A 57,671-nucleotide genomic window follows, 5' to 3' on the forward strand; every position below is an offset into this window, starting at 1 on the left:
CGATCGTGGCGCGGGCCAGGGTGTGGGCGGTGATGTTGAAGCCCACGACGGCGGGAGAGGCGTCGGAGCCGACACCGAGCGACTCCACGTCCAGCGCGTGGACGGTGAACACGTAGCGGTGCGGGTCGCCGGGCGGCGGGGCGGCGCCGCCGAACGCCTTCACCCCGTAGTCGTTGCGGGCGTGCACGCCGATCTTGGAGTCCTCGGCGCCGGCGCCCGCGGGCAGTTCCGTCACGGTCGCGGGGATGTCGAACAGGCTCCAGTGCCAGAAACCGCTGCCGGTCGGCGCGTCCGGATCGAAGCACGTCACCGCGAAGCTCCTGGTCTCGGCGGGGAACCCCGACCAGCTCAGCCGCGGGGACTCGTTGCCGCCGCCGAACCCCCAGTCGTTGAACACGTGCTTGTCCGCGAGCCGCTCGCCGTCGGCGATGTCCTCGCTGGTGACGGTGAACGACGGGACCTCGGGCAGGTACTCGTGCGGAAGCGGCGGCTTGCCGGCCATGGTGACCTCCTACATCACAATCCGGTTCTCCCCTCCATCTCTATCAGGGCGCTCAGGTCTTGACCGCGCCCATCGTGAAGCCCGCCACGAAACGGTCCAGGAACAGGTTGAACAGGAACGCGATCGGCACCGCGGTGATGACGGTGGACGCCTGGAGCGACTGCCAGAAGAACACGTCCCCGCGGACGAGCTGCGTCGGCACGCCGGTGCTGACCACCATCTCCGGGCTCGCCGACACGAACGCCAGCGCGTACACGAACTCGCTGGAGGTGAGCGTGAAGCTGAACACGACGACCGCGACGATCCCGGGGAACACCAGCGGCAGGACGGTCCGCAGGAACGCGCCGAGCCGGCTGTGGCCGTCCACCATGGCCTGCTCCTCGACGTCCTTGGGGACGGCCTTGAGGAACCCGATCAGCAGCCACACCGACACCGGGACCGTGATCGTCGGATACACGACGATCATCGACCAGAGCGTGTCCTCCAGATGCAGCGCCACCACGACGCGGGTCAGCGACAGGAACAGCAGCGACGGCGGCACCAGGTACACCATGAAGATCGCGATGCCCATCGGCGTCCCCCACGGGCGGTCCAGGCGCGCGAGCGAGTACGCGGCCGGCAGCGCCAGCGCCAGCGTGATCGCGACCACCGCCGCGCCCACGATCAGCGTGTTGACCACGAACGTCAGGAACGGCGTGTCGGTGAACAGGAACGTCACATGGTCGGGCGTCGCCGGCTTGTTGAAGAAGAACGGGTTGCTCTCCGGGTTGTAGAGATCCTGGTTCTGCTTGAACGCGCTGATCACGCTCCACAGGAACGGCAGCGCGCACACCAGCGCCGCGATGATCGCCGCCGCGTACACCCCGGCCCGCGCCGCCACATGCCGCCGTGCGTACCTGCGCCGAAGCGCCTCGGTGGTCGTGTCCACTCGCCTCACCTCCGCTCGGCGGCGGGCGGGCGCCCTTCCGCGCCCGCTCACCCCGCCTCCAGCCGCCGGACCGCGCGCAGGATCGCGATCGCGCCCGCGAGCAGCAGCGGGAACAGGAACAGCGCGATCGCCGCGCCCTGCCCGACGTCGCCGCCCTCGATCCCGCGGAAGTACGCCCACGACGCCAGCACGTCCGTCGAGTGCGTCGGGCCGCCCCGCGTCAGCACGTACGGGACGGTCATGTCGGTGAACGTCATGATCGCGCCGAACAGCCCGGCGACGGCGATCACCGGGAGCGTCAGCGGGATCGTCACCTCGAACATCCGCCGCCAGAACCCGGCGCCGTCGATCCGCGCCGCCTCGTCGATGTCGCGGGGGATGGCGACCAGCCCGGCCATCACGATCACCGCGGCCAGCGGCGTCAGCCGCCACGTCTGCACGGCGACCACCGACGCCATCGCCGTGCCCGGACGGCCCAGCCACACCACGTTCGCGTCGATCAGCCCGAGGTGGCGCAGCACCCAGTCGACCGGCGAGTAGATCGAGTCCAGGAACCACAGCCACGAGATCGTCGACAGCGCCACCGGCGTCGTCCACGGCAGCAGCACCAGGAACCGGACGAACCACTTGCCGTGGAAGTCGGCGACCAGGATGTTCGCGAGCACCTTCCCGAACAGGACGATCAGCACCATGCTCACCAGCGTGAACACCAGCGTGTTGCGCAGCGCCCGCCAGAACACGCCGTCGGTGAGGATCTCGTCGAAGTTCCGGAACCCGGCGAAGTCGAAGGACGGGTCGCCGGTCGTCACGTCCGAGAACGCGAACGCGATCGCCAGCAGGAACGGGACGCCGACCAGCGCGACGATGTAGACGACCGACGGCAGCAGCATCACCCAGGCGAGGAACCCCTCCCGGTCGGCGAGCCCCGCCTTCGCCCGCGCCCTCGGCGGCTGCACGGCGGCGGGCCTTCGGTCCGTCGGCGCGTGCGTCATGCCGGGCCCCCGATCGGGACGGCGGCCGTGCGGGTGCCCGCCTCGGCGTCGAAGAACCGGAGCCGGCCGGACGGCACCGCGAACGCACGGGTCTCCCCGGCCTCCAGCGGCGTGCTCACGGTCGCGGGCAGCCGGGCGATGACGCGGGTCTCCTCGCCGATCCCCGTCACCGTCCCGTACACGTGCCGGTCGCCGGACAGGTACTCCATCCGCTCCACCCGCAGCGGCATCGTCACCCGCGCCGCGGACGCGACGTTCTCTTCGGGAAGCAGATGCTCGGGGCGGAACCCCACCAGCACGCCGTCGCGCCTGACCAGGTTCATCGGCGGCGACCCGATGAACGTCGCCACGAACGTGTCGGACGGGTCGTCGTACACCTCCTGCGGCGTCCCGACCTGCCGGACGCGGCCGTGCTCCAGCACCGCGATCCGGTCGCCGAGGCCCATCGCCTCCGCCTGGTCGTGCGTGACGTAGATGGTCGTGGTGCCGACGCGCTCCTGGAAGCGTTTCAGTTCGTCCCGCGCCGTCGCGCGCATCTTCGCGTCGAGATTGGACAGCGGCTCGTCCAGCAGGAAGACCGCCGGGTCCCGGACCAGCGCGCGCGCCAGCGCCACCCGCTGCCGCTCCCCGCCCGACAGTTGCCGCGGCTTGCGGCGCAGCAGCGGCTCTATCTCCAGCAGCGCCGCGGCCCATCGCGCCTTCTTCTCGCGCTCGCCCCGCTCCATCCCCTCCGCGCGCAGCGGAAAGACGATGTTGTCCATTACCGTCTTGTGCGGATAAAGCGCATACGACTGGAACACCATCGCGATCTGCCGGACCCGGGGCGGAAGGCCGTTCACGACGTTCCCGCCGATCAGCACCTCGCCCTCCGTGGGCTGTTCCAGACCCGCGATCGTGCGCAGCAAGGTCGTCTTCCCGCACCCCGACGGTCCCAGCAGCACCAGGTACTCGCCCGGCCCGGCCGCCAGATCCACCCCGTCCAGCGCCCGCACGTGCTCCGCCCGCCCCCGCCGCGCCCGCACATGCCCGTCGAAGTTCTTGACCAGGCCCTTCACCTCCACGGTCTGCACGGGGCTCAGCCCCCTACCAGGCCGCGGGCGCGCCAGTTCTTGAAGATCGCGTTGATGCGATCCTCCGCCTCCGCGACGGCCTGCGCCGGGGACGCCTGGCCGCGGGCGGCGCGGCCGAACATCGTCGGCAGCACGTTGGTGTTGAAGATCTCGCCGATCGCCGGGTTGGACGGGCCCGGATAGCCGATGTTCGCGCTCCACGACGTCGCCGTCTTCAGCAGGGCCAGCTTGTTCGCCGGTTTCGCGCCCCACGGGTCGTTGTCCAGCCAGCCGTTCAGCTGCGGGACGACCGACGGCCACCCCGGCAGGTCGTACAGCTCCGAGTGGTAGGACACCGACGGGAAGTTCGCCGTGTAGTGCAGCAGGAACTCCTTCGCCGCGTCCGGGTTCGCCGCGTACTTGGGCACGATCCACTGCTGGATCACGTGCTGCGCCGCCAGCGCCGCCTTCGGGCCGCGCAGCGCGGGCACGAAGAAGATGTCGTCGCCGATCGCCCGGTTGGTGCCCATCGCGGTGCGCCACGCCGAGATCGAGTTGACGATGTAGGACGACTTGCCGGCGATGAGCGCCTGGTTGTTGGACGCGGGCGTCCAGGAGAAGACCTCGCTGGTCTCCGCCTCCTTGAACAGCCGCGCCATGTACTCGACGGCCGCCACGGTCGCGTCCGAGTTGACCACGACCCTCTCGTGCGGGTCCTGGACGGAGCCGCCGAACGACCACAGCAGCGCCCGCGCCGCCATGTTCGAGTCCGTCTCCGGGGACAGCCCGATCCCGCACGGCACCCCGGTCTGCTTCTTGATCTCCGCCGCGCCGCGCAGCAGGTCGTCCCAGCTCGTGGGGCCGTTCGGCATCCCCACCTTCTGCCACATGGACCTGCGGTAGTCGCCGGGGTCGGGCGACCAGCCGGGACAGTAGGCGTAGAACCGCCTGGTGTTGGGGTTGTAGCTCGACTTACGGCACAGCTCCAGTTGCTGCCCCCAGCGCCGGGTCGCCTCCTGCACCACGTCCGTCATGTCCAGGACGGACGGCTCGTACTGCGAGAACGGCGCGATGTGCTGGATGAGGTCGTGGCCGCGTCCGGCCTGGATCTCCGACGCGGCCCGGCGGGGGACGTCCACGGTGTTGATGTGGTCGACCCGGACGTCCACCCCGACCTTCTCGCCCCAGTCGGAGAGGAACTTGTCGAACCACTTGTCGTGCCGGGGCACGAAGTGGCTCCACATCAGGATGCTGAGCGAGCCGCCCAGCTTCTTGGCGGGGGAGGTGAACACCTCCTTCGGGGCGTTCCCGACGCTCTTGGCCTGCGGGCCGCTGGACTCGCTGGCGCACCCCGCCAGGAGACCGTACGCGCCCGCCGCGAGCGCCGTGGAGGACAGGAAGCCGCGTCTGCTGGTTTCGGCGGAGTCGGGTCGGGGGGTGTCAGGGGTACCGGGCCGGTCGGCCATGGGAGCTCTCCCTCGCCGGTGAAGGTCTCCCCTCGAAGGTAGATCGGCGAGGCCGTCTCATCCAGAGACGATCCGGTAACTCCACGTCACTCCGGTACCGCCGGGCCCGTCAGTCCCGGCGGTGCGCTCGTGTTACTTGCCGCTGGCCTCGATGTAGGCGGCGATGACCTCTTCGGGGTCGCCGTCCATGTGCATGCGGCCCTCGTCGATCCAGATGACGCGGTCGCACATCTCCTTGACCGTGTCCAGCTGGTGGGCGACGAGGAACACCGCGCCGGCCTCCTTGCGCAGCTCCTCGATCCGGCGCTTGCTCTTGCGCTTGAACTTGGCGTCGCCGGTGGCGAGCGCCTCGTCGATCAGCAGGACGTCGTGGGTCTTGGCCGCGGCGATCGCGAACCGGAGCCGGGCCCCCATGCCGGACGAGTACGTCCGCATCGGGTACTGGATGAACCCCTCCTTGAGACCGGCGAAGTTCACGATGTCCTGGTAGCGGGCCTTGGTCTCCGCCTGGGACATGCCCATCGCGAGGCAGCCGAGGACGATGTTGCGCTCGCCGGTGAGGTCCTTCATCAGCGCGGCGTTCACGCCCAGCAGGGACGGCTGGCCGTCGGTGTAGACGCCGCCCTGGTGCGGGGGCAGCAGCCCGGCGATGGCCTTCAGCAGCGTCGACTTGCCGGAGCCGTTCGTGCCGATGATGCCGACGGCCTCGCCCCGGTAGGCGACGAACGACAGGCCCTTGATCGCGTGGACCTCGGTCATCGTGGGCCGGTGCCGGCGGCGCAGGACCCGCGAGAAGGCGGCGGCGGCGTTGCCCTTCCCTCCGGCGCCGTACACGCGGTAGACGATGTGCAGGTCGTCCACGACGACGATCGGTTCCCGGGACGGGTCGATCTGGACGGGGTTCGTGGCGGGGTTCATGCGCACCTTCGTGTCAGCCACGGCCGTATCGCTCCTCGGCACGGTAGAAGAACATGAATCCGCCGACCAGCATGCCCGTGGCCCAAAGGAGGGCGTAGAGCCACAGCTGTGCTGACGACTCGACTCCCAGTTTGACGCGGACGTGCTCACGGTACTCGCCGAGGAGCACGTGCCGGCTCAGCTCGACGTACACGTACGCCGGGTTGGCCTGCAGCAACTCAGCGAGGATGGGGTACTGGGAGAGCTTGGAGCCCGGCTTCATCAGCGTCGGCAGGCTGAAGATGACGCCGGACATGTAGAGCCACGTCCGCATGACGAACGGGAGAAGCTGGGTGATGTCGCGGTTGAACGCGCCCAGCCGCGCCATCACCATGCTGATGCCCACGTTGAACATCAGCTGCAGTGTCACCACGGGGACGAACAGCAGCATGTTGAAGCTGATCGGCTCGCCGAAGGCGAAGATGATCGCGAACAGCACGACCAGGGCGAGCAGCAGCTGCTGGAGTTCGACAATGGCGATCGCCAGCGGCAGTGTGGCGCGCGGGAAGTGCAGCGCCCGGATCAGCGAGAGGTTGTCGCCGACCGATTTCGACCCGGCCGTGACGGACCGCTGGGTGAAGCCGAACAGGAAGACGCCGGTGACCAGGAACGGGATGAAGTCCGTCAAACCGCGTTTGGTGTCCAGCAGCACGCCGAAGATCAGGTAGTACACCGCCGCGTTCAGCAGCGGGGTCAGCAGCTGCCATACCTGGCCCAGCCGCGAGTCGGTGTACATCGAGATGTTCTTGGCGGACGCGAACGCCCAGATGAAGTTGCGGCGAGCCCACACTTCTTGGATGTACTTGCGCAGCGGGGGGCGCGCAGCGCTCTGCCTCAGCCCGTATCGTGCGGCGTAGTCGGCCAAGGTCCCGTTCACGTGCAGTGGCTCCGCGATCGTTCCGACCGACTCGCCACCCGGGGAACCGAGCCGTTCCGGGTGACTCATGTCGCGAAGCCTATTGCAGTCGATGAGCCGAGAGTGCCGTTCGCCCGCATGTGACCCCCGATTTGAGATCTTTACGGAATCATGTCGGTGCCCCTGGGGATACCCGGGACATGCGCGTCAATCGCTCACGGTGCAGCATTGTGCCATCACGGTCCGTCATTTCACATCGTCATGAGCCGGTGTCCAAACCCAGATCCGCCCTGTTGCGCAGGCTCGGGCGGGCGGACCGGTGGGCGTTCGACCGGGTGGCCGCGGCGCGGCTGCGCGGGCTCGAATACGTCCTGCCGCGATTGTCGCGAATCGCCGACCATGGTGTGCTCTGGTTCACCTCGGCCGGTGTGATGGGGCTCACCGGACGGCCCCGGCTGCGGCGGGCGGCGCTGCGCGGCTCGATCGCGGTCGCGGTGGCGAGCCCGGCCGTGAACCTCATCGGCAAGCACGCGTTCCGCCGCAAACGCCCCGTGGTGGACCTGGTGCCGCCGATCCGGATCCGCTGGAAGCTGCCGACCTCGCACGCGTTCCCGTCCGGGCACTCGGCGTCCGCCGCGGCGTTCGCGACCGGGGTCGCGCTGGAGGCGCCGCGCCCGGTGGCGATCCCGGTCGCGGCGACGGCCGCCGCGGTGGCGTTCTCCCGCGTCTACACCGGCGCCCACTATCCGGGCGACGTCCTCGCCGGTCTCGGGATCGGCGCGCTCGCCGGACTCGGCACGCGCATGGTGTGGCCCGCCCGTCCGCCGGTGGCCCGCGTGGAGCCGGCCGGCGAGCGGGCCCGGGTCACCGAGGACGGACGCGGTCTCGTCACGGTCGCCAACCTCGGCGCGGGCCCGGGCGGCGAGTCCGGCGGGATCTCGCTGCCGGGCCGCCCGGAGGCGACGCTCGACCTGCTCGAACGCGAACTGCCCGCGGCGGAGGTCGTCCGGCTGGGCCCGGACGCGGACCTCGACAAGGCGTTCGGCGAGGCGGCCGAGCGGGCCGACGCGCTCGGCGTCATCGGCGGGGACGGCACCGTGAACGCGGCGGCGCGGGCCGCGCTGCAGCACGGCGTGCCGCTGCTGGTCGTCCCCGGCGGGACGTTCGACCACTTCGCCCGCGCGCTCGGCGTGGAGTCGGCGGCGCAGGCGATCGCGGCGTACCGGAGCGGCCGGCTGGGCCGGGTGGACGTGGCCTACGCCGCGCCGGCGAGCGGCGCGGGCGGCGACGAGGAGCGCCCGTTCCTCAACACCGCGAGCTTCGGCGCCTACACCGAACTGGTGGACCGGCGCGAGCGGCTGGAGCGGCGGATCGGCAAGTGGCCGGCGCTCGCGGTCGCCGCCGTGCGCACGCTGCGCCACTCCGAGCCGGTCGACCTGTACGTGGACGGCCACAAGTACCGCGTCTGGCTGGCGTTCGTCGGCAACTGCGTCTTCGGTTCGCGGGGCGCCGCGCCCACCTGGCGCCGGCGGCTCGACGACGGGCGGCTGGACGTGCGGATGGTCGTCACCGGGCGGCGCGTGCCCCGCGTCCGCGCGGTCGCCGCCGTCCTGGCCGGGCACATGCACGTCACGCCCGGCTACCGGGAGTGGCGGGCGAGCGGCCTGGAGGTCGTCTCGGCGGACGGCGGGCTGCGGCTGGCGCGGGACGGCGAGGTGTCGTCGATGCCGGCGGCGGTCCGGTTCGGCAAGCACGCCGGCGCCCTGGCGGTGTTCTGCCCCGCACCCCGCGCGGCCGGGTAGCGGCCGCCGCGTGGCAGGGTGAAAGTATGCAGGGAACATATGAGCTGGGGCCGGACGACGGCCGCCTGCTGGTCCGGACGGGACGCAGCGGGCTCGGCCGGCGGGCGGGCCACGACCTGACCATCGAGGCGACCCGCTGGTCGGCGGCGGTCGAGGCCCGCGAGCCGCTGGACGCCTCGTCCGTCGAGGTGACCGTCGAGGTGGACGCGCTGGAGGTCCGGGAGGGCACCGGCGGCGCGCTGCCGCTGTCCGACCATGACCGCACCGAGATCGGGAAGAATCTGCGGAAGATCCTGGACACCGGGCGGCATCCGCGGATCACGTTCTCCTCGACGGCGATCGGCGACGACGTCATCGAGGGCGATCTGACGATCATGGGCCGGACGAACCCGGTCCGGATCGGCGCCGCCCTGGACGGCGACCGCGTCCGGGGCGGCGTCACCGTGACGCAGTCGCGCTGGGGGATCAAGCCGTACTCGGCGTTCTTCGGCGCACTTCGCCTGGCCGACGATGTGGAGATCGAGTTCGACGTCAGGCTTCCCGCTTAGCGCGGGCGGCGCGGGCGAACTGGTCGTCGAGGCTGCGGGGGAACGGCAGCATCCGGTGCCGTCCGCGCCAGGGCGCGTATTGGCGGACGGCGTTGAAACCGGCCGCGGTGATGATGCGCTCGACGTTGGGACCCGGCGTATAGGCGGGGTAGACGTCCAGGTGAGTGATGCCTGGGGGGAGACCTTTCGGCCTTCGGGGCGACACCAGGGTCATGGGTGGGCAGACCCGCTCGGCGGCTGCCATGTCCTGTGCGTAGGCGACGAGTTCCAGCGTCTCCAGGTCGGGGCCGCTGTGGACGATGAGCCAGCCGTCCACGTCGATCGGCTCCGACGGGGGGTCGATGAGGACCAAAGGGGAGACCTCGTCGGAGACCTCACGCAGATAGGCGTCATGGGCCGGTTCCAGAGGCTCCAGGACGAACGTCCGGTCGAAGCGCGGCGGGTCGGCGGGGAACAGGGGCCGATAGGCGTCCCAGCGCAGCAGACGGGCCAGATGCGTCACCCGTGTGCCCGGCGGAAACCGGGTGAGGTCGCCCTTCAACCCGGCCGGGAACGCGTCCACGATCACCTCGTCCGGCGCCGGGGCGGGGGCGGTCTCCACGACGTGCCAGCCGCCCGCGACGCGGGGATCGGCCGCGAACGGCGAGTCCGTCACCACGGTCACCGGGCCGTCCGGGCGCAGGGTGTGCAGCACGGACCGGAGCCGCGTCAGATGCCCCAGCCCGTCACCGGCCGCGTAGCAGACGATCACCGCGTCCCGTCGAGCACCGCGAGATATCCGGCGGTCTCGGCGGCCGGGGTGAAGTTGCGGCGGATGCGTTCCGCGCCCGCCGCGCCGAGTTTCGCCAGCTCCGCGGCGTCCGCTCGGGCCGCCCGGGCGATCGCCGCGCGGCAGGCGTGCGGGTCGCCGGCCGGGAAGGGGAACCCGATCTCCTCGTCCGCGACGTCCGCGAGCCCGCCGCCGTCCGACGCGAGCAGCGGCACGCCGAGCGCCGCCGCCTCCAGCGCCACGTTCGGCATCCCGTCGTAGAACGACGGCAGGGCGACGAGGTCGCAGCTCGCGTAGACGGACGGCAGGTCGTAGCGTTCCAGGAACGGCAGGAACGAGTGCGGGACGTCGCGCTCGGCCAGCCACTCCCGCACGGACTCCTCGACCTCACCGACCAGCAGCAGATGGAAGGCGTCGGCGTGCCCCGACGCGGCGAGCGCGTCCAGGAAGAAGCCGACGCCCTTCTTGACCTTGAGCTGCCCGATGAGGCCGACCGTCCGGCGTCCCGGCTCGACGTTCTCCTCCCGCCATGCCAGGCCCCGCTCCCGCTCGGACGGCAGAACGCGCCACTGCCCGGTGTCCACGCTGTTCGCGACGAACGTGACGTGGGCGTCCGGGGCCAGCGCCGACACCAGCGGCGCGTGGGAACGGGCGACGACGCAGACGCGGGACGAGGCGCGCAACGCCTCCGCCAGCACGCCGCGCCGCCGCATCGAGAACGCGCCGATGTCGATGTCGTTGCCGCGCAGCAGCGTGACCAGCGGCGCGTCCAGCAGCGCGGACAGGACGGGCGCGGCGAGCAGCGCGTAGACGCCGCCGAACGCGACCACATGGCTGTATCCGGTCAGGTTCTCGGCGGTGATCGTGGTCCAGAGGCGGCGCAGCGCGTGCTCGGAGTCGTCCCCGAGCGGCGCGGTCAGCAGCCGCCCGCCGTGCTCCCGCCGTACACCCCAGGGGCGGGCGCGGCGCGTCAGGTGGGCGACGTCGACCTCGACGCTCGCGCCGCGCAGGCCCCGCACGATCCGGTCGCATGACTGCGCCATACCGCCCTGGCTCGGCGGATAGTGCTCTGTGAGCCACAGGACACGGTGCATCAGCTGTCCACGAAGCCCGTGTCGAAGCCGGTGTCGTCGTCCGGCCCCCAGCCGCCGGCCGAGTAGTCGTCGCCCGGATTGAACGCGCCGCGGTCGTACTGGTCGAACGACGAGTACCAGTAGGTGTCGTCGTACGCCTGCGAGCTGTGCCGGTAGTAGTGGCGCCGGTAGCCGCCCGCCCAGGACGGATGGTGCGGGTCCTGCGTCCCGTACCCCTGCGCCGCGGCGCATTCGGGGCACAGCCCGTTCGGCCCGGCGTGGTCGCCGCAGACCGGGCGGCCGCACTGCGGGCAGGACACCGCCGCCGCCCGGCCGCAGCGTCCCAGCACGAAGAACCCGGTGGTCACGGCACAGCGGGTCACTTGGTCCTCCTCGCGGCCGTGCCCGGCGGCGTCCACCGGAACGGCTCCGTCGACACCTGCAGGATCCGGTCAGTCATCGCCTGGTTCTCCAGCATGCCGGGGAACCGCGCGCTCGCCCGGATCACGAGCCGCTTGCCCTCCTTGACCTGAACCCTGAGCCAGCCGGGCGGCGGTGACGGGGGCCGCTGGACGGCGGCGTCCTTCGCCAGCCGCCGGGTGACCCGCACCAGGTGCACCGTCTTCGTCTTGTGCTTCATCTTGAGCTTGCCGCTCGCGCTGCGCTTGTTGTAGCTGCGGTTGCGGACCCGGTCGATCAGCTCCAGCTCGACGACGCTGCCGTCCCGCAGTTCCGCCCGCATCCGCAGCCACGGATCGAACGCGTACCACTGCTGCATGGACGAGATCTGCCCCCTGTTGGGCAGGGCCTGCTTGGGCCCGTTCTTCTCCGGGACGGTCGGGCCGCGCATGTCCGCCGCCACCGACAGCACCCCCTCCGGCGGCATGTCGGCCGCCAGCACCCGCAGCATCGGCACGAACACGCCCGGGACCCGTTCGGACAGCCGCCACTTGCGCCGCTTCACCACCGCGTCGTGCCCCGCGAGGCTCTGGATCACCGGCTCCCAGTCGTCCCGCCGCAGCGAGACCGAGAAGCCCTTCTCCAGGGTCAGCGCCTTGTGCAGCGGGTGGAACCGCCCGATGGCGGCCTTCTGCTTACGCCAGAACATGACGAACCACCTATCGAACCCGTGTCAACGTGCGGTAGACCTCGGCCAGCCGGGCGCGCGACCGCGCCCAGGTCAGGCTCTGCTCGATGTGCTCGCGGCCCCGCCGCCCCATCGCGGCGGCCTCCCGCGGGTACTCCAGCAGGATCCGGACGGCCCGCGCCAGCTCGGCGGGCCGGTCGGCCGGGACGAGCCGCCCGTGCTCCCCGTCCGCCATCAGCTCGCGGACGGCCGGCAGGTCGGAGGCGACCACCGGCACACCCGCCGCCATGGACTCGATCACCTTCAGCGGCGCGCAGCCCTGGTCCAGGTTGCGGGCGCATCCGGTCAGCGGCGCCACCGACACCTCGGCGTGCGCCAGCCACGCGGCGACCTCGTGGTGCGGCAGGGTGAACCGCCAGTCGATCCGCTCGGCGACACCGAGCCGCTCGGCCAGCCGCCGCACCGGCTTCGCGCGCCGCTCCGGGACGGACGCGCAGATCACCAGCCGGAGATCGGTGAGGTCGGCGAGCCGTGCGAAGGCGCGCATCAGCACGTCCAGGCCCTGCCACGGCTGCATCGCGCCGACATAGACGACATACCGCTTAGGCGCGTCCGCCGGCCGTTCGGTTTCGCCGGGCACGTCGGCCCCGTTCGGGACCAGGTGGATCCGGTCCCGCGGCACGCCCCGCTCCCGGACGGCCGCGCCGATCACCCGCGACGGCACCACGACGGCGTCGCTGCGCTCCAGGCAGAACCGCTCCAACTCGCGGATCTTGCCGAGCGTGCTCGGCGCCGCCCACGGCCACGTGTGGCTCATCTCGATGGACGGCAGGCCGTTGACCTCGTACACGACCGTGTGGCGCCGTCCGTCCGCGACCGCCGGCAGCGCGCTCCACGGGTCCCGGACGTGGCAGATCTCCAGCGTGTCCCAGTGGGGCCGGAGATGGTCCGCGACCCAGCCGGAGAACGCCTCGGCACGGTCGATCAGGTTCGGGATCGGCGCGTCGAACCGCGCGATCTCCCGCGTCCCCTCCCGCTGGTAGCGCGGCAGGCCACCGCCGCCGATCACGCCGAGCAGCCCGCCGCCGTACCGCGTGAACAACTCGTCGGCCATCTGCGCGATGTGCACCGCGGAACCCTTGCTGGACGGGAACCGGTCGAACGCGACATAGGCCGCCCTGTGCCTCATCCGACCCGCACCTCCTCCGGCATGGCCCGCAGCGCCCGATGCCAGGCGATCTGGTCGTCGAGGCCGTCCCGCAGACCGATCGCGGGCGTCCAGCCCAGCAGCCGCCGGGCCCGCCGCGTGTCGGCCCACGTCCGCGCCGCGTCCCCGGCCACGGGCGTCTCCCGCTGGATCTCCGCCTGCACGCCCAGGGCGCTGGTGAGCATGACGATCGCGTCCCGCACCGTCACGTGCTCGCGATGGCCGACATTGATGGCGATGCCGGGCGGAAGCTCCTCGGCCACCGCCGCCAGCGTCGCCGCGACGACGTCCCGCACATGCGTGAAGCTCCGCGACCTGCGCCCGTCCCCGAACACCGGCAGCGGACGCCCGTCGAGCGCCGCCTCCACGAACCGGTGGAACGCCATGTCGGGCCGCTGCCGGGGCCCGTAGACCGAGAAGTACCTGAGCAGGACCGTCCGCAGCCCGCCGTCCGCCGCGAGACCCGCGAGCCGCTCCACCTCGACCTTGCTGACCGCGTACGGGCTCGCCGGGTTCAGCGGATCGTCCTCCCGGTTCGGCCGCCGCCCCGCCGACCCGTACACCGACGAACTGGACGCGATGACCACCTTCGGCCGCCGCCCCGCCGGCCGCTCCAGGCACGCCGCGAGCAGCCGCCGGGTGGCCGTCACGTTGTCGCGCTCGGCCACGGCCCGTCCCGGCCCCCACGAATCCCGCACGCCCGGCCGCCCCGCCAGATGGACGACGACGTCCGCGGCCGCGACGGCGGTCAGGTCGTCCACCGCGAGATCGACCTCGGCGGCGACGACGCCCGGCCGCGCCGCGACCTCCGCCCATGTCCGCCGCGCCACGTCCGGGGCGAGCGAGCGCCCGGGCGCGTCGACGGCGAGCACCTGATGTCCCGCGTCCGAGAACGCCTCGACCGCATGGCTCCCGATGAACCCGGCCGCCCCCGTCACAACCACCTGCACGCGGGAACTTTATCCGCCATCCCCCCGAACCGGGACAGGACTCGCGTCCCGGATCAATCGGGACGTCATCCCGGGTCAGGAGCGCAGGTGGCGGGCCGGATCCGCCGGCGTACGGCGGTTCAGCCGCCGGCCATGGCGCCCACCACGAGGAAGGGCTCGGCGCCCGCGGCGACCGGGACGGGGAGCACGGTGTCGGGAGGGGCGTGGGAGAGGTCCTCCTCGCAGGCGTGGAAGCGGACGAACGCCCGGCGGCGCCCGGTGGCGTGGTCGCGGATCGTTCCGCGCAGCACCGGGTGGCGGGTCTCCAGAGCGTCCAGGACGGAGCGCAGCGTGACCGGCGCGGGAACGTCCAGTTCGACCTCGCCCCGGACGCCGGCGAGGACCCGCAGGTGTGCGGGCAGCACGACGCGGATCATGGCAGCGTCTGGACCTCCACCGACAGCACGGCCGGCAGATCGCGGACGATGGGCGCCCAGGTGTCCCCGGCGTCCGCCGACACGTACACCTGGCCACCCGTCGTGCCGAAGTAGACGCCGCACGAGTCGAGCGAGTCGACGGCCATCGCGTCCCGGAGCACATTGACGTAGCAGTGGCTCTGCGGCAGCCCCGTGGTCAGCGGCTCCCACTCGTGCCCGCCGGTACGGCTGCGGTAGACGCGCAGGCGTCCCTCCGGCGGGTAGTGCTCGGAGTCGCTCTTGATCGGGACGACGTAGACGGTGTCCGGCTCGTGCGCGTGGACCGCGATCGGGAAACCGAAGTCGCTCGGCAGGTCGCCGCTGATCTCATGCCAGGTCTCGCCCGCGTCGTTGCTGCGCATGACGTCCCAGTGCTTCTGCATGTACAGCACCTCGGGACGCGCCGGGTGCATCGCGAGGCGGTGCACGCAGTGGCCGACCTCGGCGTCCGGGTCGGGGATGCCTTCCGAGCGCAGGCCCCGGTTGATCGCCCGCCACGTCTCGCCCGCGTCGTCGGTGCGGAACACGCCCGCCGCGGAGATGGCCGCGAACATCCGCCCGGCGTTGGCGGGGTCGCGCACGATGGTGTGCAGGCACATCCCGCCGGCGCCCGGCTGCCAGGACGGCCCCGAGCCGTGCTCGCGCAGCCCCGGCAGCTCCCGCCAGGACGCGCCGCCGTCGACCGAGCGGAACAGGGCGGCGTCCTCGACCCCGGCGTACACCGTGTCCGGATCCGCCGCCGACGGTGCGAGATGCCAGACCCGCTTGAACTCCCACGGCCTGGGCGTGCCGTCGTACCACTGGTGCGTGCCGGGCACGCCCTCGTAACGGAACTCGTTGCCCATCGGCCGCCAGGTGGCGCCGCCGTCGTCGGAACGCTGGATCACCTGCCCGAACCAGCTCGTGGACTGCGACGCGTACAGCCGCGCCGGATCGGCCGGCGACCCCGCGACGTGGTAGATCTCCCAGCCGCCGAAGTGCGGCCCGCTGACCTCCCAGTCCTTGCGCGCGCCGTCCGCCGTGAGGATGAACGCGCCCTTCCGCGTACCGACCAGTACCCGCACTCCGCTCATGGCTGTCCCTTCGAGAGCCGTCCGGCATGGCTTCACCGGCGATACCGACCCTCGCCGCGCCCGAAACTCATCGCGCGCCCCAAAGCCGTCTGGCACGGCGGACGCGAATTGGGCGCGTGGGCGTTCAGCGGGGGCGGGCCACGCGGGTTTCGTCCCAGACGGGTTCGGGGGACTCGTAGACGGAGCCGTCGGCGCCGAAGACCAGGTGGCGGTCGAAGGAGCGGGCGAACCAGCGGTCGTGGGTCACCGCGAGGACGGTTCCCTCGTAGGACTCCAGGCCCTCCTGGAGGGCTTCGGCGCTGGCCAGGTCGAGGTTGTCGGTCGGTTCGTCCAGGAGGAGGAGGGTGGCGCCGCCCAGTTCCAGCAGGAGGATCTGCAGGCGGGCCTGCTGGCCTCCGGAGAGCGTTTCGAAGGGCTGTTCCGCGCAGACGTTCAACTCGTAGCGGGACAGGGCGCTCATGGCGTCGTTGCGGAGGCGGGCGTGCTCGGTCATGACGATCTCGCACGGGGTGCGCCCGGCGAGGTCGGGGCGGGCGTGGGTCTGCGCGAACAGGCCGGGCACCACGCGGGCGCCCAGGCGGGCGACGCCGGTGTGCGCGACGGGTCTCACCGGGGTCGCGCTGCGGGGGAGCGTTTCGGCGACGGCGGTGAGCAGGCGCAGGAAATGTGATTTTCCGGAGCCGTTCGAGCCCAGGACGGCGACGCGTTCGCCGTACCAGATCTCCGCGTCGAAGGGCCTCATCAGGCCCGTCAGCTCCAGGTCCTCGCAGATCACCGCGCGTTTTCCGGTGCGTCCGCCGCGCAGCCGCATCTTGAGGTTCTGGTCGCGGGGCGGGATCTCCGGCGGGCCCGCCTCCTCGAACTTGCGGAGGCGGGTCTGCGCCGCGCGGTAGCGGGACGCGAACCCGTCGTTGACCGTGGCCTTGTTCCTGAGGGTGTTGACGAGTTCCTTGAGTTTCGCGTGCTCCTCGTCCCAGCGGCGGCGCAGTTCCTCCAGGCGCTCGATGCGGTCCCGGCGGGCGGCGGCGTAGGTGGCGAAACGGCCGCCGTGGATCCAGACGCGGCCCGCCTCGACGGTGACGATCCGGTCGGCGGCGCGGTCGAGGAGTTCCCGGTCGTGAGAGACCAGCAGGACGGTCTTGGCCGTTTCCCGCAGTCTCTCTTCCAGCCACTGCTTTCCCGGGACGTCCAGATAGTTGTCGGGCTCGTCCAGGAGGAGGACCTCGTCGGGGCCGCGGAGGAGGGCCTCCAGGGCGAGGCGTTTCTGTTCGCCGCCCGACAGGGTGCGGACCTCCCGCCAGCGGCACCCGTCGTAGGAGACGCCCAGGGCCGCGATGCAGCAGGCGTCCCAGAGCACCTCGATCTCGTAGCCGCCGGCGTCGCCCCAGCCCGCGAGGGCCGTGGCATAGCGGAGCTGGGTGGGTTCGTCGTCGCGCTCCATCATCGCGAGTTCCGCCGCCTCCACCGCGGCGGCCGCCTCACGGACACGGGGCGGCGCCAGGGACAGCAGGAGGTCGTGCACGGACGAGTCGTTCCGCATGCTGCCGATGAACTGGCGCATCACGCCGATGCCGCCGCTGTGCCCCACGGTCCCGGACTGGGGCGTGAGGTCCCCGGCGATCAGGCGGAGGAGCGTCGTCTTGCCGGCTCCGTTCGGGCCGACGAGCGCGGCGGTGACGCCGTCACCGACCCGGAAGGAGACGTCGTCCAGCAGCGTCCTGCCGTCCGGCAGGACGTGGCTGATATGGCCGACCTCGACGTGCCCCACGGCGCAACCCCTCTCGATGACGTTCCGAGTCTCCGGAGGGCGCGCCGGGGGCGTCAAACGGTTTTCGCGAGCAGCGACCCGACGTGTGCGGCGACCGCGTCCAGGGCGATCTTCGACGTCTCGCCCGTGGTGCGCGCGGTGACCTCGGCGACGCCCTCGGCCAGGCCGCGGCGGCCCACCGTGACCCGGAACGGGATGCCGGTCAGTTCCACGTCGCGGAACTTCACGCCCGCGCGTTCGGGGCGGTCGTCGATCACGACCTCGACGCCGGCCCGCAGGAGGGCGGCGTAGACGCCCTCGGCGGCCTCGGCCACACCGGCGTCGTCGGGCTGGGCGGGCACGACGGCGACCTGGAACGGGGCCACCGAGAGCGGCCAGACGATGCCGCGCTCGTCATGATGGGTCTCGACGATCGCGGCCATCGCGCGTTCGACGCCGATGCCGTAGCTGCCCATGATCACCGGAACGAGCCGGCCGTCCGGGTCCAGTACCCGGGCGCCGAGGGCGCGGGCGTAGCGGTCGCCGAGCTTGAAGATGTGGCCGACCTCGATGGCCCGCACGATCTCCAGGGGTTCCCCGCAGCGGACGCAGGGCTCCCCGGCCGCGACCTCGCGCAGGTCCGCCCACGTGCCCACGTCGATGTCACGGCCGACGTCCACGCCGCGCAGGTGGACGTCGTCGGTGTTGGCCCCCGTGAACATGTCGCGGCGGCCCCGCAGCGCCTCGTCCGCGATCACCGGGAGCGCCGCGCCGACGGCGCCCAGGCTGCCCGGCAGCGCGCCCAGCGCGTCCTGGATCTCAGGCGGTTCGGCGGCGCGGATGTCGGTGGCGCCGGTGGCGTCCACGAGTTTCTGCTCGTTGAGCGGGTGGTCGCCGCGCAGCAGGACGAGCGTCAGCGTGCCGTTCAGGAGGTAGACGAGCGTCTTGATCTGGCGGTCGGCGGGCGCGTCATGGGCGAGGAGATCCTCGATCGTGCGGACGCCGGGCGTGTCGAACCGCTCCGGCGCGTCCGGTCCCGGCCCGTCGGACGCGGCCGGCAGCGCGGACGTCGCCCGCTCGATGTTCGCCGCGTACCCGCAGGAGGGGCAGCGGGCGACGAGGTCCTCGCCGACGTCGGCGGGGCACATGAACTCGGTCGAGCCGGACCCGCCCATGGTGCCGCTGGACGCCTCGCACGCCAGCACGGGAAGGCCGAGGCGCGCGAAGATCCGCGTGTAGGCGCCGTGGTAGGCGTCGAACGACGCGTCCAGGCCGGAACGGTCGATGTCGAAGCTGTAGGCGTCCTTCATGGTGAACTCGCGGGTGCGCATGAGGCCGCCCTTGGGGCGCGGCTCGTCCCGGAACTTGGTCTGGAACTGGTACCACTGCTGCGGAAGCCGCCGGTACGAGCCCAGCTCCCGGGCGACCGTCGCGAAGATCTCCTCGTGCGTCATGCCGAGCGCGTGGTCGGCGCCGCGCCGGTCGCGCAGCCGGAACATCTCCTGCCCCATCAGGTCCCAGCGGCCCGACCGCTGCCACGGCTCGGCCGGATGCAGCGCCGGGAGCAGCATCTCCTGCGCGCCGATCGCGTTCATCTCCGCCCGGATGATCTGGATGATCTTCGCCCGGACCCGGACGGCCAGCGGGAGCAGCGAGTAGTGGCCGGCGGCGAGCTGCCGGATGAAGCCCGCGCGGAGCAGCAGCCGGTGGCTCGGCGCGTCCGCCTCGGCGGGGTCCTCGCGGAGCGTGGGCACGAACATCTGGGACCAGCGCATCCCGCGAGGGTAACGAAACGTCCTTCTCAGCGCGGGCAGTCAGTACCCTTGTTCTCCGTGAGTCGAGAAGGTGTGACGCCGCAGAGCGAGGATTTCTCCGCCTGGTACAACGAGGTGGTCGTACAGGCCCAGCTCGTCGACCGTGGCCCGGTCCGCGGCACGATGGTCATCCGACCGTACGGTTACCGGATGTGGGAGCTGCTCCAGGCCGACCTGGACCGGCGCATCAAGGACGCGGGGCACGACAACGCCTGCTTCCCGATGCTCATCCCGGAGTCCTACTTCAAGCGCGAGGCCGAGCACGTCGAGGGCTTCTCCCCGGAGCTGGCGGTCGTGACGCACGCGGGCGGCAAGGACCTGGAGGAGCCGCTGGTCATGCGGCCCACGTCCGAGACCGTCATCGGCGAGTACATGGCCAAGTGGATCGACTCGCACCGCGACCTGCCGCTGCTGCTGAACCAGTGGGCGAACGTCGTCCGCTGGGAGATGCGGCCCCGGATGTTCCTGCGCACCACCGAGTTCCTCTGGCAGGAGGGCCACACCGCGCACATCGACGAGGACGACGCGATGCGCGAGACGATGTGGGCGCTGGACGCCTACGCGGGCGTGGCGCGCGAGCTCGCGGCGATGCCGGTCGTGGCGGGGGAGAAGACGCCCGGCGAGCGGTTCGCCGGCGCCGTCCGCACCTACACGATCGAGGGCATGATGCGGGACGGCCGGGCGCTGCAGGCCGGCACCTCGCACTACCTCGGCACCAACTTCGCCAAGGCGTTCGAGATCCAGTACCAGGACGAGGCGGGCAAGCTGACGCTCGCGCACACCACGTCCTGGGGCATGAGCACCCGCATGATCGGCGGCGTGATCATGACGCACGGGGACGACAAGGGCCTGGTCCTGCCGCCGCGCCTCGCGCCCTACCAGGTCGTGATCGTCCCGATCGGGCGCAAGGAGCAGGGCGAGCAGGCCGCCGCCGAGGCGCGCCGGCTGGGCGCGGCGATCAAGTCGATGGGCATCCGGGTGCACGTGGACGACAACCGCCCGCAGCTGTCGCCCGGCTTCAAGTTCAACGAGTGGGAGATGCGCGGCGTCCCGATCCGCGTCGAGCTCGGCAAGCGCGACATCGAGGGCGGCGTCGCGACCGTCGCCCGGCGGCTCCCGACCGCCGAAGGGCAGGGCAAGGAGCAGATCCCGCTCGACAAGGTGCCGGAGCTGCTGCCCGGGATGCTCGCCGACTTCCAGTCGTTCCTGCTGGCCCGCGCGGAGAGGTTCCGGGAGGCGGGTACCGCCGACGTGGACGCCTGGGACGCGTTCGCCGCGCAGGTCGCGTCCGGGTGGGCGCGCGCGTTCCACTGCGGCGAGCCCGGGTGCGAGGACGCGATCAAGGCCGACACCGCCGCGACCCCGCGGGTCATCCCGGCCGACGCGCCGGAGGAGAGCGGTGCCTGCGTGAAGTGCGGCCGCCCGTCCGCCTACGGCAAGCGCGTCATCTTCGGCCGCGCGTACTGACCCGCGAGCGCCCGCGCGATCAGGAGTCCCCGGAGGTCGCGCGGGCGCGCGCCCTCATCCGCGTCAGGTACGGCTGGACGAACCACACCCATCCGCACAGCCCCAGGATGCCCACGGCGGTGAGGACCACCGCGCCCGTCCGCTCCGACAGCGACACGATGATCAGCATGGTCGCCGACGTGATCGAGATCGCCAGCGCGAACGCGCCGATGATCCCGTACCGGTTGGCCCGTTTGATCAGCAGGGCCTTCTGCCCGAGCCGGAACAGGATGCGGTGCTGGAACACCGGGGCGATGAAGTAGATCGACGCGACCGCGGCCCCGAACAGCGCGAGGTAGAACAGCACCATCCCGATGCCGTCCACCTTGTCGAAGCCGGTGGAGAACGGGACGGTCAGCAGGAAGGCGAAAAGGACCTGCACACCGGTCGTCGCGACACGGAAACCCTGGAGAAGCTCCATCAGCTGCCGGTCGAGCCGCTCGTGCTCGGTCTCGTCACGGGGCTTGTCCGCGGGGTCAACGGTCATGACTCCGACTTACCCCAACGAACGATCACCATCCGGGCATTTCCCCGCGCTACCCGAGGGTGGGCGGCTCCACGCGGAGCGCGAGCATCGACACGTCGTCGCGCAGGTCGCCGTCGCAGTAGTCGAGCAGCGCCCGCTCCACCCCGGCGAGCATGTCCTCCGGCGTGTGGCCGGCGTGCGCGGCGAGCGCCTCCAGCAGACGCTGCTGGCCGAACTCCTGCCGGGTCATGTCGCACGCCTCCAGGACGCCGTCGGAGTGCAGGACCAGGGTGTCGCCGACGGTGAGGTCGATCGTGTCGAGCCCCGCCTCGAAGTCCTCGAACAGGCCCAGCGGGACGCCGCCGCGGGACGCCGACCTGATCACCCCGTCGGCGCGCACCACGATCGCCGGGGGATGCCCGGCGGTGCCCAGCGAGACGATGATCCGTTCGGTCTCCGGCGTCAGCCCCGCCATCACCGCCGTGACGAACCGGTCCTCGTCCAGCAGCGCCTCGTTCACGATGCCGAGGACGTCGCCCGGGCACGCCTTCCAGCGGGACGCGAGCCGGACGCAGTGCCGCGCCGTCGCCGTGACCGCCGCCGCGTCCTCGCCCTTGCCGCACACGTCGCCGAGGACGAGGCCCCAGCCGCTCTCCGTGCGGAACACGTCGTAGAAGTCGCCGCCCACGTCCGAACCGTGCGTCGAGGTCAGGTACTTGGCGGCCACCCGCACGCCGGGGATCTCCGGCAGCCGCTTCGGCAGCAGCCCCGCCTGCAGCGTGTCCGCCACCTCGGCGCGGCGCCGGTACAGCCGCGCCGCCCGGATCACCAGCGCCAGATACCGGCCGAGCCGCTGCACCACCCCGAGATCCATCAGGTCGAACGGGCCGTACTCGCCGCTCGCCGCCAAAGTGATCGTTCCAATGGCGCGGTCGCCGTCCTCGATCGGCACGCTCAGGACCGATGTCACGCCGATCTTGCCGCAGACGGGCTGGCCGTCCGGGCAGACACCGAGCACGTCGAGGTCCTCCACGTGCGGGCGCAGCGCGCTCTGCCGGGTGACGAACACCGTGTGCGGGAGCGTGCCGTGCGCGGGCTCGACCTCCTCCAGCATCCGCGCGGCCTCGACCGAATGCTCGTCCTCCGGGCCCATCACCACCTGGCGGCGCAGTTCGGGTGCCGCCCCCGCGGCGTGGATGCCGCCCTGCGCGCCGCCGCCCGGCCCGCCGTTCGGGCCGGTCAGGTCGATGAACGCCCAGTCGGCCAGCTCGGCGGCCAGCAGCCGGGCGCAGCGCCGGACGGCGACCGTCTCGTTGAAGACCGGCTCGTCCAGCAGCAGTTCGCTCGCGGTGGCGAGAACGTCCATCCGGTGGACGATCGTCGCCACGGCCTCGTCGTCGCCCGGACCGCCCCGCTCCGTCCGTGCCTGGTGCCGGGCGGCCCTGTCGTGGGCCTTGTCATCGGTGGGCGTGGTCGTCGGCCCGGCCGCCACCACGACCATCGGGTCGGGCTCGCCGCGGATCCACACCCGCGCCAGCGTCACCACGGCGTCGACCGGATGGTCCCGGCCGAGGAAGCGGACGTTGACGCGGCGGCGCCGCCCCGTCCGGACCACCGCGGCCAGCTGCGAGCGCACCGCCGCGCGGGTCGCCATGTCGCAGAACGCCGTGAACTGCTTGCCCGACACGTAGCCGGACGACGTGCCGAGCAGCACCGCCGCCTGCCGGTTGACCCGCCGGACGCTCGTCGTGCGGTCCAGCAGGAACAGCGGGACGGGCGCGTCCTGGAACACGGTGCGCAGCACCCGGCGCTCGTTCTCCGCCGCGGCCGACCCGCCCTGCCCACCGGTCTGCTCGCCGCCCATCGTGCGCAGCACGGTCAGCGCCAGCTCCAGCTCGACCAGCGCGGCGTCCAGGGTGGCGCGCAGGTCGGGTTCCGGGACGCCGGCGGCCTGGCGCAGCTCGCCGATGCGTCCCTCGAGGTCCGAGATCTCCCGCATCAGGGTCTCGGGTTCGAGCTGGTCGGGCTGATCGTGCATCTGGTCTCCTCTCGTCCGCATCACACGGTGGAACCAGTTCGGTCCCGCCCGAACCGGGCCGGGCCACGATCTGCGGGGCCGCTGTCGAGCAGCCTATTCGCATCACCTTCGTGCGTCTGTAAGCACGGCCTAGGAAAGCCCCTGATCACCGACGATACGCTGGGCGAGAGCGGTCAACTTCACATGCCGCGTCTGTGAGATACGGCGCATCTCGGCGAACGCCTCGTCGGCGTCGCAGCCGAGCGCGTGCATCAGGATGCCCTTCGCCTGATCGACGACCGCGCGTGCCTCCACGGCCTCCTGCAACTGGATGGCCGTGCGGTGCACGTCGTCGTACTGCTGGGAGTTGGACACGGCGGCGGTGCCCTGGGCGAGCAGCAGGGACGCGAGGGCGTGCCGGCCGTGGCCGAGCGCCTTCGGCGTCACCCCGTACAGCGTCAGCGTCACCAGGACCGGCGGGTTCAGGTGCGGGGTCGTGGTGAAGCAGCGCACGCCCCGGCGCAGCATGTCCGACATCGACTCGGGCCAGCGGGTCTCGGCGAGGATGTCGTCGGACGTCAGCGCCCGGCGGGCCCGCACCACGTCGAAGATCGGCCCGTGGCCGCGGGACAGCTGCCGGTCCGTCACCTCGGCGAGATCGGGATGGCTCGCCGCGGCGGCCAGCGGCTCCGGCCGCGCCTCCTCCGGCGCCCGGACGTCCATGACGGTGTCCGGGCCCATGGCGGGCATCGGGACGGTTCCGGCCGGCGGCCAGCCCGCGCCGTCCCCCCGCGCGGAGGGCAGGGCCCAGCGCACGCTCGCCGCACCCGCGCAGCCGGGGACGGCGCGCGCGGCCAGCTCGGTCACCCGGTGCAGGGTGCCCACGTCGGAGGACGCCCCGACCATGCCCAGGCGGGCGATCTCAAGCGCGAGCTGGTCCGTCAGGACCGTTTCGGTGGGCGTCATCCCTACGAGATTATCCTGACCGGCCGGTTCTGGTGCCCGGCCCGCTCCGCGGCCCTGATGTTTCATGGGGAGTCCTAGTTGTTGGGCGGCGCCTTGCTGATCTCGGAGAGGAGCCCGCCCTCCCCGTCCGCCAGCGCCAGGTCGCCGATGGACACGACGCCCACCGGACGCTGCTCGGCGTCCACGACGGGGAGCCGCCGGACCGCCTGCTCGCACATCAGCCGCGCCACGGTTCCGGTGTCGTCGTCGGGACGGACCGTGATCAGCTCGGCGGTGCACACCTCGCCGAGGGGCGTCAGCGCCGTGTCGCGGCTCTCCGCCACCGCGCGGACCACGATGTCGCGGTCGGTGACCACGCCGCACAGCCGTCCGGCATAGGTGACCAGCACGTCGCCGATCCCCTCGTCGCGCATCACCCGGGCGGCCTCGTACAGCGTCGCGTCCAGCGGCAGCGACTGCGGCGGCGCCGTCATCACGTCGCTGACCCTCGATGGCATCGCGCGCACATCCTCCCGAATCGTCCGCGGCTCGCGCGGCCCGTGTGCGCGCCCTACCCGCGGTCGGCGCGCCTATTCGGACAGTTCCGGGTCCGGCCGTCGTTTCGTGCGATCAGCAGCGAAAACGGTACCGGTCCGCGACCGCGTGGTGTCGTCATCGCCGTACTCGGCCCAAGAGCGTACAGGTTCTCCACGCTGCCGTCCGGTCGCGCTGCGGCGACGCGGCGGGCTACGCCGCGAGGGTGTGGGCGGCGCGGTGGCCGGCCAGGGACTCGCGGAGCTGCTTGCGCCCGCGGTGCAGGCGGGACATCACCGTGCCGATGGGGGTGCCCATCAGCTCGGCGATCTCCTTGTAGGGGTAGCCCTCGACGTCGGCGAGGTAGACGGTGTCCCGGAAGTCCTTCGGGAGCGCGTGCAGGGCGGCGGTCACCCGGGAGTCGGGGATGCGGTCCAGCGCCTCGGACTCGGCGGACCGGAAACCGGACGCGTACGCCTCGGTCTGCGCGAGCTGCCACTCCTCCAGCTCCTCGGAGCCGGCGCGCTGGGGCTCGCGCTGCTTCTTGCGGTAGGTGTTGATGAAGTTGTTGGTGAGGATGCGGTGCAGCCACGCCTTGAGGTTCGTGCCCTCCTGGAACTGGTGGAAGTTCACGTAGGCCTTGGCCAGGGTCTCCTGGACGAGGTCCTCGGCGTCTGCGGTGTTGCGGGTCATCCGGACGGCGCTTGCGTAGAGCGGGTCGGCGAGCGGCAGGACGTCCCGCTCGTAGCGCCGGGTGCTCTCGATGTTCGTGATGCTCCTCGACTCGTGGCTGGCGTTGCGGCGGCCGTTGTCGCCCTCGGCGTTGCGGCGGACGGGTGTGGTGACAGCGGTCATCGTCGCTCCCCGTGGTAGGGCCCCCGTGAAGGGCCGGTTGCATGGCGCGTGGTCGGGGGCACGCGCGGACCGGGCGGACGAAGCCGCCCCCCTTGAGTGGTACGTGCCACCGTTCCCGGCGGGTTCGAAGGAGAACTCGGCCTCGCATGGGGAGTGGGCCGAGGGTTGGTGCGCGGGTCGGCGCCGGCCAGAGCGACCCCGTACTCCGGGACGTCGCGGGCCCTGCTCGATCGAGCGCTTTACCACCCGCCGGTGGTCTTCTGCCATGTAAGACGCAAGGAGAAGGTCAAAAGGTTGCCTTACCTGGGGTGTCATCTGTCACATCCCGGTAGGCGCCGGGTCAACGGGTCGGCAGGTGACCGGCCAGTACCGTGCGGACGAGCGCCGCCGCGAACTCCTCCGGGGCCGCCGGGAGCCCGGCGCCCGCCGCCACCGCGTCCGGGCCGGCGAGCCGGGTCAGGAAGGCGTGCTGCTGGCAGCCTCCGAGCAGGGCCGCCGCGATGAACGGGACGGGTGCGTCCGCCGTGAGCCGTCCCGCGCGCTGCTCGGCCTTCAGGTAGCCGATCAGGGCGGTGTGGCCCATCACCGGACCGGCCGTCGTGCCCTCGGGAGGGCCCGCCGGGGGGCCGCCCGGCGCCCCGGGCGGTGGCGTTTCGTCCTTGCCGCCTCTGGTTCGCGCTCTGGTTCGCGCGGGCGCCTTGGCGGCGGCCTCCCTTTGCGCTTTGACGGGGCCGTTCTCGCGCAACCAGGCGATCAGCTCGGGGTCGGACAGGACGGGCCCGGTCATCGGCAGTAGTTCGCCATAGAAGCGGACCATGTCCGCGGCCAGGCGGACGAGGTTCTCCTCCACCGTGTTCTGCCCGGCGGACCCGGCGAGGGTCGCCATCGCCGTGCGCGCCGTCCCCGTCACCTCCGCCAGAGCCGCCGCGAACAGCGCCGTCTTGTTCGCGAAATGGTTGTAGAGGCTGCCCTCGGAGACCCCCGCGCCGCGCGCGATCTCCTTGGTCGTCGCGGCCACGATCCCGCGCGCCCGGATCACCGTGACGGCCGCGGCGAGGATCCGGTCCCGCATCGGTTCCGCTGCTGCCAACCCTTGTGTCACCTTTCCTTCCGCCGTGGACGTTAGCACCCGCGCATGGATGAGTGAGCACTCACCCGAGTCATTTCCGCAGACTTCCAGCACATCCGTCTCACGCAAGGTAATGTTGCACTTACCGTGAGTTGCCGGGGCTTCGGGTGTCTTCGCCCGGGAGGGGGACCGCATGGTCATCACGGACCTGCTGGGAGTGGCGAGGATGACCGCCATCACCCTGAACGAGCGTGGCCAGATCGGCCACTGGGACGACACCGCCGCCGAACTGTTCGGGGCCGGGGCGCCCCAGGCCGTGGGCCGCCCGCTCACGACGCTGCTGCGGTTGCCCCGCGAACACCGCGGCGCCTTCGAGCCCGAGACGTTCGGGCACGTCTGGTGCGGCGCATGCACGCTGCCCCGCGTCGACACCGGCGAACCGGCCGAGGTCGGCTGGTGGGTCTATCCGATCGGCGGCGAGCACGGCATCAGCGTCCTGGCGCTGGCCACCGACCTGCGCGGGCTCCGCCGGGACGGGATCGGCATCACCATCGGCGACCTGCTGCTCGCCCCACCCGACGGCCCCGCCGGGCCCGGCACCGCGCCCCGGTCCGCCACCATGCGGCTGCTCCGCGTCGAACCCGCCCTCACCACCCCGTCCGCGGACGAGCCGGACTCCGTCACCGGCCCGTTCGCCGACCGCCTCGCCGCACTCCTGCCCGCGCTCGCCCCGGCCGCGTTCGAGCGGATCACCGCACGGGTGCTCGGCCTCGGCCGCCCGGCCGTCTCGCTCGGGCTGACCATCCGGCTGCCGATCGTCCCGCCCGCCGGGCCGGCCCCGGCCGTCCCGGCGCCGAGGCCCGCGGCCGCGCCGCCGCGCCGGCCCCGGCCCCGGCGGAACACCCCGGCCGCCCTGGAACCGCTCGCCTACCTCGGCGAGGCCGGGCGGCAGATCGGCAGCTCGCTCGACCACCTGCAGGCCGCCCGGACGCTCGCCGAGGTTCTCGTCCCGCGGCTCGCCGACTTCGCGGCCGTCGAACTGCTCGAAGGCGTCGTCACCGACTCGGCGCCGCCCGCCGCCGAGGTCGACGAGACCACCCTGATGCGCCGCGTCGCCGTCGCCCACAACGACGAGCCCGGGCGCTGGGACGACGCCGTCCCCGAGGGCGAGGCGCTGCTCCTGCCGCCCGGCACCCCCTTCGTCCAGGCCATGCGGACCGGGCGTCCCGTGCACATCCGGCGCGTCGACCCCGCGCGGGCCGCCCGGCTCGCCGCCGCGTTCGGCGGCCGCGACCTGCGCCCGCTGTTCACCGGGCGGGCGCTGCTCGTCGTCCCGCTGATCGCGCGCGGCCGGGTGCTCGGCACGTTCAAGCTGCTCCGCAAGCCCGACCGGCCCTGGTTCGACGAGTCCGATCTCGCCATGGTCGACGAGATCGCCCGCCACGCCGCGCTGTGCATCGACAACGGGCGGCTGTACCGGCACGAGGTCAAGGTCGCCGAGGAACTGCAGCGCAGCATGCTCCCCGACGATCCCCCGGACGTCGCCGGGGCCCGGGTCCGCTACCGCTACCGGCCCGCCGGGCAGGCCGCCCAGGTCGGCGGCGACTGGTTCGACGCGATCCCGCTGCCCGGCTCCCGGCTCGGCCTCGTCGTCGGGGACGTGATGGGGCACGGCCTCACCTCCGCCGCGATCATGGGGCAGATGCGCACCGCCGTCCGCACCCTCGCCGCCGAGGACATGTGGCCCGGCCGGCTGCTGCGCCGGCTCGACTGGCTCGCCCGCCGGCTGGGCGAGGACCACCTCGCCACCTGCCTGTACGCGGTGTACGACCCGGTCGAGCGGCGCTGCACGTTCGCCAACGCGGGGCACGTCCCGCCCGTCCTCGTGTCGGCGGACGGGGAGAGCCGCGTGCTGCCCGTCCCGTCCGGTGTGCCGGTCGGGGTGGGCGGCAAGCCGTTCGAGACGGTGGAGGTCAAGGTCGAGGACGGGTCGCAGCTCGTCCTGTGCACCGACGGGCTCCTCGAACGCCGCGACCGCGACATCGAACAGGGGCTGGAGCAGCTGCGCGAACGGCTCGCCGGCGCGTCCCACGACCTCGACGGCACCTGCGACGACCTGCTCGCCGCGCTCGCCGCCCGCACCCCCGCCGACGACATCGCCATCGTCGCGGTCGGATGCGACGGCATCCCGCGCGACGACGTCGCCACCTGGGAGCTGGAACCCGAGCCGGACACCGTCCCGTGGATCCGCGGGCAGGTAGCCGCGCGGCTCGCCGGCTGGGGCCTCGATGCCCTCGTCGACACCGCGCGGCTGCTGGTCAGCGAGCTGGTCACCAACGCCGTCGTGCACGGCGCAGGCTCCCTCGGCGTCCGCCTGATCAAGGGCCGGACGCTGCTCTGCGAGGTCCACGACAACGGCCCCGACCTGCCGCATCTCCGGTATGCCGAGGACACCGACGAATCGGGCCGCGGCCTCCAGCTCGTCAGCCACATCTCGGCCCGCTGGGGCGCGCACCGCACCGAGACGGGCAAGATCGTGTGGTTCGAGCAGCGGCTGCCGCGCTGATCGTGGGTCCCCCTCGCCGAGCTGTGAGGTAAATGTCCCGCTGCCGCCAGATACTTTCCGACGTCTCCATCGGCTCTGATCGAAAGGTGCCGACGCCCCCGGGAGACGAGTTGGGCGAGTATCTGACACTGCCGGTTCCCCAGACCCTCTACGGGACCTACGCCGTGCCGCTCCCCGAACCGCTCGCCGACCCCGGCGCCCTCGCCCGCGACGAGGTGACCCGGCACACCGGGCCGCCGCTGCGCGACCTCGTCCTCGGCATGCTCGGCAGCCCCATGCTCACCCTCGACCAGCGCCCGTCCTCGGGTTTCCCCCCGCTGCCCCGTGACCTCCTGGCCGCCTACGGTGCCGCCGCGTCCGAACTTGAGACGATCTCGTCCGCCGCCTTCCTGATCGCCGTCCGCGCCGCCTACCGACCCGGCCGCCCACCGGCGCACGAATGGGCGTCCCGCACCGTCGCGGGCCTCCTTGGAACCGTCGCCGGCTCCCCGGTGATCGACGTCTTCACCCCGCGGGTCCTGCCGCCCTCCCACCTGCTGTGTTCCCTGCCCGGCCCGGACGGCGGCGTCCGGCTCACCGACTGGATGCTGCTGCCGCACACCGCGGGCCCGCGCGGTTTCTTCTTCGCCACCAGGGGCCTCGCCCGGTTCGGCCTGCCCGAATTACAGACCGAGAACGTCCCGGCGGACCTGGTGGAACCGTGGGGCCGCCTGCTGAACGGCCTTGCCCGCCGTCTCCTCGACCTGTGGCTGGACCGGCTCCCCGCCGGCGAGCAACCCCTCGTCGTCGACATTCCCGACGTCATCTCCGTCGGCCTGCGGGACGTCGCCGCCGCGCAGGGCACCGACGACCCGCTGCGCCGTGAGGTGTCCGTCCGGCTGCGCCTGGACCCGGGCCCGGCCCTCACCGTGCTGCCCGCCGAGGACGGCTCGGACCTCGAATCCCTGTGCGCCGCCCTCTTCGACACGCGCCCACCTTGCCGATGATCTTGAAATCGGCGCAGGATCGAGACCGTGAGATTCGGCCCGCGTGACCGTCGCAGCCCCGAACCCGACGACTCCGGCCCCGGGGATTCTCCGCCTCCGGAGACCCCCGTCCAGAGCCCCTACCCCGGAGACATCCACGTAGCAGGCAAGAGCACGTCCGACTGGACCCCTCACCCCCAGCCACCCCCCGAACCGGCCGACCAATCCTGGACCCGCCATTCCCCGGCCCCCTCGCCCCAGGCCCCGGGTGGCGGCTCCGAACCCCCTGCACCACCCTCATCCGAGCCGCCGTCGAGCGACCGCCCGTCCTGGGCACCCCCCGAACCGGAGGCCACGTCCCCGGGCGGCCCTTCCTCCTCGGCGGGTGAGGTGACCCGGCCGGAGCCGCCGGCGTGGATGTCCGATGAATCTGGGCCGCCTTCTCCTGCGGGGCAGTCTTCTGAGGGGTCGTCCTCTTCGGATTCTCCGCAGCCGCCGGGCTCCCCGTCCCCCGAACCCCCGTCGCCCTGGAGGCCCCAGGACCCGGGGACAGCGTCTCCCGGCGCGGCCCAGGCGGAGCCGTGGTCCCGGGCGCCGGGTGGGGGAGCGTCCGCGGGTGAAGAGCGTTCGCCGGAGCCGCCGTTGTGGACGCGGCATGATGCGAACGGCGAGGCGCCCGCAGGGCCGGCACCGCGCGAGCCGGAGACCGCGTCTCCCGGCTCGGCGCCCGCCCCGGCCGAGGAGACGACCCGGTCAGAGCCGCCGGCGTGGACGTCCCACGAGCCGGGCGGGGACCGGCCGGTGTCTTCGGGTGAGCCGTGGGCACCGCGTGATCCGCAGGCCGCGTCTCCCGGCCCGTCCCCGGGGGAGGCGGAGCCGCCGTTGTGGAAGCGGCGGGATGAGCCGTTCCTCCCCCGGAAGGGGCTGGCGGCGGAGCCGCCCGCGGTGACCGTGCCCGATGTCGTGGTGCCGGAGCCGCGGCGGCCCGGACCCATGGCGGATCCCGGGCGGCGCAAGGCCACGGCGGACGCGTTCGTGCGCGAGTTCGTCGGCAGCCCGACGTGGCGCGCCATGCTCGCGGTGCTGGAGAGCGCGTTCCCCGGACTGGGGATGGCCGCGGCGCTCTCGCGGCGGGCCGACATGGCGGTGGACGCGCTCGACCGGAGGACGGCGGCCAGGCTCCGAGTGCCGGTGTGGCTGGACGACGCCGGGATGGTGTTCGACCTCAGCGCGCATCTGAGCCCGCGCACCGTGGGGTCGCCGCCGCCGGAGGAGACGGCGCCGCCGCGCGCGTCCAGGCCCTACGCGGGGGCGTTCGTCATCGACACGCTCGATCCGCTGCGGTACCACCGTGCGGTGGGCGGGCCGCGGGCACCGCGGGAGCTGCCGGGTGAGGGCGCGCTGCCGGTGCCGCCCGGGACGGAGGACGACGACAGCGGCGTCGTGATCGTCGCGAACCTCACCGAGGCGGGCGTGCGGGTGCTGGACTCGGCGGCGCTGTGGCGGTACGCGGGCCGGGTCGTCACCGGGACGCTGCGCGAACCGGAGCGGCCCGAGACGCGGGCCCGGGCGCGGCGAGCGCTGTGGGCGCTGCGGCGGGTCGTGTTCGTCGACCCCGGCCTTCGGCTCGGGCTGTGCCTGCAGATCGACGCGGCGCGCGTCCCGCGGTGCCTGCTGGCGTTCAGCGTGGACGCGGCCGACGGCGCGGCCCGGTTCTCCCGTCCGTGATCAGTCGCCGGAGCGCAGCCAGGTCAGGTCGCGCTGCCGGTCGGCGGGCAGGTCGCGGATCTGGTCCACGAACTGCCACGGTTCGGTCGGCGGTGTGCTCTCCTCGTCCGGGAGCACACCGCACAGGAGCGCGCTCTGCGTGCTGACCGCGACGAACGGGCCGAACCGCGCGACGCCGCCGCCGCGCAGGGACGCCAGTTCGGTGAGCAGCGCGTTGACCGGGGACGGGTCCTGCGGGTCGTACAGGCCGCGGACGTAGGAGAACAGGTCCTCGGCGAGGACGTCGGGGCGCCGTCCCGACATGTGGTAGACGGTGCCCCGGTAGGTGCCGGTCGCCTGCATGGAGCGCCCGTCGCGGATGCGGACGCGCAGCCCGCACTCGGCGGCGCACCGCTCGTACGCCTCGGCGAGCAGCGCCTCGCCCTCGCCCTCCTCGCTGAGCAGGGCGCCGGTGACGACGCCCTCCTCGCGGTCGAGGCGGTCGAGCATCTCGCGGTGCAGTTCCAGGACGTCCTGCTCCACCGCGTCGAGGGAGCGGGCGAGGGCGTGCTGGGCGTCGCGGTCGAGGCCGGCGCCGGCGAGTTCCTCGGAGATGTCGCCGAACTGCTTCTCCAGCCGCTCCACGCGTCCGGTGACGGTGTCCAGCCTTTCGAGGACCTCGGCGGGCGCCTCCGGGGTCTGCGGCGGGATGGGGATGCCGGCCGGCTCCGTGGCCTCGTCCACCACGGTCTTGAGCGTCTGGTGGTCCCGGGCGAGGTCGTCGAGCTGTCTCCGCAGCTGGCGCAGCTCCGCCTGGGCGCGCGGAAGCCGCTTGTCGGATGCCAGGTAGAGCTCGCGTCCGGCGATCGCAAGGCAGAGCAGGACCAGGATCACGGTGGTCATGTGACTCCTCGGGAAGCGGGCTGCGCTCTTGACGATAACCATCCGTGGCCGGGTTGGACGAGGACGCGGCGCATCTCGTCCGAAAGGCCCGGCTTTTCCGCTGAGCGGCGGGACGGGGACACGGGATCAGCCGAACAGACCGCCCAGCAGGCCGCCGAGGATCTCGGCCGCGCCGCCGGCGAGGTCGCCGGCCACGTCGGCCGCGATGTCCCCGGCGACGCCCCCGGCCGCGTCCGCGATCATGTTGCCGGCGATGTTGCCGGCGTATCCGGCGATGGCGTTGCCGAACGCGTCCACCGGGGCGCCCGCGAGGTAGCCCGCCGCGTTCTGCGCGTATCCGGCCGCGTCGCCCATGGCGCCGATGGCCATGGCGCCCGCGACACCGGCCGCCGCGGCGCCGCCGACCAGCCCGGCCGCCGCGATGCCGGGGTGCCCGCGATGCCCGCGGTGCCCGTGGTAGCCGGGCGGGCCGTGATGGACGTGCACCGGCGGCGGACCGGGGTGGCCGTGCGCCGCGGGCGGGTAGCCCGCCGGGCCGGGCGGAGCGGGTGGCGGCGGGCCGCCGTGCCCCGGCCCGTACGGCCCGGGCGGCGCCGGAGGCGGCGCGACGCCGGGCGGGACCTGCCCCGGTGCGGGCATCCCACCGGGCCCCGGCGGCGCGGGCGGAGGAGGGGCACCGTGGGGGAGATGGCCGGGTGCGGGCGCGCCGCCTGGGAACGGGGGTGGCGGGGTGCCCTGCGGCGTGTGGCCTGGTGGAGGTGGCGGGCTGCCCGGCATTGGGGGGTGGGCGGCGTGACCGGGCATGGGCGCGTTCATCGGCGGGGCGCCCGGGGGCGGTGGAGGGAAGGCGGGGCCCTGGCCCTGACCGGGGCCCGGCGGGTAGCCGGGGCCTGGACCGGGCGGGGCCATATGGCCGGGGGCGTGCATGGCGGCGGGTGCCTCGCCGGGGGCGGGTGCGGGCGGCGGGAACTGGGCGTTGCCCGGCCGGCCGTACGCGCCGGGGCCGCCGTAGGACGCGGCGGCCGGTTCTCCCGGCGACGGCGGCGGGGGAGGGAAGGGCGCGGGGTCGCCGGGTGGCGGGAGGGGCGCCTGCCCGGGCGGGGGACCGCCCGGCCGGGACGAGCGCGGGAGCGCGGCGGCGGCCTCCAGCCACTCGCCGATCTTGGCGTTCCAGTCCGTCTCGGCGGCCTCGGCGTGCGCGACCTGGAACACCCCGAACGACTCGTCCCGCGGGGTGTCGCGGTCCTCGGCGCGCAGCACGAAGGCCATGCTGCGCGGGCTGGCGACGAAGCTCAGCCCGACCTTGTCGATCCGCCCCTGGTAGGCGGGCGGCGGGTTGAGGTGGATCTCCTGGTGGAACGGCAGCCGCTGGGCGACGCCCCGCAGTTTCGACGACTCGAACGTCACGTTCGTGATCTGGAAGCCGAGCCGGGCGATCGCGGCCAGGGCCCACTGCTGGGACTCCAGCGGCTCCACCGAGATCGGGTCGATGTCGCCGGGGTCGGGCTGCCCGGCGGCGTCGACCTCGGTGCACATCCCGATCGTGAAGCCCGGCAGTTCATGCCCGAGGACGGTGGTGAACGGCAGCTCGTACGGCAGCGGGATCGAGAACGCGAGGTCGCGCTGCTGCGCGGCCTCCAGCCGGAAGCCGCGGGTGAGGGCGCCCCGGTACACCTCGGGGCCCGCGGTCTCGCCGCCGTGGCCGTTCCGCATGCGGGGCATGAGCGCCAGCGTCACATGCCGGATCTCCACGGGACCGGAGCCGCCGCGCAGGTGCACCTTGCCCGCCACGACCCCGCCGGGCTTGCAGTTCGGCTCCGCGAGGATCGTGTCGACGGACGGACCGCCGCCCGCCATCTGCCCGTAGGACACCGGCCGTTCCCTTCTCCAGACCGCGAGGACGTCCTCCTCGCCGCACTCCAGCCCGCGCGCCCGGGGCCACGCAAGTTAGATCTACTTCACCATGCCATCGGTTCACCCCTGAAGCGGAACCTCGAATCTCCCTCCCGCCGCCGGCGGCGGGCCGTTCCCCCATGGTCGGTGAACCGCCCGCCGGCCGGGATGGTCACTCCTCCTTGGCGGTCACCGTGACGGGGGCGTAGCCGAGCTTCTCCAGGGGTTCGCGGATCTGGGACGCGTCGCCCACGGCTATGACGGTCAGGGCCTCCGGGTCGACGTGCTTGCGGTAGGCGCGGGCCACGCCCTCCGGGGTGGAGGCGCGGACGGCGGCCAGGTAGGCGCTCGGGTAGCCCGCGCCCAGCCCGTTCGCGGACGCGTCGGCCAGTTCGGCGGCCACGGACCGGGCCGTCTCGTACTCGGCGGGCGCCCGGTCGGCCAGCGCGCGGACGGACGAGCCGTGCTCCTCCGGGGCGATGCCGCGGGACACGACGCCGCGCAGTTCGGTCAGCGCGTCGGCGACGGCGTCGGCGGTGACCTCGGTGTGGACGGCGCCCTGGGCGATGAAGAGGCCGCAGTGCCGCATCCGGAGCAGGCCCGCCCGCATGCCGTAGGTGTAGCCCTTCTCCTCGCGCAGCACCGCGTTCAGGCGGGATGTGAGGCCGCCGCCCAGCACGTGGGCCGCGACCGTGAGGGAGGGCCAGTCGTGGTGCGAACGGTCGGGGACGCCGTGCCCGAAGCTGAGGTAGGTCTGGACGGACCCGGGACGGTCGACGACGACGATGCGCGCCTGCGACTCGGGCATGGTCCGGTCGGCGGTCGGCAGGTGCTCACCGGTGTTCGCCCAGCCCTCCAGGGCGGAGGCGAGCGCCGTGTCGGCGCCGGTCCCGGAAAGGTCACCGGCGACGACCACGGTGCCCTCGGCGGGCACCACCGAGCCGTAGAAGCCGCGGATGTCCGCCCCCTGCAGCGCACCGACCGAGGAGCGGCCGCCGCCCGTCGGGCGCGACGCGCGGGCCGCGGAGGGGAACATCACCGCGCGCAGTTCCCGCATGGCGCGCGTGCCCGGATCGGCGTCCTCCTGGGCGATCTCCTCCAGGCGTTCGCGGACGAGCCGCCGCACGTCCGCGTCGTCCATCGCGGGATGCCGCACGACCGTGGAGAACAGCTCCAGGGCGGCGCCGAGGCGGGAGGTCGGCACGTCCAGCGCGACCCGCAGCGCGGTCAGGTCGGCGTGCGCGTAGAAGCTGGCGCCGAGCCGTTCGAACGCGGCGGTCAGCGCGGTGCCGCCGCCCGGCTCGGTGCCCTCCATCAGGGCGTGCGCCGCGAGCGTCGCGACGCCGTCGAGCCCGGCCGGTTCGCGGCCCGCGCCCGCGTGCAGGACGAGCCGGACCGCGGCGAGGCGGCGGCCGGGCAGGTCGCAGCGGAGCGTCGCCGGGCCGGCCGGGACGCGGCCCTCGACGCCGGCCGGGAACGCCCAGGCCGGGACGGGACCGGGGACGGGACGGGGCTGCAGTGCCAGGCCGCTGCTCACGAGGTGCCTCCGTAGGTCAGGGCGGTGCGGGCGCCCGGGGCGAGCCAGCGGCCCGCCATCCGCTTGATCTCCTCCCCGGTGACGGCGGCGGCGCGTCCGGGGGCGGTGAAGACCCGGGCCGGGTCGTCGAACTGGGTGGCGTTCTGCGACAGCGCGTTGGCCAGGCCGGTCACCGTCTCGGTCTGCTCCAGGAAGCCGCGTTCGGCCTGCGCGGTGGCGCGGGCGGTCTCGTCGGCGTCCGGCCCCTCGGTGGCGAGTCGTTCGAGCTCCTCGTCCAGCACGGCGGCGATCTTGTCGGGCTCGGGCCCGATGGCGTCCACGATCGCCAGGGACGGGCCGGAGGCGAGCCGGGTCACCCCGGCCCACACCTCGGTGGCGATCTGGTCGCGCCGCACCATCCGGTCGTAGAGGCGGGAGCCGGAGCCGCCGCCGAGGATCTCGACCGCGAGCTCGGCCGCCTCGACGTCGTCGCCACCGTCGGTGGGCAGCGTGAACATCGCGAAGTAGGCGGGGGACGGGACGTCCTCGTGCAGGGTCTCCTCGCGGACGCCCGCCAGCGGCCCCAGCTCGCCGGGACGCGCGGCGGGCTGCTCCGGGCCCGCGGGGAGGCCGCCGAAGTAACGTTCCACGGCCTCGATGGTCTTGGCCGGGTCGACGTCGCCCACGACGGACAGCACCGCGTTCCCCGGCGCGTACCAGGTGGCGAAGAAGTCGGTGCAGTCGGCGAGGGTGGTGGCGTCCAGGTCTTCCATGGAGCCGATCGGCGTGTGCGCGTAGGGGTGGCCCTCGGGGAACGTCAGCGCGCACAGCCGCTCGAACGCCGTCCCGTAGGGCTGGTTGTCGTAGCGCTGGCGGCGTTCGTTCTTCACCACGTCGCGCTGGTTGTCGAGGTTGGTCTGGGTGAGCGCGGCGGGCAGCGTGCCCATCCGGTCGGCCTCCAGCCAGAGCGCCAGCTCCAGGTGGCTGACCGGCACCGTCTCGTAGTAGTTCGTGCGCTCGAACGACGTGCTGGCGTTGAACGTGGCGCCCGCGCTCTCCAGCAGCGCGGCGTGCTCGCCTTCGGCGACGTTCGCCGAGCCCTGGAACATCAGGTGCTCGAAGAGGTGGGCGAGCCCGGTCCGGCCGGGCCGCTCGTGCCGTGAGCCCACCCCGTACCAGATGTTCACGGCGGCCAGTGGTACGACGTGGTCTTCGCAGACCACCACGCGCAGGCCATTGCCGAGCGTGTGCTCATGCAGCGGCTGTTCTGCCACGGAGCGCTCCCGTCCGTTTCGGAGTTGCGGCCGGCACCGCGCGTCGGTGGGACGTGCCCCGGCGGCGGGCTTGGGCGGCGGGCTTGATCTCGGTCTCACCGTACCGGGTATGTCCGGCGGGGGGCGCGTCCGCGCGAACCTGTGGATAACCCGCCCAACGAAGCGGTACAAGCAGGGACGAAAGGGAGCGAAGGTGGGTCAGCGGGTGGCGGACTCGTGCGCCGCGATGGCGTCCTCCAGCGACCGGTGCAGGACAAAGATCTTGGTGAGCTGGGTGACGTGGAAGACCCGGCGCACCCGGTCGTTGACGCCCATGAACGACATCGAGCCGTCGCGTGCGCGGAGCCGGTGGAAGATGCCGACCAGGACACCGAGGCCGGTGGAGTCCAGGAACGTCACCTCGCTCAGGTCGATGACAAGGTGCAAGCCGCCGCTGTCGATGATGTCGAGCAGGGCTTCCCGCAGCCGGGGGCTGGTGAAGACGTCGATCTCGCCGCTGATCTTGACGACTGTGAGGCCGTTTTCGACGCGGTGCTCGACGGCGAAGTCCACGGGGTGCTCCTCTCGTCCGCTCGTCTCGTCGGGCCCGGTCGGGTGCCCGCGGGGGAAATGAATAGCTACCCCTGTCGCGCGCCGTTACGCCCGTCGGTCAAGTACGTCCCCTCTAAGGGGAACGGAACAATGCCCACACCATCTTGCCGCGGCTCAGAGCCCTCCAGCCCCACCGGACGCTGAACGACTCGACGAGGTGGAGCCCGCGCCCCGTCTCTGCGATGAAGTCGGGTTCCTTACGGCGCGGTGCCGCCCGGCTGGCGTCCATGATGCCGCAGAGGAGCCAGGGAGCCTCGTGGGCTATGCGCAGCCTTATCGCGGACGGAGCGGAGCCCAGCGGGTCGGCCGGGTCGCTGTACACGCCCTCGCGGTGCACGTCGACGCCCGGCCGCCCGCATGGGTTCCCCCCTCCGCTGTGCCGTAGCGCGTTCGTGACGAGCTCGGAGACGACGAGGCCGACGTCGTCGGCGAGTTCGGTGAGATGCCATTCGGCGAGCCGGGCGAGGGCGAAGTGCCGGGCCTCGGTGACCGATTCCGGATCGGGTGCGACCGTGAAGGACACCGTGGACCCGCGCAATTCGGTCAGCGCCGTGACGGCGATGTCCAGCCGCGGGGGCAGGTCCGTGGACTCGGGAACGGGGATGGCCTCGGGAACGGGCGTCGATCGCCCAGTGTGATCCAGTGAGCCTGCCGGCCCCGCGACAGGGCCGAGCTCCCATCGCGTGTCGTCGTGCGCCTGGCGTGACGTCATTCCACCGGACCCCGCAGAGTGATCTCGTTGTGCAGCCGTGGCTCGGAAGTCTCGTGCGTTATCCTGCGCATCGTAGCGTGCGAATGCAAGGCCCAATGCACGTGCATCCGGGTGTCGGGTGCGGGGTGACGCGGAGCGCACACGGGCGATCGGAGGTAACCGCAGGACACTCAGCCCAGTGGCACACTAGGTTCGCTGTCCGCCGAATAGCCGGGAGGTTGGGCGTGACTCCAGAGACGCCGGGAAGCGGGTCGACGGTACGTCGAATCCTGCTCGGGTCGCAGCTGCGCCGTCTGCGCGAGCAGAAGGGCGTGACCCGTCAGGAGGCCGGCTACGTCATCCGTGCGTCGGAGTCGAAGATCAGCCGCCTCGAACTCGGCCGGGTCAGCTTCAAAGAACGCGATGTGGACGACCTGCTCACGCTGTACGGCGTCAGTGACAAGGTGGAACGCGAGGCGCTGCTACAGCTTGCGCGGGAGGCCAACACCCCCGGTTGGTGGCACCGGTACAACGACGTGCTGCCCGGCTGGTTCCAGACCTATGTGGGCCTGGAGGAGTCGGCGGCGCTGATCCGCACATATGAACTGCAGTTCGTCCCGGGACTGCTGCAGTCGGAGGGGTATGCGCGTGCGGTGATCCGCCTGGGCAACGCCGGAGCCGCCGAACACGAGATCGACCAGCGCGTGGACCTGCGCCTGCAACGACAGGAACGTCTCACGGGCCCGGACGCGCCGCGCCTGTGGGCCGTGGTGGACGAGGGGGCGCTGAGACGTCCCATCGGCGGCCCGGAGGTGATGCGGGGCCAGTTCGAGCACCTCATCGAGATGTCCAAGCTGCCCAACGTCACCATCCAGATCATGCCGTTCAGGTTCGGGGGCCACGCCGCCGAGGGAGGGGCCTTCACCATCCTGCGCTTTCCCGAGCAGGACCTGCCGGACGTGGTTTACGTCGAGAACCTCACCGGCGCGATGTACCTGGACAAGCGCGACGACGTCGACACCTATCTGCAGGCGATGGAACGCCTGTGCGTCGACAGTGCGACCCCGGAACGCACCGTCGAGCTTCTCGGTGATCTTCTCAGAGAGACATGATGCTCCAAACCGATTACGACAACGGGATGCCCGCCGCCGAGCTCCTCGGGGCACAGTGGCTGAAGTCCCGGCGAAGCAACTCCCAGGGAAACTGTGTGGAAATCGCCGAACTGCCCGGCGGGCGGGTGGCGATGCGAAACTCCCGCCATCCCGACGGTCCCGCCCTCATCTACACCCGCCCCGAGATAGAGGCGCTGATCCTTGGAGCCAAGGACGGCGACTTCGACCATCTCATCGTCTCCCGTAGCTGAACCACCTCGGAAAAACCGCCAGTCAGCCGAACAGCGGCGGGTCGGCTCCGGAGCACCGAACGTCGACCCGGCCGCGGACACGCAGAGGCCACCCCAGGCGTGGGGGTGGCCTTTTCGCTCGGATTCGGTTCGCTCGGATTCAGCCGCAGTTGCCGTAGGGCGCGCTGCGGCCGTTCCCGCCGAACCGGACGCACGCCCCCGGCGCCTTCACGTACACGGCCCCCGCATACCAGGCGAAGGACCCGCTGTCGGCGATGGGGCCGCCGCCCTGCTTCTGGATCCACACCGACACCGGAGACTTCTTGCCGACGTTCTGCGTCTTGATGGTCACGGCGCAGTTGTAGGTGGAGCCGTTGCTGTAGAGCAGGTAGGCGACGCCGCCAGAGACGCTCAACGAACGCTGCACGTAGTAGCCGCTCCCGTGGCCGCCGCTGTTGCACACCTGCTGCGCTGTGTACTTGTTGGGCGGCTCCTGGACGGGTGTGGAGCCGCCGCCTCCTCCGCCTGTGCCGTTCGTGGGCTTCGACTCGTTCGGCCGAGTTGGCTTGGTGGACGAGTTAGGGGACGTGGGGTCTTCGCTCTTGTTGGTCTGGGGCTGCCCCGGCTTCTTGGCCGGGTTCTGTGCGGCGCCGCCGGCGGCGTTCGCGGCCCCGGCGGGCTCCTGCGCGCCCTGGTTCTGGTCGGCCGCCGCGCCCCGCCGTTCCCTGCCCTCGTCGTGCCTGTCTCCGGTCGCGGCCCAGACCGCACCCCCTCCGATGACGACCGCCGCGACCGCGGCCGCGGCGACGATCGGCACGAGGAGGCGTCCGCGCTTCCCGCCGCCTGAGCCCTGACCCGGGCCGGGAGGGGGCGCGTCGGGTGTCTGGAAGGGGGTGAAGGGCGGCGGCTGCGGCGCCGTCCGGCTTCGGACGCCGGACGGGTCCGTGGCGTGCTCCGGAGGCAGGACGGCGCCCGCCATCACGGAAGGAGAGGCATGCGGGTCCGTCGAACCCTGCGGCGCGGGGCCGTCCGCGGGGAGCCCGGGGAAGGCGGGCGGCGGCGGAATGGGCGATGCGGCCGGCGGTGCGCCGCTGGCGGCGCCGACCAGGCGTTCCTGCGCCTCGCGCGCGGTCGGACGCTGCGCGGGTTCCTTGGCCAGGCACGCCAGGACCAGCTCCCGCAACGGGCTCGGCAGGTCGCCGAGATCAGGCTCGCCGGTCAGGATGCGGTGCATGACCGTGGCCATCTCGTCATTGCCGAACGCGGGATGTCCCGTGGCGGCGAACGACAGGGTCGTGCCCCAGGCGAACATGTCGGCAGTGGGTCCGACCTCGCCGCCGGTGAAGTGCTCGGGCGCCATGTAGGCAGGGGTGCCGACGTTCTGCGTCTCACCGGCCGCGCCCAGCGCGCGCGCCACGCCGAAGTCGATGACGCGTGGCCCGTCCGGTCCCATCATCACGTTGTGGGGCTTGAAGTCGCGGTGGACGATGCCGGCCTGATGGATCGCGGTGAGAGCGGTCAGGGTGCTGATGGCGAGGCGTTCGAGCGCACCGCCCGTGCGGGGGCCTTCCGTCCGCACGACATGGTGCAGGGACAGGCCCGGCACGTACTCGCTGACGATGTAGGGCTGATCCCCGGCGACGTCTGCGTCGAGCACCTGCGCGGTGCAGAATCTTGCGACGCGCTTGGCGACCTCCAGTTCACGGACGAAGCGCGCGCGGGCGGACGCGTCACCGGCGAGGCCGCCGTGCAGCAGCTTGATCGCGACATGGTCGCCGGGGCGGACCGTGCCGGCCGCGTCCGCGGGCCTGCCCAGGAAGACCGCGCCCTGGCCGCCCTCCCCGAGGCGGCCCAGGATCTCGTATCCGCCCAGCTCTTTCGGGTCCCCCGACCGCAGTGGAAGGGCGTCCGGCATCGTCCTGTCCGTCACACCACTCGCTCCCCGTCGCTTCCCGCTCATCCGCAAGACTATGGGCACATGATGGTAGGCGCTCCGCGAAGTAGTTGATCTAGCGCCTGCGGGTACCGGGGTCTCCGGCACCCGGGAATTTGATGGGACCATGGTCCGATTAGCTTGGTCTGGAGACGTTGATGGACGGGAAAACCGCGGGTGGGCGGCGCGTCGATCTTGAACTGATGCGGACGCCGCCACCCAAGGAACGCGCCGATGCCGCGCGCAACCGCGCGAAGGTGCTGGACGCCGCCGCCGAACTCTTCGCCCGGCACGGGGTCGAATCGGTCTCGATGGACGCGATCGCCGCCGCGGCCGGCGTCGGCAAGGGAACCCTCTTCCGCCGGTTCGGGGACAAGGCGGGCTTGGCCGTGGCCCTTCTGAACGAACGCGAACGTGCCTTGCAGGACGCGATCCTCTCCGGGCCATCTCCACTGGGGCCGGGAGAGGGCGACACAGGGGCCTCGCCGTCTGAGCGTTTGCACGCCTTCGCCGACACCTACCTGGACTATGTCCTGGACCATCTGTCGCTCGTACGCATGTCGGAGACCGCCTCGCCAGGGGCGAGGTACCGCATTGGCGCCTACGGGTTCTGGCATCGGCATCTGACGATCCTCCTCGACCAGATGGGTGAGGCCGCCCCAGACGGCGAGGCCGTGGCCCATGCGCTTCTGGCCGTGCTCGGTGCGGAACACCTCACCGCGATGGTCGAGAGTGTGGGGACGGAACGCGCGCGCGCCGCCGTCCACAGCATCTTCGACAGGGCAGAGGGTTAGACCCACGGAGAATGCCAAGCCCCCGTGCGCCTGCACGGGGGCTTGGCATCCCCCTGGCCGGGATGCCGAGGGAACGATGCGTCAGGCCGGGTCGGGCGTCCGTCGCTCCGGACGAGACTCCACCCGGCCGTCCACTTTGCCCGGCGGACCCTCCAGGGCGTGGTTGCGTTCGAGTTGCGCCGCCACCGCGAGGGCGCGCAAGGACGTGGTCTTCACATGTTTGCGTTCACGGTTGGAACGGGTGCTGGGGATGCTGCTCGGCACTGTTCACCTCCAGGTGGTGGACATGGTGCTACCCCGTACGCCGGAGTTCGCACGGTAGTTGCAACTGCAAGATCCCTTCTCACTATTCCGAGTGATCGGCCCTTTTGTTCACGTCCGGATCCGGTTGTGGGCCCCTGGAACCGCTCAGCGCAGGAACAAACGTGCGTTTTTCGCTCTAGGTGCCATCTGGCGCTTTGTTCCCAGGTCTCGTCCGGGCCGCCGGGCCGCCGGGCCGGGTAGGTATCCGGAGATCCGGTTCGCCCGCCGGGTTGGTCACGCCACGAGCGGCTCAGCGTGGAGCCCGGGAGGCCGGCGGGTGCGGGCGGCCGCACCCGAGCCGTCTCCTGGGAGAAAAACGTTGATCAGAAAGCTGCTCGTCGCCAACCGGGGCGAGATCGCCGTGCGCGCCTTCCGCGCGGCCTACGAACTCGGCATCGCCAGCGTCGCCGTCTACGCGCACGAGGACCGGCTGTCCCTGCACCGGCAGAAGGCGGACGAGGCGTACGAAATCGGCGAGCACGGCCATCCCGTCCGCGCCTACCTGGACGTGGACGGGATCGTGGAGACCGCGTTGCGGGTCGGCGCCGACGCCGTCTACCCCGGCTACGGGTTCCTGTCGGAGAGCCCGGAACTCGCGGCGGCGTGCGAGCGCAACGGGATCACGTTCGTCGGCCCGCCGTCCCGCGTGCTGAGTCTGGCCGGCAACAAGATCGAGGCGGTCGCGGCGGCGCGCCGTGCCGGCCTGCCGGTGCTGCGTTCGGCGACGCCGGAGCCCGGACGGGAGCTGGAGGCGGCCGACGAGGTCGGTTTCCCGCTGTTCGTGAAGGCCGCGGCGGGCGGTGGCGGGCGGGGGTTGCGCCGCGTTGACCACCGCGAAGAACTGACGGCCGCGGTGGACACCGCACGCCGTGAGGCGGAGAGCGCGTTCGGTGACCCCACGGTCTTCCTAGAGCAGGCTGTGGACCGTCCCCGCCACATTGAGGTGCAGGTCCTCGCGGACGGTTCCGGGCAAATCGTTCACCTGCGGGAGCGTGACTGCTCGGTGCAGCGCCGCCATCAGAAGGTCGTCGAGATCGCTCCCGCGCCTCGCCTGGCGCCGGAGGTGGCGGAGCGGCTGTGCGAGGACGCCGTGAAGTTCGCCCGCGAGATCGGCTACGAGAACGCCGGCACCGTGGAGTTCCTCGTGGACGACCGCGGCGAGCACGTGTTCATCGAGATGAACCCGCGCATCCAGGTCGAGCACACCGTGACCGAAGAGGTCACAGGCGTCGACCTGGTGCAGAGCCAACTGCGCATCGCGGGTGGTGAGACGCTGGCCGACCTTGGCATCGCGCAAGAGGAGGTGACCGTCAGCGGCTTCGCCGTGCAGTGCCGTATCACGACCGAGGACCCCGCGAACGGGTTCCGTCCCGACACCGGCAAGATCTCGGCGTACCGGTCGCCGGGCGGCGCCGGGGTGCGGCTCGACACCGGCACCGCGTACGGCGGTGCGATCGTCTCCCCGCACTTCGACTCGCTGCTGGTGAAGCTGACCTGCCGGGGCCGGACGTTCGAGGAGGCGGTGCGGCGGGCGCGCCGGGCCGTCGCCGAGTTCCGCATCCGCGGCGTCGCCTCCAACATCCCGTTCCTGCGGGCGTTGCTGGACGAGCCGGACTTCCGCGCGGGCGGCGTCACGACGTCCTACATCGCCGACCATCCCGACCTGCTGACGGCCCGGTCGAGCGGCGACCGCGCGACGCGGCTCGTCCGGTACCTGGCGGACGTCACCATCAACAAGCCGCACGGTGAGGCGCCGACCGATCTGGATCCGGCGACGAAGCTGCCGCCGCTCGATCTGGACGGCCCGTTCCCGGAGGGGTCGCGTGACCGGCTCCTGGCGCTCGGCGCGCGCGCGTTCGCCGAGCAGCTCCGGAACCAGAGCGCCTTGGCCGTCACCGATACGACGTTCCGGGACGCGCACCAGTCGCTCCTGGCCACGCGAGTACGTACCTACGACCTGCTTGCAGCCGCGCCTTACCTGGCCCGCATGACCCCGCAGCTTCTCTCCATCGAGGCATGGGGCGGGGCCACCTACGACGTCGCGCTCCGCTTCCTGGGCGAGTCGCCCTGGGACAGGCTGGCCGCGATCCGTGAAGCCGCCCCGAACCTGTGCATCCAGATGCTTCTGCGCGGGCGCAACACCGTCGGATACACGCCGTACCCCGACTCGGTGGCGCGCGCCTTCGTGAAGGAGGCGGCCAGTACGGGTGTCGACATCTTCCGTGTGTTCGACGCTCTGAACGATGTGGAACGCATGCGTCCGGCCATCGACGCCGCGCTCCAGACCCACGCGCTCGTCGAGGGGACCCTCTGCTACACGGGCGACCTGTCGTCCCCGGACGAACGGCTCTACACGCTCGACTACTACCTGCGGCTCGCGGAGGAACTGGTCGAGGCCGGGGTCCACGTCCTGTGCATCAAGGACATGGCCGGCCTGCTGCGCGCTCCTGCCGCGCGCACCCTGGTCACGGCCCTGCGCGAGCGTTTCGACCTGCCCGTCCACCTCCACACCCACGACACGGCGGGCGGCCAGATCGGCACCTACCTCGCCGCCATCGAAGCCGGGGTGGACGCCGTGGACGGGGCCGCCGCGCCCCTTTCGGGCACCACCAGTCAGCCGCCCCTCCAGGCGATCGTGGCCGCGACCGACTTCACCGACCACGCCACCGGCATCGACTTGGACGCGCTCACCGTCATGGAGCCGTACTGGGAGGCCGTCCGCAAGCTCTACGCGCCGTTCGAGATGGGCCTTCCGGCGCCGACCGGACGCGTCTACCAGCACGAGATCCCGGGTGGGCAACTGTCCAACCTGCGGCAGCAGGCCGTCGCGCTCGGCCTCGGCGACCGCTTCGAGGAGGTCGAGCGACTGTACGCGGCGGCCGACGCGATCCTTGGGCGGCTCGTGAAGGTCACCCCGTCCAGCAAGGTCGTCGGGGACCTGGCCCTGCATCTCGTCGCCGCCGGCGCCGACCCCGGCGACTTCGCCGAGAACCCCGACCGCTACGACATTCCCGACAGCGTCATCGGGTTCCTCAACGGCGAGCTGGGCGACCCGCCCGGTGGCTGGCCCGAGCCTTTCCGCACCAAGGCCCTTGCCGGACGCCAGTACACCCCCGCCAGAGCCGAACTGGACGGCGCCGAAGAGAAGGCCCTTGCCGGCTCCGAGGTTCGCGACACGTTGGACCGCCTGCTCTTCCCCGGGCCCGCCAAGGACTATCGCGAATCCCGTGCCGCCTATGGCGACCTCTCCGTCCTGCCCACGGGCCCCTTCCTCTACGGCTTGCGCACGGGCCACGAGGTCGCGTTCGACCTCGAACCCGGTGTCCGCGTCCTGGCAGGGCTGGAGGCGGTCGGCGACATCGACGAGGCGGGCGTCCGGCAGGTCATCTGCACGGTGAACGGCCAGCTGCGCACCCTGGCCGTCCGCGACAAGTCCGTTGTGGCGGACGTGCCGCCGGTCGAACGCGCCGATCCCGCCGAGCCCGGCCACGTCGCCGCGCCCTTCGACGGCTCGGTGACCCTCCGCGTCGCCAAGGGCGACGAGGTCGCCGCCGGTGACGTGGTGGCCACCATCGAGGCCATGAAGATGGAGGCCGCGATCACGGCCCCCGTGGCCGGCGCGGTGGCCCGCCTGGCCGTCCCCGAGGCGACCCCCGTCCAGGCGGGCGACCTGCTCCTGGTGATCCAGCCCGGCTGACCCCTCCCCGCGGTGGCGCCGGTTCAGGAGCGGACGGCGTAGGTGCTCAGGGACGGTGCCAGCAGCTCGAAGGCGGTGGCCGCCGACTTGGTGAGGGCGGCGGCCACCTCTTCGGGTGTTTCGTCGTTCAGGGTGCGGCGCAGGGTTTCCTGGAAGAGGACGCGGTGGACGGCGCCGAGCTGGGCGGCCACCAGGCGGGGGAGCGGATCGCCCGGGGCGGCGCCGGTCTCCTCGGCGAGGACGGCGGCGAGAGCGTCCTCGCGTTCCTCGTGGAACTCGCGGAGCCGGGCGGCCAGCGCCGGGCTCTCGGTGATCATGCGGGCGAAGCCGGGGCCGCCGAACCCGATCACGGGATCGTGCCGGTCGACGGCCTGCAGGAACGCGCGGCGCAGCGCGGCCAGCACCGACTCGCCGGGCGCACGCGTGGCGACCGTGCGGGCCGGCCGGCTGACGAACTCCTCGTGCAGATCGAGTGCCAGGTCCTCCTTGCGGGGGAAGTAGTTGGTCACGGTCATCTTCGCGACCTGCGCCGCCGCCGCGACGTCGGCGATCGTCACCCGGTCGAAGCCGTGCCGCAGGAAGAGGCGCGTCGCCTGGTTCGAGATGTTCTGCCTCGTCTGCTGCTTCTTCATCTCCCGCAGTCCCATGCGGGCATACTCTCATAGTTCGACCTAAAAATATCCTTGCTACATATATAGGTCCGGCCTAAGTTTATGTCGCGGGGCAGGCGGGTACCGAGATCGGGTGACCCGTTCCCTCCAGGCCGGACGAGCAAAGGACACCGCCCTGAACGCCAGCCACGCGCCGAGCGCGTCCCGCCGCGCCACCGTGAACCTCGTCGACCCGATGAAGGACTACCTGTCCCGCATCGGGCGCACCGCGCTGCTCACCGCCGAGCAGGAGGTCGACCTGGCCAAGCGCATCGAGGCCGGCCTGTTCGCCCGCCAACGCCTCGAAACCCTCGGCGACGACCTCAGCTTCCAGGACAAAGAGGACCTGGAGTGGATCGCCACCGACGGTGCGCGCGCGAAGGAGCACATGGTCGAGGCCAACCTCCGGCTCGTCGTATCGCTCGCCAAGCGCTACATGGGCCACGGCCTACCGCTGAACGACCTCGTCCAAGAGGGCAATCTTGGGCTGATCCGCGCCGTGGAGAAGTTCGAGTACCGCCGGGGCCTGAAGTTCTCCACCTACGCCGTCTGGTGGATCAAGCAGGCGATCAGCCGTGCGCTGGCCGACCAGAGCCGCACGATCCGCATCCCGGTGCACGTCGTCGAGGTGCTGAACCGGATGACGCGCGTCCGGCGGCGGATGATGCAGGACCTCGGCCGCGAGCCGACCTCGCGGGAACTGGCCGCCGAGCTGGACGTCACCACCGAGAAGGTCGAGTGGCTGCGGCGGCAGGCCCGGGAGCCGGTGTCGCTGCACACCCCGCTCGGGGAGGACGGCGACGGCGAACTCGGCGACGTCATCGAGGACCCCGACGGCGGAGACCCCGCCGACGTCGTCGCGTCCTCGATGCTGCGCGGCCGGCTCGACGCCGTCCTGGAGACGCTCACCGAACGCGAGGCCGGCGTCATCTCGATGCGGTTCGGGCTGTCCGGCGGCGAGCCGAAGACGCTGGAAGAGGTCGGCAAGGTCTACGGGGTGACGCGCGAGCGCATCCGGCAGATCGAGTCCAAGGGCATGCACAAGCTGCGCCATCCCTCCCGGCGCGAGACCCTCGCCGATCTGCTCGGCTGACCCGCCCGGCCCGGTTCGCGGGCGGGCCGGGCCGCCGGCTCCGCCCGTGCCCGGCCGCTGCCGCCTCAGCCCTTCAAGGCCGGGTGACCAGGTCGGACGGATCGGTGTTGGCGCCGCACAGGACGACCATCACCCGTTCGCCCGGGGCCGGGCGGTAGGCGCCGGTGCGCAGGGCGGCGACCGCGGCGGCGGTGCCGTGTTCGACGGCCAGGCGGTACTCGTCCCAGACGAGCCGGCGGGCCTCGATGATCGCCTGGTCGGGGACGAGGACGGGCAGCACACCGGTGCGGGTCGCGACCGAGAACGCGATGTCGCCGAGCCGCGTCGCGCCGAGCGAGTCGGCGGCGATCCCCGACACCTCCACATCGACCGGGCGTCCCGCGTGCAGGGCCCGTTCGAGGGTCGGGATGGTCTCGGGCTCGACGCCGACCACGCGGGCGCGGCCTTCGAGGGCGGCGGTGACACCGGCCATCAGCCCTCCGCCGCCGACCGCGAGCAGGACGGTGTCGACCTCGCCGCCGGTCTGCTCCAGGATCTCCAGGCCGAGCGTGCCCTGCCCGGCGCAGACCTCGGGCAGGTCGTAGGCGTGGCAGAACAGGGCGCCGGTGTCGGAGGCGCGCTTGGTGGCGGCGTCCTGCGCCTCGGCGTACCGCGTTCCGACCTGGACGACCGCGGCGCCGAGCGCGCGCAGCCGGGCGACCTTCACCGCGGGCGCCGTCTCCGGGACGAACACCTCGGCGGGCACCCCCGCCTGTGCCGCGGCGTAGGCGAAGGCGAGGCCCGCGTTGCCGCCCGAGGCCGCGACGACGCCCGCGTCCGGGAGCCGGTCCCCGTCCCGCGCGGCGAGGATGTGGTTGAACGCGCCGCGTGCCTTGAACGACCCGGTGTGCTGGGTCAGTTCGAGCTTCAGCCACATCCGCCCGGCGGGCGCGACCGGGGCCGGATCGACCTCGATGAGCGGAGTGCGGCGGACATGGCCGGCGACCCGGCGCGCCGCGTCTTCGATGTCTGAACGAGAGATCACTCGGTGGTCCTCTCCGGGGCTCCGTCCTGCATCATCACCCAAACACAGTTCGGGGCTGACAGCGACCCACCGGCCTCTGTCAGCGGACGGTATGCGGCCTGTCAGCGGATGCGGGCAGCTTTGCGGACGGCGCGGGAACACGTCCCGCCACTGATTCGGGAGCCGTCCATGACGAACACCTCGTCCATGAAGAACACCCCGTCCATGAAGAACAGCAGGGTCCTCATCTCCGGCGCGAGCATCGGCGGCCCCGCACTGGCGTACTGGCTGAACCGCTACGGCTTCGATGTCACGGTCGTGGAACTGATGCCGGGGTTGAGGCTCGGCGGCCAGGCGATCGATGTGCGCGGCCCGGCACTGGACGTCGCCGAGCGGATGGGCGTCCTGGACCGGATCCGCGAACAGCGCGTGGAGATGCGCGGAATGTCCATGGTGGACGCCGGCGGCGCCGAGCTTCACCGCACCGAGGAGTACACGTTCACCGGCGGCGACCTGAGCAGCCCCGACATCGAGATCCTCCGCGAGGACCTGTCGCGGATCCTCGCGGACGCGGCCGGCGAGGGCATCGAGTACCTGTACGGCGACTCGATCGCCGGGCTGGAGCAGGACGACGACGGCGTCCGGGTGATCTTCCACAGTGGGGCGATCCAGACGTTCGACCTGGTCGTCGGCGCGGACGGCCTTCACTCCAACACCCGCCGGCTGGCGTTCGGTCCGGAGCGGGACTTCCTCTCCCACCTCGGCCCCTACCTGGCGGTGTGGACGGCCCCGAACTTCCTCGGCCTGGACCGCTGGCAGATCGGCCACCGGACGCCGGCCGGCAACTGGGGCGGCGTGATGAGCGTCCGGGGCAACACCGAACTCCGCGTCTTCCTGGGCTTCGAGTCCGAGAAGCCGATCGACTACGACCACCGCGACATCGCCGCGCAGAAGAAGATCATGGCGGACGCGCTGGCCGGCGGCGGCTGGGTGCTGCCCGAGCTCATCCGCACGATGTGGGACGCGAAGGACTTCCACTTCGACTCGATGGCGCAGATCCGCATGGACTCGTGGTCGAGGGGCCGGGTCGTCCTGCTCGGGGACGCCGGATACTGCGGGTCGCCGATGTCCGGGCAGGGCACGAGCATGGCCATCGTCGGCGCGTACGTCCTCGCGGGGGAGTTGAAGGCGGCGGGCGGCGACCACCGCGCCGCGTTCGCGAACTACGAGCGGGAGCTGCGCGGGTACATCGAGGCCAACCAGGACCTCGCGCTGGCCAACCGGGCGCAGGTGGAGGAGGGACGTGACGGCGAAGTCGGGATGTACGACCTCCAGGAGTTCGCGAAGGTCGTCAACTCCTACCAGGTGAAGGGCTACTGAGCGGGGCGGCGCAAGGAGGCGGCCCGCTCCAGCAGGGTCTTGCGTTCGGGCGCGTTGCGGGTCAGTTCCGCGGCGCGCTCGAACTGCGTCCGGGCCTCGTCCAGCCGGCCGAGCCGGGCGAGGAGGTCCCCGCGGACGCTCGGCAGCAGGTGGTAGCCGCGCAGGGACGGCTCGTCCACCAGCGCGTCGGCGAGTGCGAGGCCCTTGTCCGGGCCGTGCGCCATGCCGACGGCGACCGCGCGGTTCAGTTCCACGACGGGGGACGGGGCGACGCTCGCGAGGACCGCGTAGAGGGACGCGATCTGTGCCCAGTCGGTGTCCTCGGCGGTGGGTGCCTGCGCGTGGCAGGCGGCGATCGCGGCCTGCAGGACGTACGGACCGGGTGGCTCGCCGATCGCCTTCGCGCGGAGCAGGGCCGCGAATCCCCTGCGGATGAGGAGCCGGTCCCAGCGGCCGCGGTCCTGCTCCATGAGCGGGACGGGTTCGCCGGACGGCCCGGTGCGCGCGCGTGTCCGGGACGCCTGGATCTCCATGAGCGCGGCGAGCCCGTGCACCTCGGGTTCACCCGGCGCCAGTTCGGCGAGGATGCGGCCGAGGCGCAGAGCCTCCTGGCACAGGTCCGCCCGCACCCAGTCGCCGCCGCCGCTGGCCGCGTACCCCTCGTTGAAGATCAGGTAGACGACCTCCAGGACGGACGACAGCCGCGCCGCGCGGCCGGGCCCCTCGGGCACCTCGAACGGCACGCCCGCCTCCGACAGCGTCCGCTTCGCCCGGACGATCCGCTGCGCCACGGTCGGCTCGGAGACGAGGAACGCGTGCGCGATCTCCTCGGTGGTGAGGCCGCCGAGCATCCGCAGCGTCAGCGCGACCCGCGCCTGCACGGACAGGACGGGATGGCAGGCCGTGAAGATCAGCCGCAGGACGTCGTCCTCGATGTGCTCGTCGTCCGGGACGTCGAACTCCGCCGCCGGCCGCGTCTCCAGGTCGCGGCCCATCTCCGCCAGCTTGTGCTCGAACCGCCGCTCCCGGCGGATGCGGTCGATCGCGCGGCGCTTGCCGACGGCCATGAGCCAGGCGCCCGGGTTGTCCGGGACGCCTGACTCCGGCCACTGTTCGAGCGCGGCGACCAGCGCGTCCTGCGCGAGTTCCTCGGCGAGCCCGATGTCGTGCACCAGCCGGGCGAGCCCGGCGATGATGCGCGCCGCCTCCAGCCGCCACACCGCGTCGATGCTCGCGTGCGCGGCGGATCCGCGCACGTCCGGCCCGTGCGCGGATCCGCCGTGCGCGGGGGGTTCGTGCGCGGGGGGTTCGTCCGAAGCCGTCACGCCGCCGATGAGAGCACCCGCACCGGCCGCCGCGCAAGCTCAGCGGCCGATCACTGCCCCGGGAAGGGGTCCTCCGGGCCGAACACCTGCTTGATGACGCCCGTGCCGTCCCCGACGATCGACCAGAACCGCTTGGAGAGCTCGATCGCCTCCTCCCGGCTGCGCACCTCGATGAGGGCGAAGCCGACGACGCCCTCCTTGGCCTCGGCGAACGGGCCGTCGGTGACGGTGATCTTGCCGCTGGACGAGGTGATGCGGGTGCCGTACGGCTCCAGCCCGCCGGTCGCGAGCAGCACCCCGGCCCTGGCCATCTCCTCGATGAACTTGCCCATCTCCGCCTGGAGCTTCTCGTCCGGCGGCGCGTCGTCGGGGCCGTTGTCCGTGGTCATCATCATGAACCGCATGCTGTTTCCTCCTTGTGTCCTTGCCCGGGTCATCCCCGGTCTTCGCTGACGCGTCGAACATGGGGTGAACGGATCGACATCTCGCCCGGATTTTTTCGGTTTTCTTTTCGGAACCGGAATCGTGCCAGGTCAGTGTGGTGTCGCTCGGGCATCCGGTTCAAAAACCGCAAGTCGCCACAAATCAGGATGTTCAGACCGGTGGGCAAGCGGTCCACCTGCGGGTAACTTTCTTCTCCGTAGGAAGATTTCTTGCACGCCGAGGAGGCATCCCGTGGAAGATCTAGCATCGGTCCGGGGGTGCGCGGGAGCATGAGCCGACATCCGGACGAGTCGATCCCCATCGTGCAGGACCACCGGACCGCCGGGCCGACCGTGCTGCGGATGCTGGTCGGCGCGCAGCTGCGCCGCTTCCGCGAGGCCGCCCGGATCTCCACCGAGGCCGCGGGCTATGAGATCCGCGGCTCGCACTCCAAGATCAGCCGGATGGAGCTGGGCCGGGTCGGCTTCAAGGAACGCGACATCGCCGACCTCCTGACCCTCTACGGCGTGACCGACCCCGATGTCCGCGAGGAGCTTCTGGAGCTGGCCGAACACGCCAACACCCCCGGCTGGTGGCAGGCGTACGGCGACGTGGTGCCCAGCTGGTTCGAGCCCTACCTCGGCCTGGAGCAGGGCGCCGTCGTGATCCGTGTCTATGAGATTCAGAACGTCCCGGAGCTGCTGCAGACCCCCGACTACGCGCGCACACTCATCACCGCCCGCCACCCCGAGGCGTCCCAGGCCGAGATCGAGCGGCGGGTCGAACTGCGCATGGCGCGCCGCCGCGTGTTCGACCGCCGCGAGCCGCTGAAGCTGTGGGCCGTCCTGGACGAGGCGGTGCTGCGCCGCGTCGTCGGCGGCCCCGCCACGATGCGCGCCCAGCTTGAGCACCTGATCGAGATGGCGGCGCTGCCCAACATCACCGTGCAGGTCCTGCCGTTCACGGCCGGAGGGCACGCGGCCGAGGGCGGCCCGGTGACGCTGCTCCGGTTCGCCGAGCCCGAACTGCCCGACATCGTCTACCTGGAGCAGCTCACCGGCGCCCTCTACCCGGACCGGGCGTCCGACATCGCCCGCTACCGGGACGTCCTGAACCAGCTCGGCGTCCAGGCCGAACCGCCGTCCCGCACGCCGGAGATCCTCCGGGCCGTCCTCGCCGGCCGCTGAGCTACTTGGCGGCCGGGACGTAGGTCGCGATGATGACGCCGGTCGTGAAGACCTTGGTGTCGGCCAGCTCGAACGATGCCGCGAAGCCCTTCCGGGTGAGCAGCTCCTCGGGGTCGCCGGGGCCGACGATCACGGGGTGGATCCAGAGGCGCAGCTCGTCCAGCAGGCCGTGCTCCACGAGCGTGCGCGACACCGGGCCGAAGCCGTACTGCAGGATGTCCTGGCCGTCCTGCTCCTTGAGCTTGGTGAGCTCGGCGACGGCCTCGGACCGGGGGATCGCCGTCGAGTCGCCCCAGGCCGGCTTCTTCAGGGAGTCGGACACGACGTAGTGGGGCAGGGTGTTCATCCGGACGCCGAAGTCACCGGTCGACTCCTCCATCGCCGGCCACGCCTGCGAGAAGCCCTCGAACGTCTTGCGCCCCATCAGCAGGGCGTCGCAGGAGAACAGCAGATCCCGCGCGTAGCCGGCGGCCTCGTCCTGGAAGTACGCCGAAGTCCAGTTCTGCGGGTTCTCGATGACGCCGTCGAGCGACACGTACGTCGAGTTGATGATCTTGCGCATGAGGTCCTCCGTGAGATCGGATCGTGCTGTCCTTCTCGCTTGCTGGAACCACCATGCGCGACACCGTTTACGGGATTCTTACGGTCGCCTTCCGCGCATCGCTCCGCGTTAGGGTCGGAGCGTGCGATTCGGGGTACTCGGTCCGCTCGCCGTCTGGACCGACGACGGTGAGCTGGTGCCCGTACCCGGCCTGAAGGTCCGGGCGCTGCTGGCCGACCTGCTGGTGCACGAGGGCCGTCCCGTGCCCGCGGACCGGCTGATTGACGACCTGTGGGGCGGTGAGCAGGGCGGGGCACTGCCCGGCAACCCGATGGGGGCGCTGTCGGCGAAGGTGTCGCAGCTGCGCCGGGTCCTGGAGGACGCCGAACCGGGGGCGCGGGCGCTGGTCGAGTCGCGCCCCGCCGGGTATCTGCTGGGCGCCGGCGACGAGCGGGTGGACGCGCGGCGGTTCCAGATCCTGGTGGAGCGGGCGCGCCGGGCGGAGGAGCCGAAGGAGCGCGCGGAACTGCTGGCCGAGGCGCTGGGCCTGTGGCGCGGCCCCGCCTTGGCGGACTTCGCCGACGAGCCGTTCACCCGTGCGGCGATCGCGCGGCTGGCCGAGCTGCGGCTGACCGCGCTGGAGGAGCACGCCGAAGTGCGGCTCGACCTGGGCGAGCACGGCGCGCTGGCGGGAGAACTCGGCGACGCGGCCCGGGAGCATCCGCTGCGGGAGCGCCTGCGCGCCGCGCACATGCGGGCGCTGTACCGGGCGGGACGCCAGAACGAGGCGCTGGAGAGCTACGAGCGGTACCGGACGCTGCTCGCCGGCGAGCTGGGCCTCGACCCCGGCTCCGAGCTGGCCGGTCTGCAGCGCGCGATCCTGCGGCAGGACCCCGCCCTGGACGCGCCCGCCCCGCCGCCGTCCCGCCGCCGGTCGAACCTGCCCGTACCGCCCACCGAGCTGATCGGGCGGGATGACGCGGTCCGCGACATCCGCGCCCGCATCGGCACCGACCGGCTGGTCACGCTGACCGGGCCGGGCGGGGTGGGCAAGACGCGGCTGGCGATCGAGACCGCGTCCGGGCTCGTGGACGCGTTCGGCGACGGCGTGTGGATGGCGGAGCTGGCCGGCTTCGAACGCTCGACCGTCCCGGATCTGGCGGACGTCGTGACCGCGATCCTCGACCTGCGGGACGCGCCGGGGGCCCCGGAGGCGGCGCTCGACCGGCTCGCGGCGGCGCTCGGCGCGCGCCGGCTGCTGCTCGTCCTCGACAACTGCGAACACGTGATCGAGCAGGCCGCCGGGCTGGTGGAGCGGCTGCTGCGGAAGGTCCCCGGGGTGCGGGTCCTCGCGACGAGCCGGGAGCCGCTCGGGCTGCCCGGCGAGGTGGTGTGGGCCGTCCCGCCGCTGGACGTGCCACGCGAGCGGGACGATCCGGCGGAGTCGAGCGCGGTCCGGCTGTTCGCGGCGCGGGCGCAGGCGGCGGCCCGCGGCTTCCGGCTGGACGCGGGCACGGCCGGCCCGGTCGGGGAGCTGTGCCGGCGGCTGGACGGCCTGCCGCTCGCGCTGGAACTGGCCGCGACCAAGGTGCGCGCGCTCGGGATCCAGGGCCTCCTCGACCGGCTCGACGACCGGTTCCGGCTGCTGTCGTCCGGGCATCGCGGCGCTCCGGCCCGGCAGCGGACGCTGACCGCGATGATCGACTGGAGCTGGGACCTGCTGACCGAGCCGGAGCGGGCGGTCCTGCGGCGGCTGTCGGTGCACGCCGACGGCTGCGCCGCCGAGTCGGCCGAGGCGGTGTGCGCCGGCGCGGACGTCCCCGAGGCGGAGGTCCTGGACGTCCTGGTCCGGCTGGTCGACCGCTCGCTCGTCGTCATGACCGAACGCGCCGGCGAGGGGCCGCGCTACCGGCTGCTGGAGTCGGTCGCCGCCTACGCCGCCGACCGGCTGGCGGAGGCGGGCGAGACCGAGCGGACGCGGGCCGCGCACGGCCGCCACTACACCGGCCTGGCCGAACGCGCGGAACGCCACCTCTACGGGCCCGAGCAGGCGTACTGGCTGCGCAGGCTCGACCTGGAGTCGGCGAACCTGCGGGCCGCGCTCGACGCCCTGCCGGGCGGCGCGGTGCTGCGGCTGGCCAACGCGCTCGCCTGGTACTGGTTCCTGCGCGGCCGGCTGAGCGAGGCGCTGCGGTCGCTGGACGCCGCGATCGGCGCGGACGGCCCGGTCCGCGACCGGGCGAGGGCGCTGACCTGGCGGGCCGGGCTGTCGGTCCTGAAGGGCGTCCCCGGAGACTGGACGCCCCGCCGTGACGAGGCCCTGCGGCTCGTGGACGAGGCGGCGGACGCGCGCCTCGCCGCCTGGGCGCGCTGGTTCCTGATGTTCGCCCAGTTCGAACTGGACGATGCCGGGGCGAACGCGGTCATGCTGGACGAGGCGCTGGCCGAGTTCCGGGCGTCCGGCGACCGGTGGGGCGAGGCGGCCTCGCTGATCCTGCGCGCCAAGCACGCCCACGCGCACGGCGACCCCGCCGCGCTGGAACGTGACGCGGAGCGCGCCGCCGCGCTGTTCGGCGAGGTCGGGGACCGCTGGGGCCGGCTCCAGGCGATCGAATGGCTCGGCGCGGCGGCCGAGCTGACCGGCGACTACGAACGCGCGGAACGGCTGCAGCAGGACGGGCAGCGGATGGCCGAGGAACTGCACATGTGGCCGGACGTCGCCGTCCGGATGGCGTGGCGCGGCTGGGTCGCCCACCTGCGCGGCGACCACGCGTCCGCGCGGCGGCTGTTCGGGCGGGCGCACCGGGTGGCGGTGGAGCAGGGGTTCGCGCAGGCCGTGACGTTCGCCGATCTCGGGCTCGGGCTGGTGGCGCGCCGCGAGGGACGCCTCGACGACGCCGAGGACCGGCTTCGCCGCATGCTGGCGGCGGTGTCGCCGGAGGAGTTCCCGCCGCTGTATCTGCCGCTGGTCCAGACGGGCCTCGGATATGTGGCCGAGGCGCGCGGCGACGCCGCGCGGGCCGTCCGGTACCAGCGGGACGCGCTGACCGTCGCGATCAGGCTGGAGTCGCCGCGCGATCTGGCGTTCTCGCTGGAGGGGCTGGCCGCGGCGCTCGGCCTGGCCGGACGCTCCGGGGACGCGGCGGCGGCGCTGGCGACGGCGGCGGCCGTCCGGGCGTCGGCCGGGCTGCGGCCCGGTCCCGCCGAGCGGGAGGACATCGACCGCG

Annotated in this window: 49 protein-coding genes and 1 pseudogene (2 of these 50 cut by a window edge); 14 read left to right on the forward strand and 36 right to left on the reverse strand. The window is 72.3% G+C overall.

Annotated features, from left to right (window positions below; all coding sequences use genetic code 11):
* From ACQP1N_RS06175 to ACQP1N_RS06205, 7 genes are all read right to left on the reverse strand, one after another.
* Positions 1 to 502 carry the 5' portion of a YbhB/YbcL family Raf kinase inhibitor-like protein gene (locus ACQP1N_RS06175; RefSeq protein ID WP_067800666.1) on the reverse strand. Its footprint begins 20 nt before the window's first position, so only the first 502 of its 522 coding nucleotides appear in the window; its start codon is at positions 500 to 502; its stop codon lies off the left edge, out of view.
* Between the two features lie 52 nt (positions 503 to 554).
* A complete protein-coding gene (locus tag ACQP1N_RS06180; RefSeq protein ID WP_067800669.1) occupies positions 555 to 1,430 on the reverse strand; it encodes a carbohydrate ABC transporter permease in 876 nt (291 codons plus the stop codon).
* A gap of 47 nt (positions 1,431 to 1,477) precedes the next feature.
* A complete protein-coding gene (locus ACQP1N_RS06185) occupies positions 1,478 to 2,422 on the reverse strand; it encodes a carbohydrate ABC transporter permease (protein ID WP_067800672.1) in 945 nt (314 codons plus the stop codon).
* Positions 2,419 to 3,492: an ABC transporter ATP-binding protein gene (locus ACQP1N_RS06190; RefSeq protein ID WP_084263096.1), complete on the reverse strand. Its 1,074-nt coding sequence runs from the start codon at positions 3,490 to 3,492 to the stop codon at positions 2,419 to 2,421. Before ACQP1N_RS06190 ends, ACQP1N_RS06185 begins: the two co-directional genes overlap by 4 nt.
* Positions 3,493 to 3,497: 5 nt before the next feature.
* Positions 3,498 to 4,937, reverse strand: a complete 1,440-nt coding sequence (locus ACQP1N_RS06195) for an ABC transporter substrate-binding protein (RefSeq protein ID WP_084263097.1) — start codon at positions 4,935 to 4,937, stop codon at positions 3,498 to 3,500.
* Positions 4,938 to 5,069: 132 nt separating this feature from the next.
* Positions 5,070 to 5,855, reverse strand: coding sequence for an ABC transporter ATP-binding protein (locus ACQP1N_RS06200; protein WP_067800743.1), 786 nt, complete (start codon positions 5,853 to 5,855; stop codon positions 5,070 to 5,072).
* A 13-nt stretch (positions 5,856 to 5,868) separates the two neighbouring features.
* Positions 5,869 to 6,840, reverse strand: a complete 972-nt coding sequence (locus ACQP1N_RS06205; protein ID WP_084263098.1) for an ABC transporter permease — start codon at positions 6,838 to 6,840, stop codon at positions 5,869 to 5,871.
* 179 nt (positions 6,841 to 7,019) lie between these two features.
* Between ACQP1N_RS06205 and ACQP1N_RS06210 the strand changes: the two genes are divergently transcribed.
* Together ACQP1N_RS06210 and ACQP1N_RS06215 are read left to right on the forward strand one after the other, a co-directional pair.
* Positions 7,020 to 8,552, forward strand: a complete 1,533-nt coding sequence (locus ACQP1N_RS06210) for a bifunctional phosphatase PAP2/diacylglycerol kinase family protein (RefSeq protein ID WP_067800676.1) — start codon at positions 7,020 to 7,022, stop codon at positions 8,550 to 8,552.
* A 26-nt stretch (positions 8,553 to 8,578) separates the two neighbouring features.
* Positions 8,579 to 9,100, forward strand: coding sequence for a YceI family protein (locus ACQP1N_RS06215; RefSeq protein WP_067800680.1), 522 nt, complete (start codon positions 8,579 to 8,581; stop codon positions 9,098 to 9,100).
* Here ACQP1N_RS06215 and ACQP1N_RS06220 read toward each other — a convergent pair.
* The 10 genes from ACQP1N_RS06220 to ACQP1N_RS06265 all read right to left on the reverse strand — a co-directional run bounded on the left by ACQP1N_RS06220 (position 9,084) and on the right by ACQP1N_RS06265 (position 19,236).
* Positions 9,084 to 9,851 carry a hypothetical protein gene (locus ACQP1N_RS06220; protein WP_433229542.1) on the reverse strand — a complete coding sequence of 256 codons (768 nt, stop codon included), beginning with the start codon at positions 9,849 to 9,851 and terminating at the stop codon, positions 9,084 to 9,086. The two genes, ACQP1N_RS06215 and ACQP1N_RS06220, sit on opposite strands and share 17 nt — an antisense overlap.
* Positions 9,848 to 10,963 carry a glycosyltransferase family 4 protein gene (locus ACQP1N_RS06225; RefSeq protein ID WP_433229543.1) on the reverse strand — a complete coding sequence of 372 codons (1,116 nt, stop codon included), beginning with the start codon at positions 10,961 to 10,963 and terminating at the stop codon, positions 9,848 to 9,850. The genes ACQP1N_RS06220 and ACQP1N_RS06225 overlap by 4 nt, the downstream gene beginning before the upstream one ends.
* On the reverse strand, positions 10,963 to 11,325 hold the full coding sequence (locus ACQP1N_RS06230; RefSeq protein WP_067800749.1) for a hypothetical protein: 363 nt from the start codon (positions 11,323 to 11,325) through the stop codon (positions 10,963 to 10,965). The genes ACQP1N_RS06225 and ACQP1N_RS06230 overlap by 1 nt, the downstream gene beginning before the upstream one ends.
* Entirely contained in the window at positions 11,322 to 12,050 is a 729-nt protein-coding gene (locus tag ACQP1N_RS06235) for a hypothetical protein (protein ID WP_433229544.1), read from the reverse strand. The genes ACQP1N_RS06230 and ACQP1N_RS06235 overlap by 4 nt, the downstream gene beginning before the upstream one ends.
* A 10-nt stretch (positions 12,051 to 12,060) precedes the next feature.
* A complete protein-coding gene (locus ACQP1N_RS06240) occupies positions 12,061 to 13,218 on the reverse strand; it encodes a glycosyltransferase family 4 protein (RefSeq protein WP_067800691.1) in 1,158 nt (385 codons plus the stop codon).
* Positions 13,215 to 14,186 (reverse strand): NAD-dependent epimerase/dehydratase family protein, encoded by a 972-nt coding sequence (locus ACQP1N_RS06245; protein WP_242608764.1) that lies wholly within the window; start codon positions 14,184 to 14,186, stop codon positions 13,215 to 13,217. The genes ACQP1N_RS06240 and ACQP1N_RS06245 overlap by 4 nt, the downstream gene beginning before the upstream one ends.
* A 119-nt stretch (positions 14,187 to 14,305) precedes the next feature.
* Positions 14,306 to 14,602: a MoaD/ThiS family protein gene (locus ACQP1N_RS06250; protein ID WP_067800694.1), complete on the reverse strand. Its 297-nt coding sequence runs from the start codon at positions 14,600 to 14,602 to the stop codon at positions 14,306 to 14,308.
* Entirely contained in the window at positions 14,599 to 15,714 is a 1,116-nt protein-coding gene (locus tag ACQP1N_RS06255; RefSeq protein WP_433229546.1) for a WD40/YVTN/BNR-like repeat-containing protein, read from the reverse strand. The genes ACQP1N_RS06250 and ACQP1N_RS06255 overlap by 4 nt, the downstream gene beginning before the upstream one ends.
* 124 nt (positions 15,715 to 15,838) lie before the next feature.
* Positions 15,839 to 17,482 carry an ABC-F family ATP-binding cassette domain-containing protein gene (locus ACQP1N_RS06260; RefSeq protein ID WP_433229547.1) on the reverse strand — a complete coding sequence of 548 codons (1,644 nt, stop codon included), beginning with the start codon at positions 17,480 to 17,482 and terminating at the stop codon, positions 15,839 to 15,841.
* Between the two features lie 53 nt (positions 17,483 to 17,535).
* Positions 17,536 to 19,236, reverse strand: a complete 1,701-nt coding sequence (locus ACQP1N_RS06265; RefSeq protein ID WP_433229549.1) for a proline--tRNA ligase — start codon at positions 19,234 to 19,236, stop codon at positions 17,536 to 17,538.
* Positions 19,237 to 19,293: 57 nt separating this feature from the next.
* Between ACQP1N_RS06265 and proS the strand changes: the two genes are divergently transcribed.
* Entirely contained in the window at positions 19,294 to 20,742 is a 1,449-nt protein-coding gene (gene proS, locus ACQP1N_RS06270) for a proline--tRNA ligase (RefSeq protein ID WP_242608765.1), read from the forward strand.
* Positions 20,743 to 20,761: 19 nt separating this feature from the next.
* On the opposite strand, the gene ACQP1N_RS06275 is transcribed toward proS, so the two are convergent.
* From ACQP1N_RS06275 to ACQP1N_RS06300, 6 genes are all read right to left on the reverse strand, one after another.
* Positions 20,762 to 21,268, reverse strand: a complete 507-nt coding sequence (locus ACQP1N_RS06275; protein WP_067800711.1) for a DUF6328 family protein — start codon at positions 21,266 to 21,268, stop codon at positions 20,762 to 20,764.
* 49 nt (positions 21,269 to 21,317) lie between these two features.
* The gene (locus ACQP1N_RS06280) at positions 21,318 to 23,285 is read right to left on the reverse strand and encodes a SpoIIE family protein phosphatase (RefSeq protein WP_433229551.1); all 1,968 of its coding nucleotides are present in this window, start codon (positions 23,283 to 23,285) and stop codon (positions 21,318 to 21,320) included.
* Positions 23,286 to 23,414: 129 nt separating this feature from the next.
* Positions 23,415 to 24,230 (reverse strand): ANTAR domain-containing response regulator, encoded by an 816-nt coding sequence (locus ACQP1N_RS06285; RefSeq protein ID WP_067800720.1) that lies wholly within the window; start codon positions 24,228 to 24,230, stop codon positions 23,415 to 23,417.
* Positions 24,231 to 24,304: 74 nt separating this feature from the next.
* Positions 24,305 to 24,727 carry a CBS domain-containing protein gene (locus ACQP1N_RS06290; RefSeq protein WP_067800723.1) on the reverse strand — a complete coding sequence of 141 codons (423 nt, stop codon included), beginning with the start codon at positions 24,725 to 24,727 and terminating at the stop codon, positions 24,305 to 24,307.
* 229 nt (positions 24,728 to 24,956) lie between these two features.
* Complete coding sequence (locus ACQP1N_RS06295; protein ID WP_084263100.1) at positions 24,957 to 25,598, reverse strand: sigma-70 family RNA polymerase sigma factor; 642 nt, start codon at positions 25,596 to 25,598, stop codon at positions 24,957 to 24,959.
* 340 nt (positions 25,599 to 25,938) lie between these two features.
* Positions 25,939 to 26,688, reverse strand: coding sequence for a TetR/AcrR family transcriptional regulator (locus tag ACQP1N_RS06300; protein ID WP_433229552.1), 750 nt, complete (start codon positions 26,686 to 26,688; stop codon positions 25,939 to 25,941).
* A gap of 172 nt (positions 26,689 to 26,860) precedes the next feature.
* On the opposite strand from ACQP1N_RS06300, the gene ACQP1N_RS06305 reads away from it, so the two are divergent.
* From ACQP1N_RS06305 to ACQP1N_RS06315, 3 genes are all read left to right on the forward strand, one after another.
* A complete protein-coding gene (locus ACQP1N_RS06305) occupies positions 26,861 to 29,233 on the forward strand; it encodes a SpoIIE family protein phosphatase (RefSeq protein WP_433229554.1) in 2,373 nt (790 codons plus the stop codon).
* Between the two features lie 110 nt (positions 29,234 to 29,343).
* Entirely contained in the window at positions 29,344 to 30,219 is an 876-nt protein-coding gene (locus ACQP1N_RS06310; protein ID WP_433229557.1) for a hypothetical protein, read from the forward strand.
* A 780-nt stretch (positions 30,220 to 30,999) separates the two neighbouring features.
* Positions 31,000 to 31,926, forward strand: coding sequence for a hypothetical protein (locus ACQP1N_RS06315; protein ID WP_157419372.1), 927 nt, complete (start codon positions 31,000 to 31,002; stop codon positions 31,924 to 31,926).
* On the opposite strand, the gene ACQP1N_RS06320 is transcribed toward ACQP1N_RS06315, so the two are convergent.
* From ACQP1N_RS06320 to ACQP1N_RS06345, 6 genes are all read right to left on the reverse strand, one after another.
* Positions 31,927 to 32,808 carry a hypothetical protein gene (locus tag ACQP1N_RS06320; protein WP_433229560.1) on the reverse strand — a complete coding sequence of 294 codons (882 nt, stop codon included), beginning with the start codon at positions 32,806 to 32,808 and terminating at the stop codon, positions 31,927 to 31,929.
* A gap of 126 nt (positions 32,809 to 32,934) precedes the next feature.
* Positions 32,935 to 34,680, reverse strand: coding sequence for a sporulation protein (locus ACQP1N_RS06325; RefSeq protein WP_433229562.1), 1,746 nt, complete (start codon positions 34,678 to 34,680; stop codon positions 32,935 to 32,937).
* 193 nt (positions 34,681 to 34,873) lie between these two features.
* A complete protein-coding gene (locus tag ACQP1N_RS06330) occupies positions 34,874 to 36,238 on the reverse strand; it encodes a M16 family metallopeptidase (protein WP_433229565.1) in 1,365 nt (454 codons plus the stop codon).
* Positions 36,235 to 37,491, reverse strand: coding sequence for a M16 family metallopeptidase (locus ACQP1N_RS06335; RefSeq protein ID WP_067794161.1), 1,257 nt, complete (start codon positions 37,489 to 37,491; stop codon positions 36,235 to 36,237). The genes ACQP1N_RS06330 and ACQP1N_RS06335 overlap by 4 nt, the downstream gene beginning before the upstream one ends.
* Positions 37,492 to 37,689: 198 nt before the next feature.
* Positions 37,690 to 38,043, reverse strand: coding sequence for an STAS domain-containing protein (locus tag ACQP1N_RS06340; RefSeq protein ID WP_067794162.1), 354 nt, complete (start codon positions 38,041 to 38,043; stop codon positions 37,690 to 37,692).
* 112 nt (positions 38,044 to 38,155) lie between these two features.
* Complete coding sequence (locus tag ACQP1N_RS06345; protein ID WP_433229569.1) at positions 38,156 to 38,794, reverse strand: ATP-binding protein; 639 nt, start codon at positions 38,792 to 38,794, stop codon at positions 38,156 to 38,158.
* Between the two features lie 269 nt (positions 38,795 to 39,063).
* Between ACQP1N_RS06345 and ACQP1N_RS06350 the strand changes: the two genes are divergently transcribed.
* Together ACQP1N_RS06350 and ACQP1N_RS06355 are read left to right on the forward strand one after the other, a co-directional pair.
* On the forward strand, positions 39,064 to 39,885 hold the full coding sequence (locus ACQP1N_RS06350; protein ID WP_084262527.1) for a helix-turn-helix domain-containing protein: 822 nt from the start codon (positions 39,064 to 39,066) through the stop codon (positions 39,883 to 39,885).
* Complete coding sequence (locus tag ACQP1N_RS06355) at positions 39,885 to 40,136, forward strand: DUF397 domain-containing protein (protein WP_067794219.1); 252 nt, start codon at positions 39,885 to 39,887, stop codon at positions 40,134 to 40,136. The genes ACQP1N_RS06350 and ACQP1N_RS06355 overlap by 1 nt, the downstream gene beginning before the upstream one ends.
* Positions 40,137 to 40,275: 139 nt before the next feature.
* On the opposite strand, the gene ACQP1N_RS06360 is transcribed toward ACQP1N_RS06355, so the two are convergent.
* Positions 40,276 to 42,045, reverse strand: coding sequence for a serine/threonine protein kinase (locus ACQP1N_RS06360; protein WP_433229571.1), 1,770 nt, complete (start codon positions 42,043 to 42,045; stop codon positions 40,276 to 40,278).
* 161 nt (positions 42,046 to 42,206) lie between these two features.
* Between ACQP1N_RS06360 and ACQP1N_RS06365 the strand changes: the two genes are divergently transcribed.
* The gene (locus ACQP1N_RS06365; protein WP_067794165.1) at positions 42,207 to 42,842 is read left to right on the forward strand and encodes a TetR/AcrR family transcriptional regulator; all 636 of its coding nucleotides are present in this window, start codon (positions 42,207 to 42,209) and stop codon (positions 42,840 to 42,842) included.
* A gap of 81 nt (positions 42,843 to 42,923) precedes the next feature.
* Here ACQP1N_RS06365 and ACQP1N_RS06370 read toward each other — a convergent pair whose 3' ends face one another.
* Positions 42,924 to 43,106: a hypothetical protein gene (locus ACQP1N_RS06370; protein ID WP_131732678.1), complete on the reverse strand. Its 183-nt coding sequence runs from the start codon at positions 43,104 to 43,106 to the stop codon at positions 42,924 to 42,926.
* Positions 43,107 to 43,464: 358 nt separating this feature from the next.
* Here ACQP1N_RS06370 and ACQP1N_RS06375 point away from each other — a divergent pair, with 358 nt between their 5' ends.
* A complete protein-coding gene (locus ACQP1N_RS06375) occupies positions 43,465 to 46,842 on the forward strand; it encodes a pyruvate carboxylase (RefSeq protein WP_433229578.1) in 3,378 nt (1,125 codons plus the stop codon).
* A gap of 23 nt (positions 46,843 to 46,865) precedes the next feature.
* On the opposite strand, the gene ACQP1N_RS06380 is transcribed toward ACQP1N_RS06375, so the two are convergent.
* Complete coding sequence (locus tag ACQP1N_RS06380; RefSeq protein ID WP_433229580.1) at positions 46,866 to 47,489, reverse strand: TetR/AcrR family transcriptional regulator; 624 nt, start codon at positions 47,487 to 47,489, stop codon at positions 46,866 to 46,868.
* 154 nt (positions 47,490 to 47,643) lie between these two features.
* On the opposite strand from ACQP1N_RS06380, the pseudogene ACQP1N_RS06385 reads away from it, so the two are divergent.
* Positions 47,644 to 48,585, forward strand: a pseudogene (locus tag ACQP1N_RS06385) (RNA polymerase sigma factor); the annotation flags it as partial.
* A gap of 73 nt (positions 48,586 to 48,658) precedes the next feature.
* Here the strand turns inward: ACQP1N_RS06385 and ACQP1N_RS06390 are convergent.
* The gene (locus ACQP1N_RS06390; protein WP_433229582.1) at positions 48,659 to 49,609 is read right to left on the reverse strand and encodes a threonine/serine dehydratase; all 951 of its coding nucleotides are present in this window, start codon (positions 49,607 to 49,609) and stop codon (positions 48,659 to 48,661) included.
* Between the two features lie 168 nt (positions 49,610 to 49,777).
* Here ACQP1N_RS06390 and ACQP1N_RS06395 point away from each other — a divergent pair, with 168 nt between their 5' ends.
* Positions 49,778 to 50,968: an FAD-dependent monooxygenase gene (locus ACQP1N_RS06395; RefSeq protein WP_242608844.1), complete on the forward strand. Its 1,191-nt coding sequence runs from the start codon at positions 49,778 to 49,780 to the stop codon at positions 50,966 to 50,968.
* Here ACQP1N_RS06395 and ACQP1N_RS06400 read toward each other — a convergent pair.
* Positions 50,962 to 52,197 (reverse strand): RNA polymerase sigma factor, encoded by a 1,236-nt coding sequence (locus tag ACQP1N_RS06400; RefSeq protein WP_433232597.1) that lies wholly within the window; start codon positions 52,195 to 52,197, stop codon positions 50,962 to 50,964. The two genes, ACQP1N_RS06395 and ACQP1N_RS06400, sit on opposite strands and share 7 nt — an antisense overlap.
* A 146-nt stretch (positions 52,198 to 52,343) precedes the next feature.
* The gene (locus ACQP1N_RS06405; protein ID WP_067794172.1) at positions 52,344 to 52,697 is read right to left on the reverse strand and encodes a YciI family protein; all 354 of its coding nucleotides are present in this window, start codon (positions 52,695 to 52,697) and stop codon (positions 52,344 to 52,346) included.
* A 309-nt stretch (positions 52,698 to 53,006) separates the two neighbouring features.
* Between ACQP1N_RS06405 and ACQP1N_RS06410 the strand changes: the two genes are divergently transcribed.
* Entirely contained in the window at positions 53,007 to 53,903 is an 897-nt protein-coding gene (locus ACQP1N_RS06410; protein WP_433229585.1) for a helix-turn-helix domain-containing protein, read from the forward strand.
* A 1-nt stretch (position 53,904) separates the two neighbouring features.
* Here ACQP1N_RS06410 and ACQP1N_RS06415 read toward each other — a convergent pair whose 3' ends face one another.
* On the reverse strand, positions 53,905 to 54,465 hold the full coding sequence (locus ACQP1N_RS06415) for a dihydrofolate reductase family protein (protein ID WP_067794173.1): 561 nt from the start codon (positions 54,463 to 54,465) through the stop codon (positions 53,905 to 53,907).
* Between the two features lie 121 nt (positions 54,466 to 54,586).
* Between ACQP1N_RS06415 and ACQP1N_RS06420 the strand changes: the two genes are divergently transcribed.
* Positions 54,587 to 57,671: the 5' portion of a BTAD domain-containing putative transcriptional regulator gene (locus ACQP1N_RS06420; RefSeq protein ID WP_433229588.1), read on the forward strand. The gene runs 119 nt beyond the window's last position; the window shows 3,085 of its 3,204 coding nt (coding positions 1–3,085); it begins with the start codon at positions 54,587 to 54,589; the stop codon falls past the right edge of the window.

The sequence above is a fragment of the Actinomadura formosensis genome, from assembly GCF_050948385.1.
Classification (GTDB): Bacteria; Actinomycetota; Actinomycetes; order Streptosporangiales; family Streptosporangiaceae; genus Spirillospora; species Spirillospora formosensis.

Coding starts and splice junctions, on each gene's coding strand:
- ACQP1N_RS06200 (WP_067800743.1), bottom strand. CDS start 5,855: ATGAACCCCGCCACGAACCCCGTCCAGATCGACCCGTCCCGGGAACCG.
- ACQP1N_RS06290 (WP_067800723.1), bottom strand. CDS start 24,727: ATGCCATCGAGGGTCAGCGACGTGATGACGGCGCCGCCGCAGTCGCTG.
- ACQP1N_RS06295 (WP_084263100.1), bottom strand. CDS start 25,598: ATGACCGCTGTCACCACACCCGTCCGCCGCAACGCCGAGGGCGACAAC.
- ACQP1N_RS06355 (WP_067794219.1), top strand. CDS start 39,885: ATGCTCCAAACCGATTACGACAACGGGATGCCCGCCGCCGAGCTCCTC.
- ACQP1N_RS06250 (WP_067800694.1), bottom strand. CDS start 14,602: ATGATCCGCGTCGTGCTGCCCGCACACCTGCGGGTCCTCGCCGGCGTC.
- ACQP1N_RS06205 (WP_084263098.1), bottom strand. CDS start 6,840: ATGAGTCACCCGGAACGGCTCGGTTCCCCGGGTGGCGAGTCGGTCGGA.
- ACQP1N_RS06405 (WP_067794172.1), bottom strand. CDS start 52,697: ATGCGGTTCATGATGATGACCACGGACAACGGCCCCGACGACGCGCCG.
- ACQP1N_RS06415 (WP_067794173.1), bottom strand. CDS start 54,465: ATGCGCAAGATCATCAACTCGACGTACGTGTCGCTCGACGGCGTCATC.
- ACQP1N_RS06240 (WP_067800691.1), bottom strand. CDS start 13,218: ATGAGGCACAGGGCGGCCTATGTCGCGTTCGACCGGTTCCCGTCCAGC.
- ACQP1N_RS06275 (WP_067800711.1), bottom strand. CDS start 21,268: ATGACCGTTGACCCCGCGGACAAGCCCCGTGACGAGACCGAGCACGAG.
- ACQP1N_RS06215 (WP_067800680.1), top strand. CDS start 8,579: ATGCAGGGAACATATGAGCTGGGGCCGGACGACGGCCGCCTGCTGGTC.
- ACQP1N_RS06280 (WP_433229551.1), bottom strand. CDS start 23,285: ATGCACGATCAGCCCGACCAGCTCGAACCCGAGACCCTGATGCGGGAG.
- ACQP1N_RS06225 (WP_433229543.1), bottom strand. CDS start 10,963: ATGCACCGTGTCCTGTGGCTCACAGAGCACTATCCGCCGAGCCAGGGC.
- ACQP1N_RS06255 (WP_433229546.1), bottom strand. CDS start 15,714: ATGAGCGGAGTGCGGGTACTGGTCGGTACGCGGAAGGGCGCGTTCATC.
- ACQP1N_RS06265 (WP_433229549.1), bottom strand. CDS start 19,236: ATGCGCTGGTCCCAGATGTTCGTGCCCACGCTCCGCGAGGACCCCGCC.
- ACQP1N_RS06345 (WP_433229569.1), bottom strand. CDS start 38,794: ATGACGTCACGCCAGGCGCACGACGACACGCGATGGGAGCTCGGCCCT.
- ACQP1N_RS06185 (WP_067800672.1), bottom strand. CDS start 2,422: ATGACGCACGCGCCGACGGACCGAAGGCCCGCCGCCGTGCAGCCGCCG.
- ACQP1N_RS06285 (WP_067800720.1), bottom strand. CDS start 24,230: ATGACGCCCACCGAAACGGTCCTGACGGACCAGCTCGCGCTTGAGATC.
- ACQP1N_RS06195 (WP_084263097.1), bottom strand. CDS start 4,937: ATGGCCGACCGGCCCGGTACCCCTGACACCCCCCGACCCGACTCCGCC.
- ACQP1N_RS06235 (WP_433229544.1), bottom strand. CDS start 12,050: ATGTTCTGGCGTAAGCAGAAGGCCGCCATCGGGCGGTTCCACCCGCTG.
- ACQP1N_RS06365 (WP_067794165.1), top strand. CDS start 42,207: ATGGACGGGAAAACCGCGGGTGGGCGGCGCGTCGATCTTGAACTGATG.
- ACQP1N_RS06320 (WP_433229560.1), bottom strand. CDS start 32,808: ATGACCACCGTGATCCTGGTCCTGCTCTGCCTTGCGATCGCCGGACGC.
- ACQP1N_RS06410 (WP_433229585.1), top strand. CDS start 53,007: ATGAGCCGACATCCGGACGAGTCGATCCCCATCGTGCAGGACCACCGG.
- ACQP1N_RS06380 (WP_433229580.1), bottom strand. CDS start 47,489: ATGGGACTGCGGGAGATGAAGAAGCAGCAGACGAGGCAGAACATCTCG.
- ACQP1N_RS06305 (WP_433229554.1), top strand. CDS start 26,861: ATGGTCATCACGGACCTGCTGGGAGTGGCGAGGATGACCGCCATCACC.
- ACQP1N_RS06395 (WP_242608844.1), top strand. CDS start 49,778: ATGACGAACACCTCGTCCATGAAGAACACCCCGTCCATGAAGAACAGC.